Below are 54,071 nucleotides of genomic sequence, written 5' to 3'. Positions count from 1 at the left end.
AGGTCTTGAATGCGATGCCGGGTGCCGAGTTGGTGTCGGTGGATATGTCGGAAGAGCCTCCCATGACGGGAGCGGTCGATGATATTACCAAGCTGGTCATCCGTGCCTGTCAGGTGCTGGGTGAGCCGGAGTTGGCTCATGCTTGGTTAAATAAGCCCCAGTCCCGTCTCAACGGCCAAGTCCCCAAGGTGTTGATGGTCGACGCTCAGGGGCGAACCTTGGTCTCTCGCATGCTCACGGCGATGGAAGCTAAGGATTGATCGGTTCGTTACGCCAGCCCAGATGAAGCCCTAGCAAGTTGCCACCCCAACCGGACCTGTTCGACACGAGCGGCAACTTCGTTTGCAGCGTCCCTTGGAGACGCCCGTGTCGCCTAGCCACCAACCTCGGTTTGCGCCATGACATCGGGCCGGATGGCGCTGACTAACCCGGCACTGCGCTCGCGTCGCGGCGTCTAAGGGTTACCGCCGTGCGTAATCGCCCGGAGCCAAAGGACGACATTTTCTCAAAGTCATCGCGCGCCAGCGGCAGATATTGGCAGTCGATGGGTCGTTGATGTTGCTTGTCATCGAGATCGGGATCGTGCACATAAAAGCAGAACTCATCGATCGTGGTCACCGTGACCCAATGCGGACTCTTTTTACCATCGAGCCTATAGGTGCTGATCAATATCACAACCCCTAGGCCTTCTTGTAACCATTGCTCTACTTGATGCTGACTGATGTCCTGGTAATGGAGCGCAACGCTCTGCCGTTGGGCCTGATAAACAAACTGATCGTGGACCGTGGCCATAATGGCCTTTTTCTTGGCGGAGCGGACTCCGTCGACAAACAGGGGCTGGTCGGTATTGATATAGACGGCGGCTTCAAAGCCTCGTCGGTGCGCCGCCAAGGCCAAACCTACTGGGTGGCAACCGCCGTGACCCGAGGTCATAAAGATGGTTGTCGCTTCGCGCCAGAGATCGAGTTCAACCGTCTGCTCTAACGCAAAGTGGGAGTCAAGGCTGGCCATAGCCATCATCAACGCGGCCGGCCCACAGGTGAACTCGGTGGTTTGTTGGTACCAGGGCGTGGGACGATGGATCTGCTCACTCTGGATCAGGCGGATAGTCTTCTGCATCCGCAGGGCATCGCTGTGATCGTCGTAGTAGTCGGAATATTCACCGAAAACTCGATAGCCACAGTGTTCATAGAGTCGAATGGCGGCGCTATTGGGTTTGGCCACCTCTAAACGCATAAACAGTCGATTGGCCCGTGCCGCGTTGGCCTCCAATGCAGTCAATAATTGGCGCGCCAAACCAGAGCCGCGCATGGCCGGCAGGACTGCCAGGGAATACAGGCGCGCCAGGCGAGTGCCCTTATTGCACACTACCAGTCCATAACCGAGTACCAATCCATCTCGTTCCGCCACCAGCAGTATGTTGCCGCTGGACGCAAGCCAACGGCGGAAGCTGCGCAAACTAATACGGTCCGCGCTAAAGCAAGCCTGTTCGATGGCCATAAGGGACTCTAGATCGCCCCGTGTGGCCGTCCGATAACTGAAATCATCAAGAGGCGTCATCGATCTGCAGCCTAGCGGCCGCGAGCTTCGAGGCGGCGTTGGAATTCAGCCATGATTTGCATATAGAGCTCATCGCCCAGATAGGCGTCTTCCACCTTATGATCGATACTTGGGTTGTCGTTCACTTCAAGCACATAGGCCTTGTGATTCACTTCCTTGATGTCCACGCCATACAGGCCCTTCCCGACCACCTGGGTGGCTTTAAGGGCGGCGTCGAGCACCGATTTGGGTACCTCGAAGGTCGGTAGCGTATCAAAGCCACCGGAAATGCTTTTTGTACCCACATGATTATAGATTTGCCAATGGTTGCGGGCCATCAGATAGCGGCAGGCGTAAATGGCGCGACCGTTGAGGACGCCGATACGCCAGTCGTATTCGGTATAGAGATATTCCTGCGCCAAAACTAATGCGCTGTCGACAAAGAGCTCCTGGAGCCGAGCGCTCAATTCGGTGCGATTAGCGACCTTGAACACTCCACGGGAAAAAGAACCTTCTGGCATCTTCAGTACCAGCGGGTAACCAAACTTCTGTTCCAAGAAATCCATGGTGGCGGCACTGTACTCATTGACCACTTCGGTAATAAGGCTAGGGACCTTTTGATAACTGAAGGCGTCGTGCAAATAGACCTTATTGCAACAGCGCAGAATGGATTGGGCATCATCCATGACCACCAGACCGTTGTTTTCCGCTTGGATCGCCAAGCGGTAAGTGTAATGGTCAATCGCCGTGGCTTCACGAATAAAGAGCGCATCATAGAAGTTGATGTTTTGCAGCTGATCGATGGTCAGCGCTTGGGCGTGAATACCCTGTTTGGCAGCGGCCTTAATAAACCGACTGATGGCCTCCTTATCACTCGGTGGCGTGCTCTCATTCGGGTTTACCAGGATGGCCATTTCCCAGCGATGTTGCTTCTTGCGCGCATCACGCCAGACCTTATTGGTAAATTCATCGAGGCGCACGAGCAAGCGCGCTCTGGCATGCTCATCCAGTGCGGCATAGGCCACGCGTTCGGTGTGCACCGACAAACTGGCCGTCTCGGCGCTCAGTTGTATCTTGAGGATCGGCGCCTGATATTGGTTGAACACCTTGGTGGCAATTTTTTGCAGTGCCGGCTGGTCAATCTTGCCAAAAAACACCCAGTGGGCTCGGTTCAGTTCCGTATCGGCCAGCTCGCCGAGATCATTCTTGGAGGTGATCATCATCTCATTATTGAGCGCGTCATTGCGCAAGGCGTTGATGGTCTTAACGCTTGGCAACACCTTGTGATTGCGGGCTTCAGCCAACAAGGAACAGTAATAGCCCTTACTCAGATAGGTTTGGGTATCACAGAGGTTAATAATTCGGGTATTGGGTTCATTAATTTTTGGATACTCTTTGAGATAGGTATCAAAATCAATCACATTGGGATGGTTGTCACCTAAATTCAGATCTTGATCAACGACGATGAGCGTTTTGTCCACTTGAGGGCCTTTTCAATGAATGGGGTCTGCCGCCAGTATAGGGCTGGTTTGATCGCGCAGCGGCGCGCGATCAAGCAACAAGGGCTCCGCAGTAGTCAGCACCCGAACGGGTTGACGACTAAAAACACAATGCTGGAATGCTATATAGGCTCTTTTCGGCATCTGGGCAAGCGATCTTTTGAGTCCACATTGAAAAGTCTAACCAGCCCCAGTCGAGCGTGCAGCTGGCTGGTCTCAAGAAGGCCCAGCGACCCCCAGCAAACGCTATAAAATAGCCCTGGATCTGTCGGGTGACTATTGATTTGGCGCGCTGGCAGGGGGCTACTTGCTGTGCGTTTTGTCTACGGCGGTCAAGAAGCCACGCAGTAGGCTGAGCTCTTTGCGGGTTAAGCGCGCGCGCCGGAACAGCGACTGCAAATGTTCCAAAACCTGGCCCGGATGGCGATCATTGATAAAGCCGATGGCGTGGGCTGTACCGGCCAGGTGTTCTTGGAAGAGCGTCAGCTCTTGGTGCAAGGGATAGGCCTCCGGTACCGCTGTAGGAGCGATCAGGCTGGCCTTATGAATCTCATAGCAGACGAGCTGAACGGCCTGGCTGAGATTCAAGACCGGATAATCGGGACTGGCGTCAATATTGAGTTGGAAATGACACTGTTGAATTTCATCGTTATGCAGCCCCATGCGTTCGCGGCCAAAGACAATAGCAACAGGCGACTCGCTCTGTTCGGCTACAGCCTTCTGGGCACTCAGCTCGGCGCTGAGTGCAGGTAGGGGGATCGAGCGGTCGCGGGCACTGGTACCTATTACCAGCGCGCAATCGGCGATCGCTTCCGCCAGGGTGGCCACGACCCGAGCATTGGCCAGGACATCGGTTGCCTGGCCGGCACGGCTGGTGGCTTCCGCGCTGGGAAAGTCGACCGGGTCGACCAGCACCAATTGCGCAAGGCCCATATTCTTCATGGCGCGAGCCACAGCGCCGATGTTGCCGGGGTGCCAGGTTTTTATCAGGACAATGCGGATATTAAGCGACATAAGATTGGGACCGGTGTAGTAAAAACCCGGTGAGTCTATCACTGTGTGTCTCAGGATGGGTAAAAAAGGGCGTCCGTTCAGGCTCGGAACACCCTGATAGCTGAGCTGTTAACCGGTAATATAGATGGGTCCGAGGCCGATGCCCCAAATGATCACGGTTATCGCCAACAGGGCGACAAACATCACCATGCCAATGGTCACGATGGCGCTGGCAAAGATAAAACCTCGTTCTTTGGGGATATTCATTAATATCGGAATGCCTTCGTACAAGAGGTAGACCGAATAGGCCAAGGCCACCAAGCCGACGATGAGATCGAGCCATAACACCGGGTAAAGAGCTACCAGCCCGCTGAGAAAGAGCGGTGCCGTAGTATAGGTGGCCAAGGCAATACCCCTGGGTGTGTGGTCATCGCCGCGAAAAGTCTCCGCTAGGAAGTCGATAAATTTGCCCAAGACGATTACGCCAACAATCATCGCACCGTAAAAAAGGATGCACAGAAACAGCGCGCTTTCGGTGGTCAGGCGGTACACCGTATCGCTGGCACCGACCGTCCAGCCGACCTGGGTGATCCCTATATAGCCGCACACGGCCGGAATGGCGGCGAGCAGCAAAGCGTGGGTGAAGTAGTGACGGCTGAGGGTATTGGGTTCGGCACGGATGCTTTCCCACTCTTCATCGGGATGAGCAAATATGCCCCAGATATGGTTTAGTATCATGCAGTACCTACTCCTTCTCTATTTTTTATTGGGTTTGTCGGGCATGTGCCGCCGAGGTCGACATGGCCTCAAGCAATCTTATGCACAGGGCCCATTGCTTATTGATACAACAGCTTTGAGTATAATCAGGCGGGCCGAATAATAGCAACCATCTGCGCAACAAATGGTAGTCCTATAAGGCTTGCCGCGCTTGCCCAACGCGCGGTGCTGACTGGACCGTTATCGGTCCGATTCGGTCGGCAACTTGCCTAAATAACGAATACGGGCGGCGGTCACCGCGTTGTCCTTTATTTGCAGGATTTCAATCAGAAAACGATCTATCTTGATGCTTAGGTTGGCATCGGGGATTTCCTCAATATACTCGAGGATGAGGCCGTTTAAGGTTTTCGGTCCATCGGTCGGGAGATCCCATTGCAGAACCTTATTGATATCCCGTATTGACGCGGTGCCATCGATAACGAAGCTGCCGTCGCGCTGAGGATGTATTTCCTTGCTGTTGTTGGTTAGGTCGGTAGTAAATTCGCCGACTATCTCTTCCAGCAGATCTTCCAACGTGACCAGCCCCTGAATATCGCCGTATTCATCAACTACCAGTGCCATACGCAACTGCAAGCTCTGGAAGTTCAGCAGTTGAGTGTGCAGTGGCGTGCCTTCGGGGACAAAGTACGGATCTTTAGCGGCCTTGGTGAGCATCACCTTGGTCGGTGCATCGGCATACAGGAACTCCGCGGCATCGCGGATATGTAGGATGCCGATAACCTTGTCGATATCGCCTTTGAACAGCGGAAAGCGGGTATAGCCATTCTGGCGAATGCTGTCGGCGATCTGCTCAATACTACCCTCTATATCGATACCATTGACCTCGTTGCGCGGCACCATAATGTCGTCAACGGTAACATTCTCCAGCTCCAATATGCCTAACAACATCGACTGGCGCTGTACTGGCAAGGTGCTGCCGGATTCGTTGACCAGGGTCTTCAGTTCTGCCGAGGACAGGGCCTCAACATTTTCATTACCCTTGCCGATACGCAACATCCAGAACAGTATGCGCACAATGCCATTTATAAACCAGACCGCCGGGGCGAGTAACCAGGACAGCATGCGCAAAACGTAAGACGCTGGGAAGGCGATTCGCTCTGGATGGCGTTGGGCTATGGTTTTAGGGGTGACCTCGGAAAAGATTAGCACCGCGAGGGTGAGCGCGATGGTCGAGATGGTGATGCCGAGCTTTTCATTGTCCGGGAGCAACTGCTGGGCGATCAGCGTGGCCAGGGTGGCGGCCGCTATATTCACCAAGTTGTTGCCGATCAGAATCACACTGATCAGCTGCTCCGGTGTTTCCAGGAGCCGCTGGGCGAGTTTTGCCGAGCGATTTCCTTCATTAGCTAAATGCTTTAAGCGATAACGGTTGAGCGACAGCATGCTGGTTTCGGAACTGGAAAAGAATGCGGAAGCCAATAACAGCAGGGCGAGTGCGCCAAAAAGCAAGCCCAAGGGTAAATCGTTCAAAAGCGAGAAGCCTCATTAACTAAGTTAAGGTTTTTTAGCGGTATGTCGAGTCACTGTCAAGCGTTGCACGACAAATAGGCTGGAAATGGTCGAGATTCACCCAATTAAGGGTGCAAGCATGACCGAACGAACAGGGTCGCTTAAAAAGTGTGCAGCAGATATTCCAAGACGAATTTGGATCCGATGAAGGCAACCAACAAAAAGCCGAAACCGACATAAATTAGCTTGCTGGCGCGTCGACCGCGCCAACCCAGATAAAAATGACCAAAGATAAGGATAGCAAAGAAGCCCCAAGCGATGAGGGTTAAGACCGTTTTATGAATCAGATGCTGAGCCAACATATCGTCGACATAGATGCCGCCAGTGATAATCGAGGCCGTCAAAAGCACAAAGCCGATCATTAGCCACTCAAACATCAAGCGTTCCATAGATTGCAACGGCGGTAAGATGCGCGATATGCGATTGTTTAAGCGATGCTGCTGCAGATCGTTACTTTGGATGTTGACCAGAATAGCCTGCAGCGTGGCAATAATCATTACGCTGTAAGCCAAGAGTGAGATAAATATATGCACCAACATGCCCGTGGTGTAGGCCCTGGGGCTGGCCAGATGGGGTGCAAACAGGGCTAAAACCAAAAAGGCCGCGCCGACCGGCATTAAGAAAACAAAGAGATTGTGCAATGGTTTGGATAAAGATGAGATCAAAATCACCGCAATGGTCATCCAAACACAGATGGAAATGGTGTTCAGCAGGCTCATTTGCAGCATCCCGGCGACCATAACCTCGGAAATTAATTGCGCCGAGTGCGCCGCTAAGCCAATAAGGGCTGGGCCATAAAGCAGCCACGGGACAATGGGTCGCTGTTTAACTAAAGCGCTGAATGCCGCCAGTCCGCTGATGAAGTAGGTGATGATTGCGAGCCATAAAAGCATAACGAAGCCTGTGAAGGTCCAGAAATTAAAAATTTGAGCCAGTGTGCCACTAACCGCCCAGCTTTTCACTTGATAGCGGAGCATAGCCATGAATATAGCCGCACTGCTATACTATTGCGATTGATTGCAGATGTGAAACCAGCATGTTTAATAGTTTATCAGAACGGTTAAGCCTAACCCTAAAGCAAATTACCGGTCAGTCTAAACTGACCGAAGACAATATTAAGACCTCCCTCCGGGAAGTGCGCATGGCCTTGTTAGAAGCCGATGTCGCCTTGCCGGTGGTGAAGGCCTTTATTGATCGGGTGAAAGACCGAGCGGTGGGCCAGGAAGTGGCCGAAGCGCTCAACCCCGGCCAACAGTTTTTAAAGATCGTTCAGAGCGAGCTGGTCCATGTAATGGGCGAGCAAAACGAGGTCTTGAACCTCAAAGCACAGCCGCCCGCGATCATCCTGATGGCCGGTCTGCAGGGTGCCGGTAAGACCACAACCGTTGCCAAGTTGGCCCGATTCCTGAGTGAGCGGGAAAAGAAGAAGGTTATGGTGGTGTCAGCCGACATATATCGTCCGGCGGCAATTCAACAATTGGAGACGCTGGCGGCAGAAGTCGGGGCCCTGTTCTTTCCCAGCGATAGCAGTCAGCAGCCCGAGCGGATAGTCCGGGACGCGGTCGATGCGGCCCGCAAGCAGGCCGTTGATGTGTTACTGGTCGACACCGCCGGGCGTTTGGCGATCGATGAGCAGATGATGGCCGAGATTAAGGCCTTGCATAAAGCGATTGAGCCGGTCGAAACCCTGTTTGTCGTCGATGCGATGACCGGTCAGGATGCTGCCAACACCGCCAAAGCCTTCAACGATGCCATCCCGATCACCGGTGTGGTTCTGTCTAAGGCTGATGGCGATGCGCGCGGCGGTGCCGCCCTGTCGGTGCGTCATATCACTGGCAAGCCGATTAAATTCATCGGTATGGGCGAGAAAACCGATGCCTTGGAAGCCTTCTATCCCGATCGGATCGCCTCTCGTATCCTTGATATGGGTGACGTGTTGTCACTGATTGAAGAAGTTGAGCGCAAGGTCGACAAGGTTAAGGCCGAGCGACTGGCTGGCAAGATTAAAAAGGGTAAGGCCTTCGACCTGCAAGATTTCCGCGAGCAGCTCGATCAGATGAGCAATATGGGCGGCTTGACGGGCATGATGGACAAGCTACCGGGCATGGGTCAGATGGCCAAGGCTGGCAATCAGCTCCAAGGTGCCGAAAAGCAATTCCATCAGATGGGGGTAATCATCGATTCGATGACGCCGTTGGAACGCCATTTTCCCGACAAGATAGTCGGCTCGCGTAAACGTCGTATCGCGATGGGCTCGGGCACCCAAATACAGGATGTTAACCGGCTCCTGAAGCAGCACAAGCAGATGGCCAAGATGTTTAAGAAGGTCGGTCAAAAAGGCGGCATGCAAAAGATGATGCGCGGCATGGGCGGTATGATGGGCGGGCAGGGTGGCATGGCCCCCGGTGGTGGTCTGCCACCCGGACTGGGCGGCGGCAAATCGCCGTTCTAAGACTGCAGATCCAAATAGGGCGCCTAGGGCGCCTTTTTTAATGGCCCGACGCCGGAGCCAAAAAACAGCCCCCACGGCGCCACGTCTGAGCCTTATTTGCCCCAGTCCACTGTTATCCTTGTAATATTGGGGGTATTCCGTATACTTCGCCGGCGCTAATTTCCGAGTTTTGCTCGGGTAATTTAAACTTTGGACACTGAATAAAGGTAACCCCTTTAACATTCCAAAATGGCAGGTGATTTTAAAGCTTGCCCAACTAGGAGAACGCGATGGTAGTCATTCGACTTTCACGTGGCGGGTCTAAGAAACGCCCGTTTTATCATCTATCTGTAGCCGACAGCCGAAACGCCCGTGATGGACGTTTTATTGAGCGTGTTGGTTTCTTTAACCCAGTAGCCCGTGGTCAAGAAGAGCGCATTCGCGTTAGCCTAGATCGTGTTGACTATTGGGTAAGCAAGGGTGCACAGGCTTCTGATCGTGTCGCCCATTTGCTTAAAGAGTTTAAGAAAGCCCAAGCCTGAGTGATGCTGAGGCAGAGGGTTTCGTTATGACACCGTTACTACCAGAAGATTATGTCGTTTTAGGAAAGGTTTCCTCCGTTTACGGAGTAAAGGGTTGGGTGAAAGTCTTTTCGTTTACCGAACCAATGGATCGTATCCTGGAATATGGTAACTGGACGCTGAAGCAGGGTCAGGATCTGATTCCGATTGAAGTGGACATGGGACGGAGTCATGGCAAGGGGATGGTCGCGCATTTTAAAGGGGTCGATGACCGCGAAATTGCGAAGAGATATTCGGGTGCCGATATTTGTGTACCTCGAAGCCGTCTTCCCGAGTTGTCCGAAGGTGAATGCTATTGGTATGAACTGGAAGGCTTAACGGTGATAACAACGCACGACGTTATCCTCGGCACAGTAGATTATGTAATGAGCGCAGGCTCTGGCAATGATGTATTGGTGATCAAAGGCGACGCGAAGAGTATTGATCGACGCGAACGACTTGTACCCTACATCGACCAATTTGTAATTGAAGTTGACCTCGGTGTAGGTCAGGTGATTGTCGATTGGGATCCAGAGTTTTGATCGAAGAAGGTGCTTCACAACCAGCACTTGAGTTTGGCATCGTTACCCTGTTCCCGGAGATGTTTAATGCATTTACCGACTACGGCGTAACGGGGCGGGCCGTAAAGCAGGGGGTTGTTTCAGTTCAATGCTGGAACCCGCGTGACTTTACCACTGACCGTCACCGAACAGTGGACGACCGACCTTTTGGCGGTGGTCCCGGAATGTTGATGAAAGTACAGCCCTTGCGGGATGCAATTACGGCAGCGAAAGCGGCCAGCGCAGTGCAGACCAAGGTGATTTATTTATCACCGCAAGGGCGGAAACTGGATCAACAGGGTGTTACAGATTTGGCTCATAATGAACGTTTGATTTTGGTCTGCGGACGTTATGAAGGCATAGATGAACGGTTGCTGGAAGCCGATATTGATGAACAGTGGTCGCTGGGGGATTTTGTACTCAGCGGTGGTGAGTTGGCGGCAATGTCCTTTATGGACGCGGTCAGTCGACTGGTCCCGGGTGTACTCGGTCACGCAATGTCATCAGTTGAGGATTCTTTTTTCGATGGTTTGTTAGATTGTCCACACTACACTCGGCCTGAAGTGCTCGATAACAAGGGTGTACCGGATGTGCTGTTAAGCGGTCATCACGAAAATATTCGTCGATGGCGTGCCAAGCAAGCGATAGGCCGGACATGGGAAAGACGACCTGACTTAATAGAGGGTCGCCAGTTGACTAAAGAACAACTGACTCTTTTAGATGAATTTAAAAGTGAGCAAAAGCTCACGCGACCGATCAGGAGCTGAATCATGAGCAATAAGAATCTGATTATTCAGCAAATTGAAGCTGAACAGATGAACAAAGTAATTCCTGCGTTTGGCCCCGGTGATACCGTGGTTGTCCAGGTAAAAGTAAAAGAAGGCGAACGTGAGCGTTTACAGGCCTATGAAGGCGTTGTAATCGGTAAGCGTAACCGTGGCTTGAACTCTGCTTTCACCGTGCGAAAAATTTCTAACGGTGTTGGTGTTGAGCGTTCTTTCCAGACCTATTCAATGCTGGTTGATAGCATAACTGTCAAGCGTCGTGGTGACGTTCGTCAAGCTAAGCTGTACTACCTGCGTGAACGTTCTGGCCGGTCTGCTCGAATTAAAGAGAAGATTCCAGCCAAAAAAGCTAAGTAATAGCCTAGCTTTTCCAATAAAAGGCAACCTACGGGTTGCCTTTTTTGTTGAGCGAGCGGAATGTTTTAATGCAGCATCACAATATTTAACCGAGTGCCAGTTAGCGCCCCTAGTATCGCCACATCAGACCCCTGCAGAGGCTGAAAACATTTTCAGTTGGGCTGCAACGACTCGTTGCGAAATGAGCACGGTCATTTGGCGCTGCCCAGGCATAAAAAGAGCTTTTGTCCGTTGACCTATCGGAGCGGCTTAAGTAATGTTCGAAGCATTGAATTAACCTAATAATGAAATAACGAGGCCTGTTTTGAAACCAGTAAACGTCGGTATTTGTGGCTTGGGCACTGTTGGTGCCGGGACCTTTAATGTCCTCCAGCGAAATTTGCACGATATAGCGCGCCGTGCCGGTCGACCGGTACGCATCGTTCATATCGGCGCCCGGCGTGACAATCCGGCCTGCCAACTGGACGGGGTCAAGGTATCGCGTGATATCTTCGCTGTCGTTCGCGATCCCGACGTCCATATAGTGGTCGAGTTGATCGGTGGCATGACGGTCGCCAAAGAGTTGGTGCTGGCCGCAATCGCGGCCGGTAAAGACGTAGTCACTGCCAATAAGGCATTGATTGCCGTGCACGGTAATGAAATATTCGCCGCAGCCGAGGCCAACAATGTCGTGGTCGCTTATGAAGCGGCGGTCGCAGGCGGTATCCCGATCATCAAGGCGATCCGGGAAGGCCTGGTGGCTAACCATATTCAAAGCCTGGCCGGGATTATCAACGGCACCGGCAACTTTATTCTGACCGAGATGAGCGAGAAGGGTCGTGCCTTTGCCGATGTCTTGGCCGAAGCCCAAGCGCTCGGCTATGCCGAAGCCGATCCGGCGTTCGATGTCGAAGGCATCGATGCAGCGCATAAGTTGACCATTCTGGCCTCAAACGCCTTTGGTATCCCCTTGCAGTTCAGCAAGGTCTATACCGAGGGTATTACCGAAATAACCAGTGAAGACGTGCAGTTCGCTGAAGAGTTGGGCTATCGCATTAAGCATCTGGGCCTAGCCCGCCGAACCGAAGAAGGGGTTGAGTTGCGTGTGCATCCGACCTTGATTCCGGCCAAACGACTGATCGCCAATGTCAATGGCGTGATGAATGCCGTTCTGGTGTTTGGCGATGCCGTCGGACCGACCATGTACTACGGACAGGGTGCCGGTGCCGAGGCCACCGCCTCGGCGGTGATTGCCGATATAGTCGACATCGCGCGCGATATTGACAGTCCCGGTCTGGTACCCCATTTGGGTTTCAGTGTTGAGACCACCGATCTGCCGGTGCTGCCGGCCGAAGCCATGGTCACAGCCTACTATTTGCGAATTTCTGTCAAAGACGAGGTCGGTCAGATGGCCAAAATCGCCGAGACACTGAGTATGCATGGCATCAATATGGAAGCTATCATCCAGAAGGAAGCGCCAGAAGGTGAACTCTTGGTGCCCCTAATCCTGTTGACCCAGCCGGTCAGGGAGAAGGCCATGAACGCTGCGATCTTATCGATTGAGGCCTTACCGGCGGTGACCGAAAAGGTCGTGCGCATTCGCGTTGAGCGCTTGGATAGCTGAGTAGCAAGCTCTGCATTGCTGCCTGGCCTTGATCGGTCAGGCCATGCCGCGCACTGGTTGTGCGGCCCTATTTTGAGAGAGACGAGACAGTGAAATATATTAGCACCCGCGGCAACGCACCCGAACTGGAATTTGAAGACGTACTGTTGGCTGGTCTGGCATCCGATGGCGGGCTCTATGTGCCCAAGGATCTGCCGCACTACAGTCTGGACACTATTCGCAGTTGGCGCGGCCTATCCTATTCTAAGCTGGCTTTTAAAATCATTCAGCCCTTTGTCGGCGGCGCCATCGACGATGCGGCTTTGCAGCAGATGCTCGATGACACCTATGACAACTTCGGCCACAAGGCGGTCGCGCCCCTGACGCAGCTGGATAACAATGAATACGTGCTTGAGCTGTTTCAAGGCCCGACTCTAGCGTTTAAGGATTTTGCATTGCAGTTGCTCGGTCGCTTGCTCGATCATGTCTTGACCAAGCGCAATGAGCGCGCCGTGATAGTTGGCGCCACCTCCGGTGATACCGGCTCGGCCGCCATCGAAGGTTGTAAGCACTCCGAATTCGTCGATATCTTTATCATGCATCCGCACAATAGGGTGTCCGAAGTGCAGCGCAAACAAATGACCACGGTGCTGAGTGATAATGTCTACAATATCGCCGTCGAAGGCAATTTCGATGATTGTCAGAATATGGTTAAGGCCTGTTTTGCCGACCAGGGCTTCCTGCGCGGGGAACGCCGTCTGGTCGCGGTCAACTCGATCAATTGGGCGCGCATCATGGCGCAGGTGGTCTACTATTTTTACGCATCGCTCAACCTGGGCGGCCCCGATCGTAGCCTGTCCTTTTCCGTGCCAACTGGTAACTTTGGCGATATTTTTGCCGGTTATTTGGCCAAAAACATGGGGTTGCCGATCGATCAATTGATCGTCGCGACCAATAAAAACGACATTTTGCACCGTACCATCAGTCAAAATCGTTATGAAAAGCACGCACTGGCGCACACCTTGACGCCCTCTATGGACATAGTGGTATCGTCAAACTTCGAACGCCTGCTGTTTGACATCTACGGTCGCGATGGGCAGTTGCTGGCCGATCTGATGACCCGCATGAATAGCGAACCGGTCGAGCTCGACAGCGCTCGGATGGCCAAGGTGCGTGAGCTATTCGACAGTCATGCCGTCGACGATCCGCAAACCTGCGCGACCATCGCCACGGTTTTTGCCGAAACCGGCTATTTGCTCGACCCCCACACCGCCATTGGCGTCGTCGCTGCTCGGGCCTGTCGCCGACACAGCGACCGACCGATGGTCACGCTCGGTACCGCGCACCCGGTCAAGTTTGGCGAGGCTATTAATAAGGCGGGCCTAGCCACGCCGGCGCTGCCGCACCATATGGCCGACCTGCTTGAACGCGAAGAGCGTTGTAGCCTGTTGCCGAACAGTCTCGCGGCCGTGCAGGCCTTCGTGGTGAAGAACGTGTTCGATGCCTGAGTCGGTATCGAACGCCATTGCCGGGTTCGATATTCGAACCCGCGCCGTCCCCACAGACCTGACCTCCTTGCATGCCAACCCGCTGCTGCACCGTTTGTATGCGGCGCGGGGCATCCGTTCGTCGGACCAGCTGGACACCTCCTTGGCCGGTTTGCTGCCATGGCAATCACTCAAGGGTATCGACCAGGCTATTGACCTGCTGATCAACGCGCGCACTGAGCACCAACGCGTGCTGATTATCGGCGATTACGACACCGATGGCGCCACCGCCACGGCCTTGGCTGTGCTCGGTTTGCGCTCGATGGGCCTGAGCGTCGATTTCCTCTTGCCCAATCGCTTTGAGTACGGCTATGGCCTGTCGCCGGAAATTGTCGACCTGGCGCTAACCAAAGCGCCCGATCTGATTATTACCGTCGACAATGGCATCGCCAGCTTTGACGGCGTGGCTCGGGCCAAGGCCGCCGGGGTGCGTGTGCTGATCACCGATCATCACCTACCTGCCGAGGGTCTGCCTCAGGCCGACGCGATCATTAATCCCAATCAGCCCGGTTGTGCCTTTGCCAGTAAAGCGGCGTGTGGCTGTACCGTGTTCTATTATCTGTTGATTGCTTTGCGCGCTCGACTGCGCGCGGAGCAGGTAGCGGACCTTCCCAACCTAGGGCAATGGCTCGATCTGGTTGCCGTGGCTACCGTCGCCGATGTGGTGCCCTTGGATGCCAATAACCGACGCCTGGTCCAGCAAGGTCTGCAGCGAATTCGTAAGGGCCAATGCCGACTCGGTATCAAGGCGCTGTTCAGTGTCGCCGGGCGCAGTTGGCAGACCGCTCGGGCGGCCGATTTTGGTTTTGTGGTCGGGCCGCGCCTCAACGCCGCCGGTCGTTTGGACGATATGACCATCGGGGTGGCTCTGCTCTTGGCCGATAATGAGCTCGAGGCGACAACACTGGCCCAACAGCTACAGGATTTAAATATGGAGCGCCGGCAGATTGAGGCGTCCATGTTGCACGATGTTGAGGTCAAGATGGGCCGGCTGGTCTTGGACTCGACCCAGCACGGCTGTGTGATCTATGGCGATGATTGGCATGAGGGCGTTATCGGCATCTTAGCCTCCCGGGTAAAGGATCGCATCCATCGGCCGGTCATCGCCTTAGCACCGGGCGATAATGGCTTATTAAAGGGCTCGGCCCGCTCCGTAGTGGGCGTGCACTTACGCGACAGCCTCGATTGGATCAGCAAGCAACAACCCCAGCTGCTTGAGAAGTTTGGCGGCCATGCGATGGCCGCGGGCCTAACTCTAAAAGCCGAAAACCTCGACGCCTTGCGCCATTGGTTCGATCTGGCCATTGCCCATTTCTCCGAGCCCGATGCCCTTACCGCCCACCTATGGACCGATGGTGGCTTGCCCGCTGAGTGGCTGACCCTAGAGAATGCGTTGATGTTAGAGAGTGCGGGGCCCTGGGGTCAGGCCTTCCCGGAACCCTATTTTGTCGGCACCTGGACCCTGGTGGCGCAAAAGATACTGGCCGAAAAACACCTCAAGATGACCCTGCTGTGCGGCCAACAGCAGATTCAGGCGATCGCCTTTAATGTTGATCTGGACCAGTGGCCGACCCAGCGCAGCCAGGTGCGTGGGGTCTATCAATTAAGCTGTAATAGATTTCGCGGCGAAGAAAGCCTGCAACTGATGTTCAATCGTCTGGAACCTGTCTAATGACCCAGCGTGTTGCTGGGTAAGGGCCAGGCAATCGGTAAAAGTCGCCCAATAGCCCGATTCATCGCTACCTTAACGGGTCGTTATCCGGTAAAATTTCGCCCCTTTGAAAAATTATTTGCTCTGATCCCCATAGCAGGCCATTTTTATTTTTTGCTGACAGTTTCTAGGTAGGAGTCCACGTGGAAGTTAATCCAATTCGAGAACAGATCAAAGACTTGAGCGCCCGCACCTCTGTGCTTAGGGGGTATCTTTGACTTCGATATACGCAAAGAGCGGCTCGATGAAGTCGAACGCGAGTTAGGCCAGGCCTCAGTCTGGAACGATCCCGCGCGAGCCCAGGCATTAGGTCAGGAACGCGCAACGCTGGACAAAATCGTCAGTACCATCTTGTTGCTTGAAGGCGGTCTGGCCGATGCCGTTGACCTGCTCGACATGGCGGTGGAAGAGGATGACGTTCAGGCGGCTGATGAAGTTCAGGCCGAACTGAACAGCATGCAAGCGGAGCTTGAGGAATTGGAGTTTCGGCGTATGTTTAGCGGCGAGATGGACCCCAACAGCGCCTATCTGGATATACAGGCCGGCTCCGGCGGAACCGAGGCGCAAGATTGGGCTGAAATGCTGTTGCGCATGTATTTGCGTTGGGGTGAAGAAAAGGGTTTTAAAACCGAATTGATGGAAGCGTCATCCGGTGACGTGGCTGGTATTAAGTCGGCGACTATCCGTTTCGACGGCGAATACGCCTACGGCTGGTTGCGCACCGAGACCGGCGTCCATCGCCTGGTGCGCAAGTCGCCCTTCGATTCGGGTAACCGGCGTCATACCTCCTTTTCCTCCGTCTTTGTGACCGCGGAAATTGATGACAACATCGAGATCGATATCAATCCCTCCGATCTGCGCATCGATGTCTACCGCGCCTCAGGGGCCGGCGGTCAGCACGTCAACCGGACCGAATCGGCGGTGCGAATCACCCACGAACCGACCGGTTTGGTGACCCAATGCCAGAATGATCGGTCACAGCACAAGAACAAAGACCAGGCGATGAAACAGCTCAAGGCTAAGATGTATGAGCGTGAAATGAACCTGCGCCAGGCTGCGGCCCGCGTGGTTGAGGACAGCAAGTCGGACATTGGTTGGGGCAGTCAGATCCGCTCCTATGTCCTGGATGATTCTCGCATAAAGGATCTGCGTACCGGGGTGGAAAGCCACAATACCCAAAGTGTATTGGACGGCAATCTCGACCCCTTTATTGTCGCATCCCTGAAGCAGGGTCTGTAAGTATCGTTACAATGGGCCACCGGTCATGCTTGCGCTCGATGGTGAACTGCCCGCTAAAATTTTGCACAACAGCTTAGGAAAACGAGATGAGCGACAACGCAACAGAAAACAACCCGGCCAAAGTGCCCGAAGAAAACCACATTATTGCGGAGCGCAAACAGAAGTTAGCCGAACTGCAAGATAAGCGCGGCATTGCCTTTCCAAACGACTTTCGGCGTAAAAATAAGGCCGGTGACCTACAAGCCGCCTATGGCGAGCTGGATAAGGAAACCCTGCTCGAGCAGCAAATTCCGGTCGCGGTGGCGGGCCGGGTTATGCGCCGTGGCGGACCCTTCGTCGGCATCTTGGATGTCACCGGCACCATTCAGTCCTATGTCGGTAAGGCCCTGCAAAAGGACAGTGACGATTGGAAGCTGCTCGATATCGGCGATATAGTCGGCGTCACCGGAATCCTGGCTAAGTCGGGTAAGGGTGAGCTCTACGTCAATGTCGAAAACCTCGCCGATTTTCGCATTCTGACCAAATCCTTGCGCCCCTTGCCTGATAAGTTTCATGGTTTGGCCGATCAGGAAGCGAAATACCGTCAGCGTTATGTCGATCTAATTATCAATGAAGATACCCGCAGCGTGTTTGAAACCCGCTCCAAGGTCATTAACGTCATCCGCCGCTATCTGAGTGAACGTGACTTTATGGAAGTGGAGACGCCGATGCTGCAGGTGATCCCGGGCGGCGCGACGGCACGGCCCTTTATCACCCATCACAACGCCATGGACCGTGATCTGTACCTGCGAATCGCACCGGAGCTCTATCTCAAACGTCTCGTGGTGGGTGGCTTTGAACGGGTCTTCGAACTCAACCGTTCGTACCGGAATGAAGGAGTCTCGGCGCGCCATAACCCTGAATTCACCATGTTGGAATGGTACCAGGCCTATGCCGATGTCAACGATCTGATGGATACCACCGAAGAGATGCTGCGCACCGTCGCGCTCGAGGTGCTCGGCAGCACAGACATTCATTATCAGGGCCAAGACTACAACTTTGCCCTGCCGTTTGAACGCATCTCCATGTTTGCATCCATTCTGCACTACAATCCCGACATCCGCGCCGAACAGATCCGTTCGTTAGCCGGTGCCAGCGAAGTGGCCGAGGGCTTGGGCATCCGGGTCAAAGATCATTGGGGCTTGGGCAAGGTGCAAACCGAGATTTTTGAAGAAACAGTCGAGGCCAAGCTCACCGGGCCGGTCTTTATCACCGAGTATCCCGCCGAAATATCCCCCTTGGCGCGCCGCAACGACCTGGATCCGGAGATAACCGATCGCTTTGAATTTTTTATCGGTGGCCGAGAAATTGCCAATGGCTTCTCCGAGCTGAACGACCCAATCGATCAGGCTATGCGTTTTCAAGCCCAGGTGGCCGAGAAAGAAGCCGGTGACGATGAAGCGATGTTCTACGATGCCGACTACATTACGGCGCTGGAATACGGTTTGCCGCCCACAGCCGGAGAGGGCATCGGTATCGATCGACTGGTTATGTTCCTGACCAATTCACCCTCGATCAAGGATGTCATCCTGTTTCCTCATATGAAGCCCAAGCAGGTTGACTAGGGTCCGTCTCAGGACTAACAAGGCAGGCTAAGCGTTAGAATTGGCCTACCCTATAGTCTTGGCTGAGAGGTAACGCATTGCTTGCCCCAAAAAAGCGCATTTATGCGCTTTTTTTGTGCGTGAAATCCGACCCTAGGATCCGAAAATAATTCAAAAAACCACAAATTAATAGCGTCTTCCGGTTGCAGTCGAGGTTCAAAGCCTGTAACAACTATCCCCAAGCAGTCTAAGACCCTTAGATCCTGGTTAAAAGTGACGCAGCTCACAAATCTGGTAATAAACTATTGCTAAAAAAATCTCTAAGTAACTGATAAATATAGGATTTATCATTTTTGATCAAAAAATGATCAATTCTGCCGTAGCGTTAAAGATAGGCCCTTTGGTACCCCCATACGGCGGTTGTCCACACAGTTATCCACAGAAATTGTGGACACCCGCCGCAGAGCTAGACGGGGTGCGGCGGAAGCCTATTAGTAAGTTTGGATCCCACTATTTGCATCTTTCTAAGTTGTCTACTACAGCCTTTATTTCGAACCCATGTCAAGCCCAATAGGCGTTAATCGGTGTCTGATTTCAGCTCTTTCGGGTATCCTACCTCAGCCAAATGACTGTTCAGCTTTGGTTCATGCGGTGCCCCTATCATGAGGTGGAAATCATATTTAACCGCTAGGAATGACCTATGAAGATACTGCCAGTTATAATTGCCAGCGGACTCCTTGGCTTAGTAACCATTAGCGCGCAAGCCGAGAACCGGGCAACCTATACAACCAGCCGATCAGTCGATTATATCGATGCCACCAGCGAGATCTTTTACGTTGAAGGCCGAGTGGTCAGTGCCACACCGATCTATGAAAGCACTTGGTATTATCGCTCCCGCGGTGAGGATCGACGCACGACCCTGACTGAAAACTGCCGTATTCGGGAAGTGGAGGTCTATCGAGAAGGCCGGAATGGGGGTACAGCTGGAGCCATAATAGGAGGCGCCATTGGCGCACAGGTTGGCTCAAACGCCGGTCGTTCGCCCGAATCGACCCTAGTGGGCGCCCTCGCCGGTGGCGTGATCGGCAGCGTGTTAGGCAGTGAGATCGATCGTAACCGGGGTGGCACGGTGCAGTATCGAGTTGAAGAATATTGCGATACCACTTATCGTACCGAGCAGCGCGAGTTGATCGGTTATGAGGTGCTCTATCGCTACAATGGCCGGGAGTTTTTGATGCGCACTGCGCAGCATCCCGGCCGCTACGTTGAGTTAAGAGTGGAGGTGCAGCCCACTTTGCGGTAAATCGAAGCGTTGAGGGCGAGATGATAAAGATAATAGCAGGGTTACTTTTTTCGATGGGTTTGGCGCTGATGGCGTCTGCTGACGACCCCGCGCGCCAGGGTCTACATCCTTGCACCGGTGAGAAACTGCCCTTGAGCACCGAAAAATCGATTGTTAAGGCCATAGAATGCCTATACCAGGGCCGAGTGGCCAAGGTCGAGATCATCCAGCGCAGCGGCAATAGCTGGTTCTATCAGCTCCGGGTGCTGATCCCCGGTGGGCGCATCAAGACAGTCGACGTCAACCCAGAGACGGGTATGCCGTTAGATGCTAAGGAATTGGAGGCATTATCATGAGGCTGCTGATCATCGAAGATGAGCAAGGCCTGGTCGAGCATCTGCGCGCCGGGTTCCGCAAGGAAGGCTTTGCCGTCGATATCTGCATGAACGGCAAGGAGGGCCTGTTTTTAGGTCAAGAAACCGAATATGATTTAGCGATTATCGACTTGGGTCTGCCGGAGATGGACGGCCTGGATCTTATCCGGGCGTTACGGCGCTTTGGCCAGACCTTCCCCATTATCGTCTTAACCGCTCGGGGTCACTGGAAAGACAAGGTCGATGGCCTGGAAAGTGGCGCCGATGACTATCTCGCCAAACCCTTTGTGTTTGACGAATTACTGGCCCGCGTTAAGGCGCTATTACGGCGCAGTGTGGGGATGGCGAGCGCCACCCTAGAGCTGGGCATCTATCAGCTCGATACGGCCGCAAAGCGCGTCTGCGTGGCTGGTGACGCCATTGAGTTGACCAGCTATGAATACAATACCTTGGAATACTTGATGACTCACAAGGACAAGGTCGTCTCAAAAACGGAATTAACCGCCCATCTGTATGCTCAGGATTACGACCGGGACAGCAATGTAATTGAAGTCTTTATTCGTCGCTTGCGAAAAAAGCTCGACCCGGAGGGTGTGCGAAATCCGATCCTGACCCAGCGTGGCTTGGGTTACCGATTTAATATGGCAGGTGTTCTATCCCAGTGACAGCGGCGGGATCCTTTTCCCTGACCCGTCGGCTGCTTATCTCGGCCGCACTGCTGATGAGCTTTTTTCTCGGCTTGACCGGTTTGGCGCTCGATCGTGCCTTCGTCAACAGTCAGCTCGCCGGGCAGAGCGAGCGCTTGTTTATTCGCGTGTTTAATCTGCTTTCGCTTGCCGAACTCGATGACATTACCCTATCGCTGCCAGCCATCTTGCGGGAGGAACGCTTTAATGCGCCTGAATCCGGTCTAATCGGCATTGTCCTTGATGCCAATCGTCAATCCGCCTGGGAAAGTCAATCGAGCGAATGGTTTAGCGAGCTGGCGTGGTTGCGGGCCAAACCCAGCCTGGTCCCCGGCGGTGAAGAATTCGGCGCTTATGGCGGCTATGTTTACCAGCGCAATGGCTTTGTTTGGGAGGATGCTACCGGGCAGGATCGTTATTTCGAGTTTTGGGTCTTGGAGGACGCCGGGCCCTATAATCGCTCGATCCAAACCTTTAGGCGGCAACTATGGGGCGGCCTCGGTGCCGCCTCCGTGGCCTTGCTGGCGCTAATGTTTCTGGTTACCGCCTGGGGCCTGAAGCCGCTGCGGCAACTGGCGCTGCATCTAAATCGAATTCGTAGCGGGGATGCCGATCAATTGGTTGGCCGTTACCCTACCGAACTCACCCCCTTGACCGACAGTCTGAATCAATTGCTTAAAGCCGAGCAACACCAGCGCGAACGCTATCGCAAGGCCATGGCCGATCTGGCCCACAGTTTAAAAACGCCCTTGAGCGTGATCCGTACCCTGTCCGCCGGGGAGCAAAGCAGTCTCAATGAACAGGTCGATCGAATGGACCAAATAGTCCGCTACCAATTGCAACGGGCGGTCACCGATGCCCGCAGCGGTCCTGTGTTAGGCCAGCGCTGCGACCTGCATGGCGTCGTTGTGCGCCTGGCAAGTGCACTGGAAAAGGCTTATCGGAGCGAAGACAAGGTCTTGGATATACCGGAACTGGACCGAACCCTGTTTGTCGCCATGGACAGTAACGATGTTTTAGAAGTATTGGGCAATCTGATTGAAAACGGTTTTAAATATGGCCGCTCAGTGATCGGTGTGAGCTATGAACAGCGACCGGACACCCAGAGCGTGGTGCTAGTCCATGTTGATGATGATGGCCCGGGTCTGTCCGAGCTGGCTCGTGTCGAGGTGCTGACACGGGGTAAGCGCCTCGACACCATTCAGCCCGGGCATGGTATCGGTTTGGCCATGGTCAACGATATACTCGCCAGCTATAGGGTGGAGTTGCAGATTGGCAACGGTCCCTTAGGCGGGGCCCGCTTTAGCATGGCGTTGCCGATTGCCCGTTAGGCCGTGTTGCCGAGTATTTGCATCCAATAGACCGCATAGCCGATCACTGTTAAGCCGAGTAGGATCACCAGATGCACTCGCTTCGGATCGCTTCGCCGGCGCGAACGGAACGGCCGGACGCCCAGAGCCAATAGGGTGAATAGGGTGCAGGCGGCCAACGATAAGGGCAGCCACTGGACCCATTGGGCCTGCCAATGATGGCGAATTTCGATGCCATGATAGCGCACGATACCGGTATCGAGCTCCGGTGCCGCGACCCAGAATAAAATTTGCAGGCCAAATATCGCCAGCCAGCCCAATGACGCAGCAGTGCGTAACAGAACTTCCAGATAGTCGGTACGTCGACGGCGCCGATCCAACATAAATGCTCCTTATACCACGCGTAATCGATGGCCATTGTCGCGCAGCCAGCGGCGGTCTTGGACGTAGTTTGGGTGGGCCCGGTGTACCAATTGCCAAAAGGCGCTGGAATGATTCAGGTGCTCTAGATGGCATACCTCGTGTGCGACCAGGTAATCAATCACCGATTCCGGCGCCATCATAATTTGCCAGTTATATTGAATCCGCCCCTGGTTAGTGCAGTGGCCCCACTTGGTCTTGGTCTTGCGCAAACCGATATCAGCCAAGCGCGCACGCAGGCCGAGCTGATCGGCTATTTGATGGGTTTTCTTAACCAGCCAGAACTTTGCCTGTTGCTGGTAAAAGTCATTGAGTAGGGGCAATAGCGCGTTATCCGATGTACTTGGTACATTACATCTTAGACCGGCTTCATCAAGTTGCCAACTTGCGCTGACCGCGTCGGTGCGAATCAATTGCACGTTAAAACCCATAAAGGGGATCTGACTGGCCTGGCGATAATCGACCTGCTGGCGCAGCTGCAGTTCTTGCTGCGCCAAGGTCTTCTCCAGCCAGAGAGTCTTGGTCGCAAGGAAGTCTTGGACAAAAAGGTGCGGTGTGCGCCACGGCGCGCGAATTTCGATTTGGTTATCTTTGACGTGTAAGGCAATGGTTTTACGTTGACTGTAGGTCAGCTTGACGGGTCGTTGTTGCCAAAAAAGCGCTTCCGTCATTGGATCAGATCGGACTTGGGCATGAGTGGTTTGGTCAAGGGGGTCAGTAAGGCTTCGAGCCCCTCTGTTTTAATCAACAGCGCCAGGGCCATCAACTTGCCCAACCGGTTGTCGGGAAAACCCTGATTGGCAAACCAGAGTAAATAGGCCTCGGGCAGCTGAATCAGGCGCCGACCGGCATATTTACCAAAGGGCATGGTGGTGTTGGCAAGTTCGATAAGGCTTTCAGGTTCCAGGGTCATGGCAATCTATGCGTCTACTGATAAGAGGGAATGGGCCTATTTTGGCAGAAAACAGGCCCAAGGGGCCAGCCACCTTTTTTCATGGCCGGACTAAGGCGTCAAGATTCCCAGGGCCTATTTTGCTGCCAATAGTCGGAAAACAGCTGCATTGCGCGTTCCAGCGTGGCCCGGTCGGTACCGAAATTGAGCCGCGAATTGTCTGCCTGGCCAAAAAACTTGCCTTCACTGGGCATTAGGCCGGCTTTGATAAAGTGCTCATCGAGTGCCAGGCCCGGTTGAGTGCTCTCGATCCAGGCCAAGAAAGTTGCCGGCTGGGGCCGATAAACTAAACCCTCGAGGCGATTGATACGGCTATCGATCAAATCCCGATTGCCTTTCAAATGGCTGAGCAATTGAGTGTGCCAGCCCTTGCAGCTGCTAAAAGCGGCTTCGGCGGCGATCATGCCCATGAAATTAGGGTAGGGCACCAAATCGGCCATGCGCTGCTGCCAGTCGGCGCGTAACCGGGGGTTGGCAATAATCGCAAAGGAGCAGCCTAAACCCGCAACATTGAAGGTTTTGCTCGCCGCCATCAGGGTGATGCTGATGTCTTCCAAACCCGCAATGGAGCCGGCCGGATGGTGTTGCACGGGATCGAGGATCAGGTCGCAATGTATTTCATCGCTGCACACCAGCACATCGTACTGTTGGCATAAGGCCGAAATTTTAGCCAGATCCAGGGCGCTCAGCACCGCGCCATTGGGATTCATCGGATTACAGAGCATAAACAGATGGCAATCCGGGTGCGCCATTTCCGCTTCGAGTTGGGTCCAATCGAGTTGCCAGCCGTCGTTGTGCCAATGCACCGGCAAGGTGACGGTTTGGCCGCCTTGGCGTTCTGCAGCCTGGAGCATCGGCGGATAGTTTGGTGTTTGCACCAGAACTCGCCCACCTTTGGCTAGCAGATCGCAGGCTAGGTTAAAGCTCGGTACCACGCCGGGCATCCAGACGATCCAATTGGCCTCAATGGCCCAGTGATATTCTTGTTGGCACCAGTCAACGACCGATTGGTTTAGTGAGGGCCAGGGATGGGTGTAGCCGTAGATTGGATGGCGAGCCCGCTCGCTTAACGCGTCGACAATGGCTTGCGGACTGGCCAGGTCCATATCGGCGACCCACAGGGGAATCAGATTTTTGCCCTTATCGCGCTCCCACTTATAGGCATGGGTGCCTGCTCGATCCACCGGTCCAAACATAAGACTGCTCCAGCTGCGGTAACTTTTGAATTTAGCAGGCATTCTGCGCACAATTAGTAAAAAATGCCACTACGGGAAAAATTCCGTCCTGTTATACTTAAGCCATTGTTGTTTTAGTTTGCGCTCTGGAAGCCCTTTTAAATGAATGTATCGGAACGATTTGGCGGGACCGCACGACTCTATGGTCGGGCCGCCACCGAACGACTGGCTGCGAGCCACTTCGTCGTAATCGGCATTGGCGGGGTCGGCAGTTGGGCTGCCGAAGCCCTGGCGCGCACCGCGGTGGGGCATATTACGCTTATCGATCTGGATGATATTTGCGTGTCCAATATCAATCGGCAAGTCCACGCCCTAAGCGATACGGTCGGTCAGCTCAAGGTTGAGGCCATGGCCGAGCGGTTACGTTTGATTAACCCCGACTGTCGCGTGACGCCGGTGGCGGACTTTATTACCCCCGCCAATCTTGCGACGCTGATATCGGACGATGTCGATGGCGTTATCGATGCGATTGACAGCATCAAGGCCAAGGCGGCCTTGATTGCCCATTGCCGCCGGCACAAGATTCGTTTGGTCAGTACCGGCGGCGCCGGTGGGCAAACCGATCCGACCCAGATTCAGGTCAGCGACTTGAGCCGGACCGTACACGATCCGCTGGCTGCCAAAACCCGTTCGGTGTTGCGGCGCGAGTATGGCTTCCCCAGTGCTGAGAAGGGCAAGTTTGGCGTCGACTGCGTGTTCTCAAGTGAGCAGCTGGTCTACCCTCAGGCAGATGGTTCCGTCTGCGCCACCAAGCCGCCCAGCGGCACCAGTGTCCGACTCGATTGTGCCACGGGATTTGGCGCCTCGATGATGGTCACGGCCAGTTTCGGCCTGACCGCTGCCGCCCATATCATCAATAAGACCCTACGCAGTAAACCGACCCAAAGCACAGGTGGCGGACTATGATCAGCATGATATTGAAGCTTATTAAAGCACTGAACTCGGACATCGGCCCCTGGCAAATTGCCCTGGCTGGCGCCCTAGCGATGGTCATCGGTTTGACGCCCCTCTGGTCGGTACACAACTTAGTTATCCTCCTCCTGGCTTTTGTGTTGCGCGTTCACTTGGCCAGCTTCTTTCTGTTTTGGGCCCTATTCACCGGGTTGGCCTATCTACTCGATCCTTGGTTTCACCAGATCGGCCTCTACTGGTTGACCCAGGCCAGCCTCAATGGGTTTTGGACCAACCTCTACCAACAGGATATTTGGCAGGTGCTGCATTTCAACCGGTCCATCACTCTGGGCAGTCTGATCGTCACGCTGTTAGCCTTTGCGCCGACCGTGCTGTTGCTGCGTTGGGCGATTACTCGCTACCGAGCGTCGCTCATGCCGTGGCTCAATAAGCTCAAGCTCGTGCAGTTGCTCAAGGGATCTCGTTGGTACCAACTCTATGCACGAGTTAACGACTAAGGATGCGTGTGATGAAGGTTTTTCGTTGGAGCGGTTCCATCGGCTTTATCGTCTTTACCGGGCTATTGATGCTGCTCGGGATGGTGTTTCTCGACGGTTGGTTAAAATCGGCCATCGAGTCGGCGGGCCTGAAACTCAACGGCGCCGAAGTCAATGTGGCTCAGGTCGACTTCACGCTCAGTCCCTTAGGTTTCAACCTCGAGGGCATCGAAATCGCCGATCCGGACAGCCTAGGGTATAACGCCTTGGTGTTGTCGCAGGTTAAGGTTGAAATTAATTTCCTGCAGCTATTCCTCGGCAATGTGCGCATCAAGGACCTAGTGGTCAGCGATGTTCAGACCAACGTGCCGCGCGCCCGCCCGGCTCTATTGGCGCCGGTCGCCAGTGCATTGCCCGGCGGCGAATCAAATGGCCTAGCCCAGGCCGCGCAACGCAAAGCCAGCGCGCTTGGCAAGGGCCTACCGAGTCCCTCGACTCTGGCGGGTGAGCAAACCCGCGCCACTCAGGATGCGGTTGCCCACGCCTTGAGTACCTTAACAGGAGGGCAAGCAACGCTTGAGGCGTCGGTCAGCGATCTACCCGGTGAGGCAGCCTTGAGCCAATATCAGCAGCGCATCGCCGCCTTAAAAGCCATGCCATTGGATTCCATCGCCGAGGTTAAAGCATCGCAGGCTATCATCCGTGCGCTGAGCACCGATATGGCCCAAGACAAGCTGCGCATCGAAACCCTTAAAGCGTCAATGAACAACGCCGTTAGCGACGGTAAAGCGGCCCTAAAGGCTATTTCAGCCGGGCCGGCGGCGGATTGGGCGCGCTTGCAGGCCGATTACCCCTTCAACGCCAACAGCGCCTATAAGGTCGCCGAGCTGTTGCTGGGCGAGGCGTTTTTCAGCAAGATCAATCAGGCCCAATATTGGCTGGCCAAAGCCAAGCCTTGGATCGTCCGGTTGCAGTCCGAAGCGGACCCGCAAGCGGATCCCGTTGAGCGGCTCGCCAACCAAATTGTACGCTTTGAGCACCCCGACCCGAGCGCACGCTTTCAGTTGGATAAAAGCCTATTGTCCTTTGCAGTCGACCAATGGCCTTGGCAGTTGCAGCTCACCGACCTGGCGTCTGGTCGCACCAATGCGACCGAACCGGTCCATATTCAGCTACTCGGGGGCGATCCCAAGGCGGCCAACTTGCGGGTCACGGGACAAATGGATCTAATCGATGACCAACGGGTCGATACCTTTGACCTAGAGGGTGCCGGCCTGGTGTTCGCCGCGCGGCAGATCAGCATGGCCGGTACGAATCTATCCTGGACGCCGGAACCGGCCAATATCAGCGGCCAGATCAAAGCAGTCGATGGCCGCCTCAGTGGACTGGTGTCAGTGCGCTTCCCACACAACCGATTTAGCGTTGTCGAGCCAGGGCAGGCCGCTGCGTATCTGCACGCGGCATTAAAAACCGTCGATGATTTTCGCGTCGACCTCAAACTCAGTGGTACCCTGCAGAAGCCGAGCATAGCGGTCGCCTCTGACTTAGATACCCAGCTCAGTGCGGCATTGCGCGTTGTCGCCCAGGCGGAATATCAGGCCTGGTCGGCGGCGATGAAGGGCGCCTTGGCGAGTCAAGTCGCGCTCTTACGCCAACCTGCTGATGCCGCCTTTGCCCAGCTAACCGATAAGCGTGCTGCGGCAGAACAACAGATCAACAACTTTGAACAGCAAGTGGCCGCAGAAGTTCGCTCGCTGGACGAAAAACTCAGTAATGAACAACAGCGCCTCGAGCGCGCGGCCAGTGATGCGGTCAAGGCCGTCAAGGCAAAGGCCCAGGCCGAAGCGGCGGCCATGCAGGCGCAAGTGCAGGCCGAGTTGGATGCCGCGCAACAAGCGGCCGAGGTGGAGAAAAGCCGGGCTGAGGCCGAGGCTACAGAAGCCGTGGCCAAAAAACTCAAGAATGAAGCCAACAAACTGACCAATAAAATTAAATTTTAAGGCGTTCAAAAAAATGGAAATTGATGCAGTTCTGGAAGTCGAAGCGGGCGATCCGCAAATCGCGATCGATTTTTTACTCTCGAATGTGAACTTGTCCAAAACTCGGCTCAAGGACCTGATGAACAAGGGTGGCGTTTGGCGGGTCAATTTGGCGGGCGATCGACAGAGAATTCGCCGGGCCATGACCGATATTTTTGTTGGCGAGCAAATTGAGATCTTTTACGATGAAGCGATCCTGACGGCCAAACCGATCATCCCGGAATTGCTCCACGATGCGGGCCAATATTCGGTGTGGAATAAACCGGCGGGCATGACGCTTGATGGCACCGATTTCGGCGACACCAACTCGTTTTGTCGCGCCTTGGATTTTCAGTTCAAACCGGTACGAGAAAACTTTTGGATCAGCGCCATCGACTATCAGAGCACCGGGCTGGTGGTCTTGGCCCATACCCGTAAAGCCGCCTTGGCGTTTTCGGAAACCTTCGATCCCGACGGTTTTCATAATGCCATGGTGCATTATCGCGCCGATGTAGGTGGCGAGACACCGGAGGAATTGGCTATAGTAGCGCCGCTTGACAATCAGCCGGCGCAAACGCGAATCCGTAAAATCCGTTATGATGCCCGGCCCGACCGCAGTGTGATCGATATCTGGTTAGTCACCGGCCGTCCAGAGCAGGCACGGCGCCATTTGGCCGGCCAGGGGCACCCTATAGTGGGTGATGAGGTTTACGGCAGCGCGGATGAAGATGCTATGGGATTGCGCCTGCGGGCGATAGAATTGTCTTTCGATTGTCCCGTGAGCGGGCAGAATCGATATTTTACACTGGTGAAGTAACGCCTTCGCCATTCCATCGTCAAGAATACCGACAACAGTAGGGTTATGTCATGTTTGAACGAGTCTCAAAAGCACCAGCCGATCCTATTTTGGGGTTGACCGACACCTTTAATGCCGACCCCCGACCCGAGAAAGTCAATCTAGGGGTGGGCGTGTTTAGAAATGAAGACGGTCTGACACCCATTCTTAAAACGGTCAAAATAGCCGAGCAGCGGTTGTTGGACAGTGAAACCACTAAGAGTTACTTGGCGATCAGTGGCGATGCTGAATATGGCCGTCAGGTGCAGCTGCTGCTCTTTGCTCCAGAGCATAATATCATTAGCAATCAACTGGCGCGAACGGCCCAGACCCCGGGCGGAACCGGGGCATTGCGGGTGGCCGCCGATTTTGTCGCGCGCCAGCTTGATGTCGAAACGATCTGGGTCAGTAACCCGACCTGGGGCAACCACAACAGTATCTTCGCCAGTGCCAATCTAAGCGTTAAGAGCTACCGTTATTACGATGCCGAGACCCAGAGTCTCGACTTTGCCGGCATGCTCGAAGATCTGCAACAGGTCCGAAGCAACGACGTCGTCGTATTCCATGGCTGTTGCCACAATCCCACGGGAATCGATCCGACCGTTGAGCAATGGCAGCAGCTGGCGAGCTTGGCCGAAAAAGTCGGTTTTATCGTCTTGTTTGATTTTGCATACCAAGGTTTTGCGGTCGGCGTTGATGAAGATGCTGCTGGTTTGCGTATCTTTGCCGAGAAGGTGCCCGAGCTATTGGTGGCGAGTTCCTTTTCGAAAAACTTTGGCCTCTATAATGAGCGTGTCGGGGCCTTTACTCTGGTTGCCTCCAATCGCACTGTGGCCGATGACGCGTTCAGTCAGGTCAAGAGTATTATCCGCTCCAACTACTCGAATCCGCCCGCACATGGCGCCAAGATTGTCGCCGCCGTGCTGGCCGATCCGGTCTTGAAGCAGCAGTGGATCGATGAGGTCCGAGAAATGCGTGAGCATATTTGGACGCTGCGTTTGTTATTGGTCGAAAAACTCCATGCCTTAGGGGTTGATCGGGATTTCAGTTTTATCACTACGCAAAAAGGTATGTTTTCCTTCACCGGCCTTAAGCCCGCGCAGGTCACCCGCCTGCGCGAGGAATTTGCCATCTATATGGTCGGCACTGGTCGGATCAACGTAGCGGGCTTGTCGTCAAAGAATATTGATAGCGTCTGCCGGGCCATCGCAACGGTTCTGTAAGCTAAACGACAGTGCGCAGTACTTTTGACCTCAGAGTTTGGGCATAAACCCGAACTCTTTTTTATTAATAGGACCGTTCATGAAGCCGTTTAAGGTCGTCTCCAACTACGAGCCGGCAGGCGATCAGCCAACCGCTATCGCCACGTTAATTTCAGGCCTCGAGGCTGGATTGTCGGCGCAAACATTGCTCGGCGTGACTGGGTCGGGTAAGACCTTCACCATGGCCAAGGTGATCGAAGCGATGCAACGCCCGACCATCATTATGGTCCATAACAAGACACTTGCCGCCCAGCTCTACTCCGAATTCCGTGAGTTTTTTCCCAATAATGCCGTGGAATATTTCGTATCCTATTATGACTATTATCAGCCGGAAGCCTATGTCCCGTCCTCGGATACCTTTATCGATAAAGACTCATCGGTTAACGAACACATAGAGCAGATGCGTCTGTCGGCCACCAAGGCGTTATTGGAACGCCAAGACACCATTATCGTCGCCACGGTGTCAGCCATCTATGGTCTCGGGTCACCGGAGAGCTATTTGGCCATGGTGCTGCATTTGCGCCGTGGTGATACGGTCAATCAACGCGACCTGCTGCGCCGCATGGCCGAGCTGCAATATGCCCGTAACGACATAGAGTTCGGTCGCGGGACCTACCGAGTGCGCGGCGATATCATCGATATCTATCCGGCCGAATCGGAAATGGAAGCCATCCGCATCGAGTTATTCGACGAGGAGATCGAAGCCCTGAGTCTGTTTGATCCGCTCACCGGCGAAGTGCTGCAAAAGCTTACCCGTTATACCATCTATCCCAAAACCCACTATGTCACGCCGAAACAAACCATCCTCAATGCCGCCGAATCGATCGAGGTTGAGCTCAAGGAACGGCTGGCCGTTCTTCAACAGGAAAATCGATTGGTCGAGGCGCAGCGCCTGGAGCAGCGTACTCGGTACGATCTGGAAATGATGCGCGAATTGGGTTTTTGCACCGGCATTGAAAACTATTCTCGTTACCTATCCGGACGCACCAGCGGTGAAGCACCACCGACCCTGTATGAATATTTCCCGAAAAACTCGCTAATGTTTGTCGATGAGTCCCACGTCACTATCTCTCAGATCGGAGCCATGTATAAGGGCGATCGGTCGCGCAAGGAGACGCTGGTTGAATATGGCTTCCGCTTGCCCTCGGCACTCGACAATCGGCCGATGCGCTTCGAAGAGTGGGAACGGGCCGCACCGCAAGCGGTCTACGTCTCGGCCACGCCGGGCAAATATGAGGCCGAGCACTCACAACAAACGGCCGAGCAGTTGGTGCGACCGACCGGCTTGATCGATCCGGCCATTGAAATCCGTCCGGCCACCAACCAGGTCGATGACGTGCTCGAAGAAATTCGTCTGCGCACCGCCGTGATGGAACGGGTACTCATTACCACCCTAACCAAACGCATGGCTGAAGATCTGACCGATTATTTGCAAGACAACGGCATCCGGGTGCGCTATTTGCACTCGGATATCGATACCGTGGAGCGGGTCGAGATTATCCGTGATTTGCGCCTCGGGGTATTCGATGTGCTGGTTGGCATCAACCTATTACGGGAAGGTTTGGATATGCCCGAGGTGTCATTGGTAGCCATTCTCGATGCCGATAAAGAGGGATTTTTGCGCAGCGATCGCGCCTTGATTCAAACCATGGGGCGAGCCGCACGCCACCTCAATGGTAAGGCCATCCTCTATGCCGATCGGATAACCGGCTCCATGGAACGCGCTATCGGCGAAACCGATCGCCGCCGTGATGCCCAGGTGGCACACAACCTGGCCCATGGCATTACGCCCACTGCTTTGCAGAAATCGGTCATCGAGTTGATCGACGGCACACCGCAAGCGCCGGGTCGCAAAGGTAAGATGGCGCGTAATAAGAATAAGGTTGAAGCGATCTCCGAATCAGCCGCTAAGACGCTGATGCAGATGAGCGTGGCGGAGTTGTCCAAGGAGATGACCAAGGTCGAGGATCAGATGCATAAGCTGGCCCGCGATCTGAAATTCGAGCAGGCTGCGGCCTTGCGCGATCAGCTTTTAGAACTTAAAGAATTGTTAAAAGCCCGCTAAGTGTGGGCATGTGTCTAACCTCAGGGCAGGAAACGAAGCCAAGATGACTGAAGAACTTAGCTTATTAGCGCCAGACGACTGGCATTTGCATTTTCGCGATGGCCAGATGCTACAGCAAACGGTACCGGCGACGGCCCGTTGTTTTCAGCGCGCCGTGGTGATGCCCAACCTGGTCCCACCGGTGACCACCGGTGCGATGGCCCAGGCCTATCGCGCACGCATCCTTGCCGCCCGGCCCGAGGGCAGCACGTTCGAGCCGCTGATGACGCTGTTCTTAACCAATCAGACGACCCCAGATGATATTGTTCAGGCTAAGGCCATGGGCGTGGTAGCGGCCAAGCTCTATCCGGCTGGCGCGACCACCAACTCTTCGGCGGCGGTGCAGTCGGTGGCGGCCCTGCAACCGGTTTTCGAGACCATGCAGGCCCAAGGCATGCTGCTTTTGGTGCACGGTGAGGTCACCCAGGCGCATATCGATATTTTTGATCGGGAAAAGGCCTTTATCGACACCCATCTAACGCAGATTGTCGATCGAAACCCGGGCTTAAAGGTGGTTTTGGAGCACATTACCACCTCCGATGCCGTCGACTTTGTGCTCCAGGCGTCCGATCGGGTTGCCGCCACCGTGACACCGCAACACCTGCTGCTCAATCGCAATGACTTGCTGGTGGGGGGCATTCGCCCGCACAACTTTTGCCTGCCGGTGTTGAAACGCAATACTCACCAACGCGCCTTACAGGCAGCCGTCGCCAGTGGCACAGCGAAGATTTTTTTAGGCACCGACTCGGCACCGCACGAAAAAGCCAAAAAAGAAAACGCCTGTGGCTGCGCCGGTTGTTACAGCGCGTGGAGTGCGATCGAGCTGTATGCGCAAGTCTTTGAGGATCTCGGTGCACTCGACAAGTTGGAAGCCTTTGCCAGTCATTCCGGTGCCGACTTCTATGGTCTGCCGCGCAACCGCCACAGCATTCGCCTGGTCAAGGACAGTTGGCAGGTGCCGGATGACATTGCCTTGTCGAACGGCGAATCCTTGGTGCCCTTCTTTGCCGGTCAAGCTGTGCGCTGGCGTCTCGCCTAAAGCCTGACCGACGCGCTTAATGTTTAGATCGAGGCAATGGCGAGGCGTTCGGCAGAGAAACACTGCCGATACGGCTCAACCAAACGGGCTTGATAAAAATCACTCAAATCTGGCACCTCCGGCAGGCCCTGTGCGCGCCAGGCCTGGAGCCGGCTGACCGCACTGGCGGCCTGCTGCTCGATACTATCACTGTGCTGATAGCGATAAGACTGAGCAAAAAATTCCGGATAGCTCAACCGATCTGGTAGCAGTGGGACACAACCGTGGCTGACCGCCTCCATAATCGCGATACCCTGAAATTCATGAATCGCCGTCGATAAGACGATATCGCAGTGCTGCAACAGCGCGCGATAATCCTCGCGCGATTCAATATAGCCAGACTGCTCAAGATAATCTGGAAAGCGCGCACAGAGTTCGCGCAAGGCGGCAGGGATGGTGCGAAACTGCTGGCCGGTTAAGATCAGTTTAAAGGGAAAGTTGCATGCCGCCAGTTGTGCCACGATCGCCAAGAGCAGTTCCGGACCCTTGTCCCATTCCCAACGATGATTCCACAGCAGGCGCCACGTCGCGCCGGTTGGCTCTTGCGCCCGGCCAGGGCGCGGCGCGGCGATGGCCACCGGCATAACCTGGGCCTTGTGCGCCAAGCCGGTACAGAGGTGTTGGGGTACCAGGTCGGGCAGCTTTTTCATCAAGGCGGCCACACCGCTTAGAAAGGACTGGCGATTATAGTCGCTGTTGAATACCAAGGCATCGGCCCGCAGGGCGGCATAGAGGTTGACCATCTGCCAATCGATGACCGCCTTGGGTTGATTGTCGGTCGGGTAGGCAAATTGATTTTCATGAAAATACAGTATGCTCGGCACTTGGCGTAACGTCGGGTAAATACTCTGCACCACAGCTAAATCTATCGATGAGGTCGCTACCAAGAGTTGATAGTGTTGGTGTAACAAGGGATCGTTTTGGGCCGAGAGAGACAGCGGCGCACCGCGCATGCGCCAGGCAAAAAAACGCGCGGGCAGGGCGATGGTTTGCCATTGGTAATGGGTGCAACTGTGCACTAAAAACTCGGCCCATGCTTGTTGACTGAGCGCGTGATAACCGGAAAGCAGCAAGGCCTTAGGATGGTCAGATGTCATTGGTATAAACCCATTTAGCGTACTGAGGCGACCGGGCTGTGCATCGGCCATGAAATAGTGCTGCAATGATCGATCATAGAGCGCCTCCCGACTGGGGTCCAGTGGGCGATCGCGGCGCTGGTACCCAGCGCACCTAGGTAACATTGTTGTTACTCTTTATCGCAGTGAATAACTGTTGCGCCGCAAATCCTAATGGTAGAGTAAAACGAGACATTCATTTTCACATTGGACCCTAAGTGGGTAAGAGGCTATATGATTCGTACGGCAATAGTGGCCTATGGTTTTTCGGCGCAAACCTTTCATATCCCGTATCTGCAGATGGAACCGGGCTTTCTATGGTCCCATATGGTGACCTCGAAACCCGATGCCTTTCATCTGTCCCATCCTGAGATTGCGGTGGTCCAAAATCTCGCCGATCTGGCGTTCGACACCTTGGACCTGGTGGTGATCACCTCACCCAACCACGCCCACTTCGAGCAGACAAAATACTGCCTAGAGCAGGGCTGTCATGTGATCGTCGAGAAACCCTTTGTCTTTACGGTGGCGCAGGCCGAAACTCTCAAGGCTTTAGCCGCGCAATGCGAGCGGCAATTGATCGTGTTTCAAAACCGACGCTGGGACGGCGATTTTTTAACCATACAGGGCCTGATCGATAATCAGTCGGTCGGTCAGGTCAAACGCCTGGTCAGTCGATTCGACCGCTTCCGACCCGAGGTGCGCTCACGCTGGCGCGAGCAACAGGGCCAGGGTACCGGTATTACTTGGGATCTAGCGCCTCATCTAATCGATCAGGCGATTGCCCTGTTCGGTTGCCCGAAGACCCTGACCGCTAATATCCGCTGCCTGCGCGACGGGGCCGAGGTGGATGATAACTTTGAGATATGGCTCGACTATGAGTCGCTTCAGGTGGTCTTGGGTAGCAGCAGCTTTGGCGCCGGTCCCAATCCGCGTTTTGCCTTGGAAGGCACCGAGGGCTCCTTCGTGAAGTTTGGCCTAGACGTTCAAGAAAGTGCCCTGAAACTGGGTGAAGATTTACTCGATGAGCGTTGGGGGCAGGAATCCGATGAGCATTGGGGCATCCTTTATCAGGCGCATCAGAGTAAGTTAGTCACCACCAAACCGGGTAACTATGGCGCCTTTTGGCATCAGGTTGCGCTCTGCCTGGAACAGGGTGCGCAATCGCCAGTCCCCATCGATGATTCCATATTGGCGATCCATCTACTGGCGCTGGCGCATCAGTCAGCCCAACAAGGCCAACGTATGACGGTTGTCGATGAGGCCCAGGCTAAGGCCCTCTAGATGCTGACATGGGTCGCCGAGGCGGTTAAATCGCAGACAAAAAAAGAGGTGGCCTAGGCCACCTCTTGCTTATTACGTTGAAACTTTTTTAGATTACTTGAAGATGCGCTGACGCACACGCTCTAAGTTATCCAAGATCTTATCTAGACGCTCAGGGTGAACCATGAATTCCTGGAAGCCTTTCATGCCTTCTGATGCCATCGCCGGATCGGTATCCCGATCGTAGAACTGAGCGGTACCATCGGCCGAACCGAGCATTTCATTGCCTTGGGTCAGGAACTTGTTGTCTGCTGCTGTGGCGTACTTGTTCGGTGGCAGCTGATTCAAAGCCATGTTGAGCTTGGTTTGGTTCTCTGGCAGTGCGACATAGGCCAAGAACTTACGAGCATCAGCTTTGTTTTTAGCGCGTGACGGGATGTGCACGGTATCAGTTGGCGCATCCTCATATCGACCAATAGATGGATCGATAATGGGGAATGGGAAGAAATCAAAATCCATACCTTCAGGGAAGTTAGGGGTTAAGAAATTGCCCATCAAGTACATTGCCGCTTCGCCATTAAACATCGGTGGCTGAGCTTCTTGCCAGCTGTAAGATGCATGGTTCTCTAGGAAGTATTCGCCATCGACCAGCTGCTTCCAGTTGGCAAAGGTGTTTCTCACGCCCGCATCGGTGTAAGGGATTTTGCCGTCCATCAGATCGATGTGGTAATCCAAACCATTGGTGCGCATATTCAGGTAGTCAAACCAGCCAGCGGCAGTCCACAGGTACTTGGTACCGATGGTAATAGGTGTAATGGCATTGGCTTTTAACGCGTCACAGACGGCGATGAATTCATCCCACGTTTGCGGCTCGCTCAGACCCAACTTATCGAATATGCCCTTGTTGTAGTAGATACCCCATTGGTAGTAAGAGTAAGGCACGCCGTACTTCTTGCCGTCGACAGATAACGAGGCCTTGGTAGAAGACATGCTGTCGTTGAGACCTTCATTGGCCCAAACATCGGAGACGTCTTCAAAGAGTCCAAGATCAACGAAAAACTTCATCCGATTGCCAGCAAACCAAAATACTACGTCCGGTGGCGAGGTCACTAACCAGTTACGCAGCACGCTCTTATAACCTTCGTGATCGTATTGGTTGACCTTAACATCGATATCCGGATTTTCAGTTTCAAACTGAGCAATCATGTCAGCCCAGGCTTGCTTAGGCGCTGGATCCGATTGATTTGAGTTGATCACCAGAGTGCCGGCATAGGCCTGCGAGAGCATTGCTGCGCCCAAGACACCTGAGGTGACAAGTTTTTTTAGCGTCATAGTATCGTCCTTTGTTATTGTTGGGTGACGAAAAAGCCACTCTTATTGTTTCGGGTTTGCAGACGCCTTATCAGCCGCCCGCAGCTCCGAACTTTTCGTTGCGGAAGTTTTTTGTAGGTCTTCCAAACCTCGTCAATTGGTCCAGTCAAAAAGACCAAATTCTTGCCACCACAGAGCGCTTTCGCCGGTGGTGTTTAATCAGGCACCCGATCAAGTTGCAGTACCAATAAGGATTCCGGATCGAGTACCGGTAACGCCAACCCGCAGCGCAGCAGTAGTTCACCGCTAAGCTCCAAGTTTTCGGCAACCAACCAGTCGGGTGGCTGTTTCATCAGATGATTGGCGTGTTCAGGCTGAATCAAAATGCGTAACCGATAGCGAGCCTGGGGATCGAGCATCGGTAGCAGTAGGGGCCCGGGTGTGGCCAGCTCCGGCATCGTCTGTTGAAAAACACTGACCAAAAGGCCGTCCTGGTAAGCAACGGTGAAACCAATCTGGTGTTTATCCGGCGTTTGCAATGGGCGCCGAATACCGCTGTGAATGTGCCCGCGCAGTTCTTTGTAGAGGCCGATAAAGTGTGTAAGCGCTTCTCTGTCCGCTCCCGAGGCTTCACGGACGTCCCATTCCACACCCATATGGCCAAACAATGCAGTACCGGCGCGCACAGCGAGTGCGTGCGAGCGCGAGGTGGTATGGCTCTTATCTGGGCCAACGTGGCTGCCCAGAACTTCGCTGGGGAAAAATAGGCCGGCCCACTGCTGCATGGTTTGCCGTTCGTTGGCGTCATTACAGTCGCTTAACCAAAACCGCTGGGTATGCCGCAAGATGCCATAATCCATTCTCCCGCCCCCTGAAGCACAGGATTCAATTTCTACGCTCGGGTGGGCCGCCCGAAGCCGCGCCAGCAGGTCATAGAGGCTGGTCACATAGCGGTGATAAACCGGTCGGCCTTGGCCATTACCGGCCTGGGACAGATCTCGATTCATGTCCCACTTGATATATTCGATGGGATATTCACGCAGTAGAGTATCGATCTGGTTAAACAGATAGTCGGTTACCTCTGCGCGGCTGATATCCAGTACCCATTGATTACGACCGGAACTTTGGGTCAGATCATCCAATTGCAGCAACCAATCGGGGTGCTGACGAAATAGATTGGAATCCTTATTAACCATTTCCGGTTCAAACCAGAGACCGAAGCTCAGCTGATGTGCGGCCAGGGTGTCTTTGAGTGGGTGCAATCCGTCTGGATACACCTCGGTATCAACAACCCAGTCGCCGAGACCGGCCCTATCGTTGCGCCGGGCGGTAAACCAACCATCATCGAGGACGAACCGCTCGATACCACAGTCTTGAGCCGCCGCTGCCAGTGCGTCGAGTTCCGATTGGCGATGGTCGAAGTAAATCGCCTCCCAGGTGTTGATATGCACCGGGCGCGGCCGGTCACTGGGGAAGCGGAGAATCTCGGCCCGCACAAAACGCTGGAAATTCTGCGCGATGCCACCCAAACCCTGTTCAGTGTGCGTGAAGTAGAGTGGGGCCGCCTGAAAGCGCCCTCCCGGGGTGAGTTCTAACTCACCGGGCATCAGTTCAATACCGGCCTGATATTGCGTCAGGCCGTTTTGGCTGCGCTCGACCCGTTGGCAATGGTTACCGCTCCAGCCGAGATGGAAACCAAAACAAGACCCCGAGTGTTCATTCAACTGCGCATCCGCGATCAATAAACCGGGGAAATGATCGTGTGACGAACGGCCCTTAATATTTTTAAACTCTAGGACACCTAACGGAATCGAACAATCCTGTGGTTGGAACTCATGCACCCAGCGGCCGGTGAACGCCTTAACCGCACTCATTGCCTTGGGGATTGGCAGCGTGGTGAGCCACTGCACGATGGCAATCGGGTCTGCACCGGTGTTTTCAAACTGGCAGTCGAGGGTAAACACATCATTCTCAGCACAAACTCCCAGTCGCCACACCAAGAGTAGGCCAGTTTTAGGGTCCAGGAGTCGGTATTCAATGTGCTCTGCGCTACCAGACTCGTCTTGCAGCTGGAATTGCGGGGCCCAGTGGCGGCCCTGGCAGAGGATTTTTAGCGCCGGTTCCATAAAGGTCGGATCGGCATAGGTGCTGGCAACGGAAATCTGCGGTCGATCGTCCAAAGCGCCATTCGGCAAGGGCTCGGACAGGATACAACGCAACTCAGACTCGGTCACCGTGCTCGCCAAACGCGGACCTATATAGCGGATGCAAGGCTGGCCAGCCTGGGTCAAGATTACAATGGAACTGTTGTCACTGTGCAATAGTCTCATCTTACTACCCCTTGGTCGCACCCAGTGTTAAGCCGGCGATAAAGTGTTTTTGCATGGCAAAAAATAGGGCCACCGGCGGCAAGGCCGCGACGATCGCCCCGGCCGAGATGAGATTCCACGACGCCAACCATTGACCGCGCAAAGCGCTGATACCGGCCGTCACCGGCCGCACTTCATCGGACTGCACCAAGATCAATGCCCAAAAATAATCGTTCCAAACAAAGGTAAAAATCAGCACGGCCAATGCGGCGAGTGCGGGCCGCACTAAGGGTAAGATAATCGAGTAGAAGATCTTCCATTCACTGGCGCCTTCCAATCGACAGCTCTCCAACAGCTCCTCGGGTATGCCAATAATAAAATTGCGCATAAAGAGTGAGCAAAAGCCGGTTTGGAAAGCAACATGAAAAAAGATCAGCGCCCAAATAGTGTCGTAGAGGCCCAGATCGATGGTCAGGTTGCGCACCGGAATCATAAGAATCTGAAAGGGCACAAAGTTTCCGCCGATAAAGAGTGCGAAGATCAGTAAGTTGCCGCGGAACTTGAACTTCGCCAAGGCGAAGCCGGCCAAGGTGGCCAAGAACACGGAACCTACCATCACCGGCAGGGTGATCAACAGGCTGTTCAGTAAATAGCGCGCCATATTGGTACTGGCAAAAACGGCAGTGTAGTTCTCGATCAAATTCCATTCTGTCGGCAAACCCCAGTAATTACCGGCGTTGATGTCCACAATGGAGCGGGCCGAGGTCATAAAGACCGCCGCCAGCGGCAAGAGCCAGAGAATCACCGCGATTGGTAATAGCAGCTTGTAGCCAACCTGGGTGGTTTTCTTTGTTTGTGCAATGGGAGTGGGAAACATAGTCCTAACCTCGCTCGTCTTTTAGCATGCGCCACAGGAAAAAGGCGATATAGATGAGCATTATCAAAAATAATACCGTCGCAATGGCCGCGCCGTAGCCCATGCGATAGTTGAAAATAGCCTGTTCGTACATAAAGTAGGCCAATACCGATGAGCTGCCGTAAGGCCCACCGGCGGTCATAGACGCAACCAGGTCAAACGAGCGCAAAGCCCCGATAACCGTGACCACTACGGCGATAAAGGTCGCCGGGCGCAGTTGGGGAATCACGATGTAGCGCAGCATAGACCAGCCCTTGGCGCCGTCCATGCGGGCCGCCTCAATCTGATCAGGGCTGATATTATTGAGGCCGGTGAGGAACAGGATCATGGTGTAGGCCACCTGAGGCCATAAGCCGGCCGCGATAATGCCGTAGGTCACCAAGCCTTCATCGGCTAAAATAGGCAGCGGATCTATATTGACCAGCGCAAGTATGTCCTGCAGCAGGCCATAGCTTGGGTCATAGAACCAGGAGAAAACGATCCCGATAATGACCTGGGAGATAACAAAGGGGAAAAAGAACAGCGATTTCACGGCGCGAATACCCAAGACTTCCTGATTTAGAAAGAGTGCGATGCCCAAGCCCAATGGGACCGCCAGCATGTAAAACAGCAGCCAAAGAATATTGTTGACCAGGCTGGTCCAAAATTGGGGATCCTCACCCAACTCTAGGTAATTCCCGAAGCCGATGAAAACCTTTTCACCGATGCCATCCCATTGGTAAAAGCTCATCAGAATAGATTGGCCAATCGGAAAAACCACATAGACGATAAAAATCACGATGGCTGGTGCCAGGAAGTACCAAGGAGTCAGGGTATCTGACCAGGATCTAGAATTATTCGAATGCACGATTTAGGCCTTTTTTTATTAACGTTTTTTGTAGGCGATGCAACATTATGGAACGGCTTGGTAACGTTTTCAAGAGAAAATTGACAAGTGGCGTTTTTTACTAAAAGGCCGCTTCAACATGCGCTGAATATCAAAGCCTTAGCTGGAGCAGGGTTCGCATGCATCAGGCTTAATTCAGGCAATGCACAGGGAGGGTCTTGTTTGCGGGCAGGACCGTGATAATCGCGGGCGCTTGAGCGGTTTTGAATTGGGCCGTGCTCGAGATTCAATTGAGCGTGCAACCCGCTGGCCGAGCCATGCGCTGCAAACCTTACTCGGACGCCGTGCTTGTTAGGGGCATCCAGTCGACCGAAACACCGGCTTGCGCCAGCATTTCTTGGCTAATCTGTATCTTGTCACCCCAGCGCGACAGGAAGTCAGCCGACTGTTCTGGGCAATGCACCGTGGCGATACCAGTTTGAATGATTTTGGCGGCGCAGTTCGGGCAGGGGAAGTGGCTTACCCAGATATCACAGCCGGTCAGGTCCCGCTTGGCAAAGAGGATGGCATTTTCCTCTGCATGCAGTGTTTTGAGCAGCTTCATTTCCCGATTATCGGTTTGGGCACTGTCTGAAATACCATGGGGGTACCCATTAAAGCCGACCGATACAATTCTATTGCTCTCGGTGATGACGGCGCCGACCTGGGTAGAAGGGTCTTTACTCCAGGACCCGACCAATAGGGCCATTTGATGAAAACGTGTAGCCCATTTTGAGACCATTGGATAAATGCACTCGAACGCGGAATATCCCGCCATTGTGCGCAAGAAACAAAGGTTTCGCAATATGCGCTATTTGGTTTATGGTGATGCGTCGACTCAAGCGTATAAATTAGGAATGATGTGTGAAGCGTACCAGCCAAGTTTCCTCTATGAAGTTATTGCAATTGATGGCCAAGATTCCTTTTTTCGAGAAAATCACCAATTACGAACGGGCCCCGATGGCCGAATATGCTCAGATGTATGTTGCCAGTCCGGGCGAAGCCATTATCGAAAAGGATGCGCTCGATAATTGTTTCTATGTGCTGTTAAGTGGTAAGGGCTTGGTCTGCGTGGGTCGACATGCTGAACCCGTGGCGACTATTAAGCCGGGTGAGTTTTTCGGGGAAGTTGGCTTTATCCTAAATATTCCTCGCACCACCTGGGTATTTTCCGAAGGCGTGAGTGCTCTCTTACGCATAGATCAGACGCTGTTAGACAATCTGGATGCCTCGACGCGAAGTAAGGTTAAGGACCAAATAATTATAAAACTGGCCACCACCGTGACCAACTTCAATGCCAAATCATAGCTTAAGGCGCATATGCGGAGGCTTATGAAACGGCGAAGGTCACGCTAATGTACCTGCTAACGCGAGTTTACGCGGCCTAAAAGAAGTATTAGCCCTAAGGGACTCGATGATCTGAACAGGGGGAGCTGGAAGAATTTGCGTTGCGGAGCAACAAAGGTCACGCAATGTGAGCTGGAGAGAATGTAAAGCGAGTCTACGATGCACAAAAAAAGGTGGCATCCCGTAGGGGACTCGAACCCCTGTTACCGCCGTGAAAGGGCGGTGTCCTAGGCCACTAGACGAACGGGACACAGTGCTCATGTGGAGAGCGGGGCGCATCTTACCACCCCTCTTCGAAGATGCAACTCTTTTTTCGGCGCCAGTGGCCAGGTTGGCTTAGTCTGCCGTCCCATCGGGATACGACCGAGCGGGGCAGCGCAGTCTTAGTTGGCGATTCGAATCTCCAAGCGCCTATTGATTTGCCAAGCCGCTGCATTGTCTTCGGCTCGCACCGGGCTGTTGGCCGCCTTGCCGGCCGCAGTCATTTGTTCGGCCGATACACCCAAGTCGACAAAATATTGCACGACCTTGCTAGCCCGCGCTGAACTCAGTTCCCAATTAGAGGGATAATTTTCAGCCCAGGAAGAGACGATTGGCCGGGCATCGGAGTGGCCGATGATTAAAAACTCGGCATTGGGCAGGTTCTGCAGTGAGCTGGCTAAGGGGCGCAGTAGGGCGTCGATATTATCGACCCATTGCAAAGATGCCGGTTTGAAGATGAGCGCCAAGGGGATGTCGAGTACGGCGTCACCAGCAGCGCGTTGCGATACAACTATATCGGGGAACAACGAGGTTAATTGTTTCGCCAGATCCTGCAGTTCATCCTGTAGAGCGCTTTTAGCCGCACTGGGCCCGCTATCGGCACTGAGGCGCAGCATGCGCAGTTGATTATTGATGGTCTTCTGGGCCTCTGCCTGGTCGAGCCGAGAGCGCTGCAACTCGCTATCGAGTGCCGCATTATCGGAGCGTGACCGAGCCAAGGACTGTTCAGACTGTTGTGCCATCGTCAGGGTTTGTTGGTATTCTTTATTCAAATTGGCTATATGCCCCTGAAGGTCATCGACAATTTGAGCCATGTCCTGTTGCTGCGCAGCCATGTTTTCGAGCCGCGCCGACTGATCCGATCTCGTGCTGGTGTCGCTTGATAGGGCTTGCGTCAGCCGGGTGACAGACTGGTTTGCTCGGTCAAGTTGGTCGTCACGCGACGCACTGGCTTGAAACAAGACGAAGTTGGCCACTAATGAAGCGGCGAGAAAGGTAACTGAAAAAATTACGTATTGCGCAGGATTTAAACGACTCAAAATAGGCCTACCTAAGGGGACGCTAGAGGATCAGGTGACGGTAATGCGGTCACCTCGACAATGCAATCACTTGTTCACATAAGAGTAGCCCATCAAGCTTAGCGCTTGCGCTATGGAGCAATTTTTGGTGAAGTGGTCTTAATATTACAAAAAAAAGAGGCACATCCATGACCTATAAAACGCCCATTGAGATACTGGTACAGCGCTCGCAGAGCCATCCCGATAAGCCAATGTTCTATCAGCCGGTCAACCGTCAATGGCAGGTGACCAGCTGGCAAGAGGCTGAAACCCAAGCGCGCCAGGTCGCCTCGGGATTGCTGTCATTAGGCTTAGAGAAGGGCGACCGAGTCGCCATTTATGCCAAGAATTCAGTCGAATGGTACATATCGGACTGGGCCATCATGATGGCCGGTCTGATCAGCGTACCGATCTTTGCCACGGCCAATGCCCAGACGATTGGCTTTGTCCTGCAGCACAGCGGCGCGAAAGCCATTTTCGTCGGTAAGTTAGATGATCTGGAGGCCACCGCTGAGGTGATCGATGGTCGGATTCCGCGCATTGCCTATCCCTATCAGACGCTGCAGGCCGATCACCAGTGGAGCGACTGGCTGCAACAGAACGAACCGTTAGCAGCCTTGCATACACCGGCATTGGACGATGATATGACCATCGTCTATACCTCAGGCAGTACCGGCGAACCCAAGGGCGTGGTGCTCAGCTATCGCAACTACGCCTCCGCCTGTACCGAAAACCAACTTTGGCTGGCGGTCGCCGACCAAGATCGTATTCTGTCCTATCTGCCGTTGGCCCATATTGTCGAGCGGGGTGTGATTCAGGGGCCGGGCCTCTACGGCGGGGCCACCTTCTATTTCGTCGAGTCGCTTGAAACCTTTGTCGAGGACTTGCAGTTCGCCCGGCCGACGGTTTTCGTCTCGGTGCCCCGGCTCTGGACCAAGTTTCAAACCGGTGTGTTTGCTAAGGTGCCGGCCGAGCGCTTAGCCAAGTTGCTGCGCGTGCCGCTTCTGGGTCGCTTGTTGGCCGGAAAAATCCGCCGTGGCTTGGGCTTGGACAAAGCACGCTTGATGGGTTGTGGTTCCGCGCCCATTTCACCCTCTATTTTGTCCTGGTATCAAACCATCGGGATCGATATCTGCGAAGGCTGGGGCATGACCGAAACCGCTGGCCTGTCCTGTTCGAACCTGCCGTTTAGGGCCGATCGGGTTGGCACCATTGGCACACCGGCCAAATGTGTCGATATGACCCTGTCCGATAGCGGTGAAATACTGGTGCGCGGCGAAGCGGTGTTCAGTCACTACTATTTAAACCCCGAGGAAACCGAGCGCAACTTCAGCGATGGCTGGTTTCACACCGGCGATAAGGCGACCCAGTCGGCCGATGGGGTCTATCAGATCATCGGTCGAGTCAAGGACACCTTCAAAACGGCCAAGGGCAAATATGTTGCGCCGGTGCCGATTGAGTCCCTATTGGCGGCCAACCCCGATATCGATCAACTCTTGGTGATGGGATCCGGTCGCAAGCAGCCGGTCGCCATCGTGGTAATGGCGGAGCATCTGCACGACACCAATCGGGATCAGCTGCGCAGTTCGCTGCAGGAGACTTTGGATAGGGTGAATGCCACTTTGGAATCTCATGCCCGGCTGGACGGCATCGTGGTGGTTACCGACAGCTGGTCCATTGAAAACGAGTTATTAACCCCGACCCTGAAGATACGCCGTAACCAACTGGAAGAGCGGTACAATAGTATTGCTCAACAAACCCAAACCAAGTCGGTCATCTGGCAGGACGAATTGACCGTCTAATCTGCCCCTCAAGCGTTGCCGTTGCGCTTATAGGGTGACGCGCAGCGTCGCACTGCTGGCCCGTTCTCGGGCCTGCCCACCAAGCCACCATACGGCTACTCCACCTTGGTTAAATCATTAACCGTTGAGCCAATTTCAACCCTCTGCAAGACGTGATTCTATTTCAACCCTAAACCGATTCCGCCTTGGGCAGCGCCGGACCAGGCGATAGGATGGGGGGACTGTGAAAAACAATAAAATGGGAAAGTATGACTGAGCTCAATACCCGTTCCAGTTTTGCCGTTCAACCTGAAAGAGTATTGGGGCCGGACCAGCCAAGTCAGCACCGGGTGCGCTACCGTTCAAACCCACTGGTGGTAACCGACTCGACCCGCATCTACCACGATAAACACCCGCTATCGGTCACCCAGCTATCGGCCAACCTGATCCGGGTCTGTCTGGGCGAACCATTGATCACCAGCGTGGCCGTTTTGCCCGCCAGCCGCGCCGTTCACCCTGCAGATCTGCCCAATCAAATCGAATGGTCCTGGTTGCCGGACGAGCAGTGGCAAATTGCCGTGCATCGACACGGTCAGGGGCTGGCAACGTCCCGGGGTCTCTACGCCGACAGCGCCGAGGGTCTGCACCTGTACTTGACACTGCCAGATGCCTGGCCAGTCTATGGCCTGGGTGAAAAGACCGGTGATTTGAATAAGCAGGGTAGGGCATGGACTTTTTGGAATTCAGATGTCTTCTTGCCGCACACCGCCGCGACCGATGAGCTCTATCAGTCCATTCCCTTTATGACGGTGTCGACCGATCAGGGGTGGATGGGCATTTTTCTCGACAATCCCGGCCGCAGCCGCTTCGATCTGAGTTTGACCGATGAGGTCTGTATCAGCGTTGACCGCGGTGCGCTGGATCTCTATGTATTTACCGGCGAGACCCTGGGTGAGCTAATCGATCTCTATACCCGGTTGACCGGTCGTCCGTTTTTGCCACCAAAATGGGCCTTAGGTTACCAGCAGTCGCGCCACAGTTACCAAAGTGCTCAAGAGGTCCGGGCGATAGCCGAGGGTTTCCGGCACCATGACCTGCCCCTGGACGCGCTGTACCTGGATATACTGTGTATGGACGGCTACCGGGTCTTCAGCTTCGACCCAACGACCTTTGCGCAAACGCCGGAGCTGGTCGATGACCTATTGGCCGACGGAGTGCGCGTTATTCCAATCATCGACCCCGGGATCAAGCGCGATCCGCACTACCGAGTTTATCAGCAAGGCATGTTGGCCGACTATTTTGTTCAATCCGCCCAGGGCGAGGTTTGGCAAGGTCAGGTTTGGCCCGGCGAAACGGTTTGGCCCGATTTTTTTCAGCCAAGGGTGCAACAGTGGTGGCAGGGTCTGCATCGCTACTATACCGATATGGGTATTCAGGGCTTTTGGAACGATATGAACGAGCCGGCGGTGTTCAATGAGCGCATGACGCTGGACGCCGATGCGCGCCATCATATCGATGGGGCGGTAGTCGAGCACGAAGCCGTGCACAACGCCTATGGCCTGCTGATGTGCGAAGCCACGGCGAGCGCGATAGTGGAGCAGTGCGCGCAGCGACCCTTTGTCCTAACTCGGGCCGGATACGCCGGTATCCAGCGCAGTGCGGCGGTCTGGACCGGCGATAATCGATCCTCTTGGGAGCATTTGCGCCTAAGTGTGCCGATGTTGCTCAATATGGGCTTGTCCGGCGTCGTCTTTACCGGCGTCGATATCGGTGGCTTTATGGACGACAGTCGGCCGGAGCTCTTTACCCGCTGGATGCAGCTGGGCTGTTTCTACCCGCTGATGCGCAATCACTGTGCCATTGGTCAGGTTCGACAAGAGCCTTGGTCTTTCGCCGAGCCATGGACCACTAGAGTGCGGCACGCAATGCACCGTCGTTATAAGTTACTACCCTATCTCTACCAACTGTTTCGCGATGCCCACGAAACCGGCCAGCCCATTTTACGGCCGATGTTTTGGCTGGAACAGCAGCTCGAGCAGACCGAAAATATGAGCGATCAGTTTATGTTCGGGGACGCCCTGCTGGTTGCGCCGATATTGGTCGCCGGTGGCGTCGCCCGCTCGGTCTGGTTACCCAAGGGCCTGTGGTACAGCCTGGTCGGTGACTGCAGCCTGGTCGGTGGGCAGTTTGTCCTCGCGCAGACGGATCTTGATGACATTCCGATCTACCTCAAGGCGGGTGCCATATTGCCGTTGGCGCCTTATCGGAGCTCAACAGCGCGTGCCCAAAAGGAATTGCGCATCTTGATTGTTGACGGGGCAGAGCACGGCCGGATGCTGTTTCGCGATGACGATGGCCTGACCGCCAATCCAGCAGAGAACCGTTATGCTCGCTTGTCCATAGGGTATCACAAGAGTGCAGCACAGGTTGAATGTCACCTGTCACTCGATCGATCTTACTATAAGCCAGAATGGCAACTGATCACTCTCGGAGTCCCCCACGCCTGGAAGGACCGACCGATTCTGCTCAATGGCGAACCCGTTACGGGCCGTTCCAATGTCGACGGGGTTCGCTGCCGGCTCCACTATATCCGGCCTTCAGCCTGGCTTTAAGCGGTCCTTGCGCGCCCAGTTAGGCCGTGCAAGGTGGCCATTTTTTTGCCCCTTCGGCCACCGAGAGCCGCCGGAGAAAGGCGTCAGGGCGGGTCACGCTATTATTTGTCAAATGGATCACATTTTGGCGCGATTTTTGCGTTATAAGCAGTACTTTATAGAATCTGACAGAAAATTGACCCATGGCACTCTTAGATAATTTTCGCACCGCCGGCACCAACTTCCGCAATGTCGACGGTGCAGCGGTACTCAAGAATACCGGCCAAGGTGCCAAGGTTGCTGGGCAGCGATTGCTTGGGGTGCCGATTCTATTGTTAGTCTTGCTCGGCCTTATGACCCTGCCGGTACCGACCTTACTCTTGGATATTTTCTTCACCTTCAACATCGCTCTCTCGATAGTGGTCTTGTTGGTCACTATCTACGTTTTACGGCCACTCGATTTCGCGGTGTTTCCAACCATTATCCTTGTTGCGACCCTGATGCGATTGTCGCTCAACGTCGCCTCCACGCGAGTCGTGCTGATGTACGGTCATGAAGGAGGTGATGCTGCGGGTAAGGTGATTGAGTCCTTTGGTGAAGTGCTGATCGGTGGCAACTACGCCGTCGGCCTGGTGGTCTTTGCAATTTTAATGATCATCAACTTCGTCGTTGTCACCAAGGGTGCCGGTCGAGTCTCTGAAGTTAGTGCCCGGTTTACCTTGGATGCCATGCCCGGCAAGCAGATGGCGATTGACGCTGACCTGAATGCCGGCCTGATCGACGCGGAGGCGGCCAAGATTCGCCGTTCGGACGTGGCGCAAGAGGCCGATTTTTACGGGTCGATGGACGGCGCGTCAAAATTCGTGCGCGGCGATGCGGTCGCTGGCATCTTGATTTTGGTGATCAATATTATCGGTGGCCTGATTATTGGGATCGTGCAGCACGACTTGGTGTTTGCCGATGCGGTGCAAAAGTATGCCTTGCTGACCATTGGTGATGGCCTGGTTGCCCAGATACCGTCCCTGTTGCTCTCGGTAGCCGCGGCGATCATGGTGACACGCAACAGCAGCAGTGAAGAGATGGGCGATCAGATCGTCAATCAGATGTTTTCCACCCCGCGGGCCCTGGGTATTACCAGCTTTGTGCTCTTCGTAATGGGCATTTTGCCGGGCATGCCACATTTTGTCTTCCTAATGTTGGCGGCCCTATGCGGCCTGGGTGCGTTGTGGATCAGTCTCAAGGAGAAGGCGCTTCTAGGTGAGCCGATGTTGCCGATGAAAGCCGGCCGGACGGCCAATCAGCCCAAAGCATTGGGCGATGCCCGCGCCAGCGGTGGCTTGCCGCCGGTTCTGGAGCCTAGCAATGAAACCAAGGAGCTGAGCTGGGACGATGTCCAGCCGGTTGATGTCATTGGTTTGGAAGTCGGCTATCGCCTGATTCCGTTGGTCGATCGATCCCAAGGCGGTGAGCTGTTGGGTCGCATTAAGGGTATTCGGAAAAAATTATCGCAAGACCTGGGCTTTCTGGTGCCGTCGATCCACATTCGGGACAACTTAGACCTGATGCCCAATGCCTACCAATTGACGCTGATGGGCGTCGCGGTGACGGACGGTGAAGTCTATACCGATCGTGAGTTAGCGATTAACCCTGGCCAGGTATTTGGTCCTCTGGAAGGCATTAAGACCATCGATCCAGCCTTCGGCCTGGAAGCGGTTTGGATTGATCTGCGGGAAAAAGATAAGGCGCAAACCCTCGGTTATACCGTAGTCGACGCCAGTACCGTGGTCGCGACCCACGTCAACCATCTGTTGGCGCAGCACTCTTACGAGCTGCTCGGGCACGAAGAAGTGCAGCAGATGCTCGATTTATTGGCGAAACACTCGCCAAAATTGGCGGAAGAGCTGGTGCCCAACTCGGTCTCGCTGAGCCAATTGCTGAAAATATTGCAAAACCTATTGATTGAGAGCGTGCCCATCCGCGACATGCGCAGTATTGCCGAATCGATCACCAACTTGCAGCCTAGGTCACAGGACATCAACGTCTTGACCAATGCGGCGCGCATGGGTCTGGCCCGAATGATCGTCCAAAGTCTGGTCGGCAGCGAAAAAGAAATCCCAGTTATCACATTAGATCGAGCATTGGAGCAATTGTTGCATAAGACTATTCAACAGGCCGGTGCTGATGGAAATCTTGACAGTATTGCCTTGGAGCCTGGTATGGCCGAGCGCCTGCAATCGTCGCTCAGTGATACGGTGAAGAATCTCGATAAGGAAGGTAAACCGGCGGTGCTCTTAGTCGCGGCTTCTTTAAGAATGTTATTGGCGCGTTTTGTCCGCCATGCGGTACCTAATTTAAAAGTCCTGAGTTTCCAAGAAATTCCAGACAACAAACACATTACCATTGTAGCGACCGTCGGTGGTCAATGAGGATTAGCTGATGAAGATTAAACGATTTACCGCTGCCAATATGCAGTCCGGGTTGAAAGCGATCAGTGAAGTCCTCGGGCCTGAAGCGGTAATCCTGTCCAGTCGCAAGCTCAGCAATGGCTTGGAGATAGTCGCGGGTGTCGATGAATACGAGTTTGCGCTTTACCAAGAGACCCTACCCGAGGTTCAGGATGCCCCCGCTGCCGTTACCGCTCGCCCGATAGCGCCTGCGGCACTGCCGCCCGCGGCCAGTCTAAATAAAACCGATCCGCTTAACCCGCAGGCGATGAAAGATCTTTTTGCCTCAATGGCGGGTAAGAATCAGCAGGCCTTCAGCCAGGTCAAGAACCAGCCCCAAACGGAAGTTGCCCATCGCCGAGTAAACCTGGCCGAGCGGCCGATGGCCCGCTCCACGCGTGCATCCGAACCAGCTGTCGAGCCGGCTAGAGCAGGCTGGGCCGCACAAGCCACGCCCGCAGCCCCCGCCGCGGCAGCAGCAGCAGACTTTAAGGTGTTGCGGCGCGAAATAGACGGCCTGCGTGAACTGCTACAAGAACAGACCGAACAGCTGCATACGCCTTTGACCGCCACGTCAGTGCAATATGAGCGCCTAGAAGGGCGTCTGAAGTCGCTCGGTTTTGGCGATGTCTTAGCGGCCAAGCTGTTGCAGAGCTTCGATCGCGAAGACCTCTTAGAGCAGAACTGGCGCAAAATAGTTGCCCGGTTAACATCGGCCTTAGACAGCCCGCTCTACGAGCCGCTTGCCGAGGGTGGGCTGTTCGCCTTAACGGGGCCAACGGGGGCGGGTAAAACCACCACCATAGCCAAGCTGGCCGCTCATTGTGTTAAGGATTATGGTGCCGATTCAGTCGCGGTGGTCTCATTGGATTGGTTTCAGGTCGGCGGACAAGAAATTTTGCGTTCAGTCAGCAATATTTTGGGCGTTGAGTTCCATGCCATGACCGAAGACGACTCTTTGTCGAGCGTGCTGAGTAGCTTGGCGTCGAAGCGTACCGTGTTGATTGACACCAGTGGCAGCGCGGAAGCGCTGGTCCATTGGAACAAATTGATGCGCAGCGAAGCCATGGCGCCGCATATTCAAACGGTACTCGTCTTACCGGCCACCATGCAACCGGCGTCGGTCACCCGCTTTGTCGGCCAGCTGCCGGCACTGGTTTTTAATGCCGTGATCCTATCTAAGCTGGATGAATCGGACAGTTTTGGCGGGATCTTAGAGCCCGTCTTGAAACATCGCTGGCCCATCTGGTATATCACCACCGGCCAGAATATTCCGCAGGATATCGAACCTGGAGATGCGCAAAAATTAACCAAGCGATTGGTGCAGAGCTTAAAGCCAGAGCGCCAAAAATTAGCGACGGCCAGTTAGAACAGCGCGACCAGCGCCACACCGGAGGGTTCTGTTTAGACCCACCGATGTCGCAATAGAATTTCGCCGGCAGATCAGCAAACATCAAGAAGTGATCTTTACTGCCGGGAATTGAGGTAATAGGTAATGAAAAGTTTAAATCCAATACAGGTAATTGCGGTCACCGGCGGTAAAGGCGGTGTCGGAAAGAGCAATGTATCGGTCAATCTTGCCATTGGATTGGCCGAGCTTGGCAAGCGAGTTGTCCTGTTAGATGCCGACCTAGGGCTTGCCAACCTGGACGTATTGCTGGGGCTGTCGGTTAACCGAAACCTCGGCGATGTTTTGTCCGGCCAAGCCAGCCTGTTGGATATTATGGTTGAAGGCCCGGCCGGTATTAAAATCATACCGGCCTCTTCGGGCTCGCAGCATATGACCAACTTAGGTGAGGTTGAACACGCGGGTATTATCACGGCCTTTAGCGACTTGGGCGAGTATATGGACGTGTTGATCGTCGACACTGCAGCGGGTATCTCTAAAACCGTGACCAGCTTTGTGCGCGCCGCTCACGAGGCGCTTATCGTGGTGACCGATGAGCCCACGTCAGTGACCGATTGCTACGCGTTGATCAAAGTACTTAATCGCGATTGTCGCATGAACCGCTTTCGTATCGCGGCCAATATGGTTCGGACCCCAAAAGAAGGTCAAATGCTGTTTAACAAGCTGGCCAAGGTAACCGATCGGTTCTTGGACGTCTCGTTGCAATACAGCGGCGCCATTCCCATGGATGAAGCGGTACGCAAGTCGGTGCAGCGCCAAAAAGCTGTATTGGAGGCCTATCCGCGCTCTAAAGCGTCGGTGGCGTATCGTGACCTAGCGCAAAAAGTGATCGCCTGGCCTTTACCCAGCTCGCCGAAAGGCAACTTGGAGTTCTTTGTAGAACGCTTAATTCAAGGTGTCGGGGCAGCCTGACATGTCGGTGCAGAACTATACTATGTATGACACGCAACGCAGTATCGATTACGAGCAGTTAGTAGAACAGTATGGGGTGCTGGTTAAACGCATCGCCCATCATTTATTAGCGCGACTACCAGACAGTGTTCAGTTGGACGATTTAGTTCAATCGGGCATGATTGGCTTATTTGAGGCGGCGAATAATTACGATGCGGGCAAAGGGGCTAGTTTTGAGACCTATGCTGGGATTCGAATTCGCGGTTCCATGCTCGATGAAATCCGCAAGGGCGATTGGATTCCCCGCAGCGTGCACCGCAATTCCCGGCGCATAGCCGATGCGATTCGAGTAATCGAGATGCGTGAGGGCCGCGATGCCCAAGATCCCGAGGTGGCCTTAGAACTGGGCATCAGCCTCGACGAATTCTATATGTTGATCAAAGATACCCAAGGGTCACGGTTGTTCAGTTTTGAAGAGTTGGTCGAGAATAATCATTCGGAAACGGATGAAGGCCGACCGGATGTATCCGACACCGTAGCACCCCACCTAGGCCACCAGACCGATCAAATGAACGGTCGCTTGATCACTGCCATAAAAGCGTTACCAGAACGTGAACAGTTGGTCTTATCGCTCTATTACGACGAAGAACTGAACCTCAAAGAAATAGGCGCCGTGTTGGGTGTCAGCGAATCCCGAGTCAGTCAGATCCATTCCCAAGCAACTCTGCGCTTGCGGTCTAAATTGCGTGATTGGCTGTAAAGTCACCATCTCTACTGATGGCTCACTTCAGCCCCTCCTAATGGCCGTTAAGCCCGAGCTCATCCCCCCTCCAATACCCTTTTAACCCTCAAGCAATACCCTTTCAACCCTCAAGCAATACCCTTTCAACCCTCAAGC

The 54,071-nt window shown here is 54.2% G+C and carries 47 protein-coding genes and 1 tRNA gene; 30 read left to right on the top strand and 18 right to left on the bottom strand.

What is annotated here, in order from left to right; all coding sequences use genetic code 11:
* Nucleotides 1-260 (top strand): MbcA/ParS/Xre antitoxin family protein (locus tag AC4FIC_RS10940; protein ID WP_476194983.1); only part of this gene is annotated, 260 nt, incomplete at its 5' end.
* A 163-nt stretch (nucleotides 261-423) separates the two neighbouring features.
* Here the strand turns inward: AC4FIC_RS10940 and AC4FIC_RS10935 are convergent.
* The 6 genes from AC4FIC_RS10935 to AC4FIC_RS10910 all read right to left on the bottom strand — a co-directional run bounded on the left by AC4FIC_RS10935 (nucleotide 424) and on the right by AC4FIC_RS10910 (nucleotide 7,210).
* Nucleotides 424-1,560: a peptidase C39 family protein gene (locus tag AC4FIC_RS10935; protein ID WP_100257614.1), complete on the bottom strand. Its 1,137-nt coding sequence runs from the start codon at nucleotides 1,558-1,560 to the stop codon at nucleotides 424-426.
* A gap of 11 nt (nucleotides 1,561-1,571) precedes the next feature.
* A complete protein-coding gene (locus AC4FIC_RS10930; RefSeq protein WP_100257613.1) occupies nucleotides 1,572-3,020 on the bottom strand; it encodes a RimK family ATP-grasp domain-containing protein in 1,449 nt (482 codons plus the stop codon).
* Between the two features lie 321 nt (nucleotides 3,021-3,341).
* Nucleotides 3,342-4,094: an RNA methyltransferase gene (locus tag AC4FIC_RS10925; RefSeq protein ID WP_287420009.1), complete on the bottom strand. Its 753-nt coding sequence runs from the start codon at nucleotides 4,092-4,094 to the stop codon at nucleotides 3,342-3,344.
* Nucleotides 4,095-4,160: 66 nt separating this feature from the next.
* On the bottom strand, nucleotides 4,161-4,769 hold the full coding sequence (locus tag AC4FIC_RS10920) for a Yip1 family protein (RefSeq protein WP_100257611.1): 609 nt from the start codon (nucleotides 4,767-4,769) through the stop codon (nucleotides 4,161-4,163).
* Between the two features lie 219 nt (nucleotides 4,770-4,988).
* Nucleotides 4,989-6,278, bottom strand: a complete 1,290-nt coding sequence (locus AC4FIC_RS10915) for an HlyC/CorC family transporter (protein ID WP_100257610.1) — start codon at nucleotides 6,276-6,278, stop codon at nucleotides 4,989-4,991.
* A gap of 140 nt (nucleotides 6,279-6,418) precedes the next feature.
* Entirely contained in the window at nucleotides 6,419-7,210 is a 792-nt protein-coding gene (locus tag AC4FIC_RS10910; RefSeq protein ID WP_273284869.1) for a cytochrome C assembly family protein, read from the bottom strand.
* Between the two features lie 143 nt (nucleotides 7,211-7,353).
* On the opposite strand from AC4FIC_RS10910, the gene ffh reads away from it, so the two are divergent.
* The 14 genes from ffh to AC4FIC_RS10840 all read left to right on the top strand — a co-directional run bounded on the left by ffh (nucleotide 7,354) and on the right by AC4FIC_RS10840 (nucleotide 22,345).
* Entirely contained in the window at nucleotides 7,354-8,769 is a 1,416-nt protein-coding gene (ffh, locus tag AC4FIC_RS10905) for a signal recognition particle protein (RefSeq protein WP_100257608.1), read from the top strand.
* A gap of 269 nt (nucleotides 8,770-9,038) precedes the next feature.
* A complete protein-coding gene (gene rpsP, locus AC4FIC_RS10900) occupies nucleotides 9,039-9,290 on the top strand; it encodes a 30S ribosomal protein S16 (protein WP_100257607.1) in 252 nt (83 codons plus the stop codon).
* A 26-nt stretch (nucleotides 9,291-9,316) separates the two neighbouring features.
* On the top strand, nucleotides 9,317-9,850 hold the full coding sequence (rimM, locus tag AC4FIC_RS10895; RefSeq protein WP_100257606.1) for a ribosome maturation factor RimM: 534 nt from the start codon (nucleotides 9,317-9,319) through the stop codon (nucleotides 9,848-9,850).
* Nucleotides 9,847-10,635, top strand: coding sequence for a tRNA (guanosine(37)-N1)-methyltransferase TrmD (gene trmD / locus AC4FIC_RS10890; RefSeq protein WP_100257605.1), 789 nt, complete (start codon nucleotides 9,847-9,849; stop codon nucleotides 10,633-10,635). Before rimM ends, trmD begins: the two co-directional genes overlap by 4 nt.
* Nucleotides 10,636-10,638: 3 nt before the next feature.
* Nucleotides 10,639-11,010, top strand: coding sequence for a 50S ribosomal protein L19 (gene rplS, locus AC4FIC_RS10885; protein ID WP_100257604.1), 372 nt, complete (start codon nucleotides 10,639-10,641; stop codon nucleotides 11,008-11,010).
* Between the two features lie 304 nt (nucleotides 11,011-11,314).
* Complete coding sequence (locus AC4FIC_RS10880) at nucleotides 11,315-12,613, top strand: homoserine dehydrogenase (RefSeq protein ID WP_100257603.1); 1,299 nt, start codon at nucleotides 11,315-11,317, stop codon at nucleotides 12,611-12,613.
* A gap of 89 nt (nucleotides 12,614-12,702) precedes the next feature.
* The gene (thrC, locus tag AC4FIC_RS10875) at nucleotides 12,703-14,100 is read left to right on the top strand and encodes a threonine synthase (protein ID WP_100257602.1); all 1,398 of its coding nucleotides are present in this window, start codon (nucleotides 12,703-12,705) and stop codon (nucleotides 14,098-14,100) included.
* Nucleotides 14,093-15,811, top strand: a complete 1,719-nt coding sequence (recJ, locus tag AC4FIC_RS10870; protein ID WP_100257601.1) for a single-stranded-DNA-specific exonuclease RecJ — start codon at nucleotides 14,093-14,095, stop codon at nucleotides 15,809-15,811. The genes thrC and recJ overlap by 8 nt, the downstream gene beginning before the upstream one ends.
* A 182-nt stretch (nucleotides 15,812-15,993) precedes the next feature.
* Nucleotides 15,994-17,089 (top strand): peptide chain release factor 2 gene (prfB, locus tag AC4FIC_RS10865; RefSeq protein WP_100257600.1). Its coding sequence is split into 2 segments (ribosomal slippage): nucleotides 15,994-16,065 and nucleotides 16,067-17,089, totalling 1,095 coding nucleotides; the frame shifts between segments, so codons are not numbered across the junction.
* 86 nt (nucleotides 17,090-17,175) lie between these two features.
* Nucleotides 17,176-18,693 (top strand): lysine--tRNA ligase, encoded by a 1,518-nt coding sequence (gene lysS / locus AC4FIC_RS10860; protein ID WP_100257599.1) that lies wholly within the window; start codon nucleotides 17,176-17,178, stop codon nucleotides 18,691-18,693.
* A 679-nt stretch (nucleotides 18,694-19,372) separates the two neighbouring features.
* Nucleotides 19,373-19,975, top strand: coding sequence for a glycine zipper 2TM domain-containing protein (locus AC4FIC_RS10855; RefSeq protein ID WP_100257598.1), 603 nt, complete (start codon nucleotides 19,373-19,375; stop codon nucleotides 19,973-19,975).
* Between the two features lie 20 nt (nucleotides 19,976-19,995).
* Nucleotides 19,996-20,310: a PepSY domain-containing protein gene (locus tag AC4FIC_RS10850; protein WP_145980286.1), complete on the top strand. Its 315-nt coding sequence runs from the start codon at nucleotides 19,996-19,998 to the stop codon at nucleotides 20,308-20,310.
* The gene (locus AC4FIC_RS10845) at nucleotides 20,307-20,993 is read left to right on the top strand and encodes a response regulator transcription factor (RefSeq protein ID WP_100257596.1); all 687 of its coding nucleotides are present in this window, start codon (nucleotides 20,307-20,309) and stop codon (nucleotides 20,991-20,993) included. Before AC4FIC_RS10850 ends, AC4FIC_RS10845 begins: the two co-directional genes overlap by 4 nt.
* Nucleotides 20,990-22,345 (top strand): ATP-binding protein, encoded by a 1,356-nt coding sequence (locus tag AC4FIC_RS10840; protein ID WP_100257595.1) that lies wholly within the window; start codon nucleotides 20,990-20,992, stop codon nucleotides 22,343-22,345. The genes AC4FIC_RS10845 and AC4FIC_RS10840 overlap by 4 nt, the downstream gene beginning before the upstream one ends.
* Here the strand turns inward: AC4FIC_RS10840 and AC4FIC_RS10835 are convergent.
* The 4 genes from AC4FIC_RS10835 to AC4FIC_RS10820 form a co-directional block, all read right to left on the bottom strand.
* On the bottom strand, nucleotides 22,342-22,707 hold the full coding sequence (locus AC4FIC_RS10835) for a hypothetical protein (RefSeq protein WP_100257594.1): 366 nt from the start codon (nucleotides 22,705-22,707) through the stop codon (nucleotides 22,342-22,344). The two genes, AC4FIC_RS10840 and AC4FIC_RS10835, sit on opposite strands and share 4 nt — an antisense overlap.
* Nucleotides 22,708-22,716: 9 nt before the next feature.
* Nucleotides 22,717-23,415 (bottom strand): M48 family metallopeptidase, encoded by a 699-nt coding sequence (locus AC4FIC_RS10830; RefSeq protein WP_100257593.1) that lies wholly within the window; start codon nucleotides 23,413-23,415, stop codon nucleotides 22,717-22,719.
* Nucleotides 23,412-23,657 carry a DUF3820 family protein gene (locus tag AC4FIC_RS10825; protein ID WP_227003660.1) on the bottom strand — a complete coding sequence of 82 codons (246 nt, stop codon included), beginning with the start codon at nucleotides 23,655-23,657 and terminating at the stop codon, nucleotides 23,412-23,414. The genes AC4FIC_RS10830 and AC4FIC_RS10825 overlap by 4 nt, the downstream gene beginning before the upstream one ends.
* Before the next feature lie 98 nt (nucleotides 23,658-23,755).
* On the bottom strand, nucleotides 23,756-24,892 hold the full coding sequence (locus AC4FIC_RS10820; protein WP_158524363.1) for a MalY/PatB family protein: 1,137 nt from the start codon (nucleotides 24,890-24,892) through the stop codon (nucleotides 23,756-23,758).
* Between the two features lie 141 nt (nucleotides 24,893-25,033).
* On the opposite strand from AC4FIC_RS10820, the gene tcdA reads away from it, so the two are divergent.
* The 7 genes from tcdA to pyrC all read left to right on the top strand — a co-directional run bounded on the left by tcdA (nucleotide 25,034) and on the right by pyrC (nucleotide 33,577).
* Nucleotides 25,034-25,837, top strand: a complete 804-nt coding sequence (tcdA, locus tag AC4FIC_RS10815) for a tRNA cyclic N6-threonylcarbamoyladenosine(37) synthase TcdA (protein ID WP_100257591.1) — start codon at nucleotides 25,034-25,036, stop codon at nucleotides 25,835-25,837.
* A complete protein-coding gene (locus AC4FIC_RS10810; RefSeq protein ID WP_273284881.1) occupies nucleotides 25,834-26,340 on the top strand; it encodes a TIGR03546 family protein in 507 nt (168 codons plus the stop codon). The genes tcdA and AC4FIC_RS10810 overlap by 4 nt, the downstream gene beginning before the upstream one ends.
* Before the next feature lie 11 nt (nucleotides 26,341-26,351).
* Nucleotides 26,352-28,319, top strand: coding sequence for a TIGR03545 family protein (locus tag AC4FIC_RS10805; protein ID WP_158524362.1), 1,968 nt, complete (start codon nucleotides 26,352-26,354; stop codon nucleotides 28,317-28,319).
* Nucleotides 28,320-28,332: 13 nt separating this feature from the next.
* Complete coding sequence (locus AC4FIC_RS10800) at nucleotides 28,333-29,154, top strand: pseudouridine synthase family protein (RefSeq protein WP_100257588.1); 822 nt, start codon at nucleotides 28,333-28,335, stop codon at nucleotides 29,152-29,154.
* 50 nt (nucleotides 29,155-29,204) lie between these two features.
* Nucleotides 29,205-30,395 carry an amino acid aminotransferase gene (locus tag AC4FIC_RS10795; RefSeq protein ID WP_100257587.1) on the top strand — a complete coding sequence of 397 codons (1,191 nt, stop codon included), beginning with the start codon at nucleotides 29,205-29,207 and terminating at the stop codon, nucleotides 30,393-30,395.
* 79 nt (nucleotides 30,396-30,474) lie between these two features.
* Complete coding sequence (gene uvrB / locus AC4FIC_RS10790; protein ID WP_273284884.1) at nucleotides 30,475-32,499, top strand: excinuclease ABC subunit UvrB; 2,025 nt, start codon at nucleotides 30,475-30,477, stop codon at nucleotides 32,497-32,499.
* Nucleotides 32,500-32,542: 43 nt separating this feature from the next.
* Nucleotides 32,543-33,577: a dihydroorotase gene (gene pyrC / locus AC4FIC_RS10785; RefSeq protein ID WP_100257585.1), complete on the top strand. Its 1,035-nt coding sequence runs from the start codon at nucleotides 32,543-32,545 to the stop codon at nucleotides 33,575-33,577.
* Between the two features lie 23 nt (nucleotides 33,578-33,600).
* Here the strand turns inward: pyrC and AC4FIC_RS10780 are convergent, their stop codons facing one another.
* Nucleotides 33,601-34,713: a tRNA-queuosine alpha-mannosyltransferase domain-containing protein gene (locus AC4FIC_RS10780; RefSeq protein ID WP_476194274.1), complete on the bottom strand. Its 1,113-nt coding sequence runs from the start codon at nucleotides 34,711-34,713 to the stop codon at nucleotides 33,601-33,603.
* Nucleotides 34,714-34,965: 252 nt separating this feature from the next.
* Here AC4FIC_RS10780 and AC4FIC_RS10775 point away from each other — a divergent pair, with 252 nt between their 5' ends.
* Nucleotides 34,966-36,012 carry a Gfo/Idh/MocA family oxidoreductase gene (locus tag AC4FIC_RS10775; RefSeq protein WP_100257583.1) on the top strand — a complete coding sequence of 349 codons (1,047 nt, stop codon included), beginning with the start codon at nucleotides 34,966-34,968 and terminating at the stop codon, nucleotides 36,010-36,012.
* A 93-nt stretch (nucleotides 36,013-36,105) separates the two neighbouring features.
* Here the strand turns inward: AC4FIC_RS10775 and AC4FIC_RS10770 are convergent, their stop codons facing one another.
* From AC4FIC_RS10770 to AC4FIC_RS10750, 5 genes are all read right to left on the bottom strand, one after another.
* The gene (locus AC4FIC_RS10770) at nucleotides 36,106-37,323 is read right to left on the bottom strand and encodes an ABC transporter substrate-binding protein (RefSeq protein WP_100257582.1); all 1,218 of its coding nucleotides are present in this window, start codon (nucleotides 37,321-37,323) and stop codon (nucleotides 36,106-36,108) included.
* Between the two features lie 194 nt (nucleotides 37,324-37,517).
* On the bottom strand, nucleotides 37,518-39,632 hold the full coding sequence (locus tag AC4FIC_RS10765) for an alpha-galactosidase (RefSeq protein WP_100257581.1): 2,115 nt from the start codon (nucleotides 39,630-39,632) through the stop codon (nucleotides 37,518-37,520).
* 4 nt (nucleotides 39,633-39,636) lie between these two features.
* Nucleotides 39,637-40,488: a carbohydrate ABC transporter permease gene (locus AC4FIC_RS10760; RefSeq protein ID WP_100257580.1), complete on the bottom strand. Its 852-nt coding sequence runs from the start codon at nucleotides 40,486-40,488 to the stop codon at nucleotides 39,637-39,639.
* 4 nt (nucleotides 40,489-40,492) lie between these two features.
* Nucleotides 40,493-41,374 (bottom strand): carbohydrate ABC transporter permease, encoded by an 882-nt coding sequence (locus tag AC4FIC_RS10755; protein WP_476194273.1) that lies wholly within the window; start codon nucleotides 41,372-41,374, stop codon nucleotides 40,493-40,495.
* Between the two features lie 310 nt (nucleotides 41,375-41,684).
* On the bottom strand, nucleotides 41,685-42,134 hold the full coding sequence (locus AC4FIC_RS10750) for a dCMP deaminase family protein (RefSeq protein WP_100257578.1): 450 nt from the start codon (nucleotides 42,132-42,134) through the stop codon (nucleotides 41,685-41,687).
* 122 nt (nucleotides 42,135-42,256) lie between these two features.
* Here AC4FIC_RS10750 and AC4FIC_RS10745 point away from each other — a divergent pair, with 122 nt between their 5' ends.
* Nucleotides 42,257-42,700, top strand: coding sequence for a cyclic nucleotide-binding domain-containing protein (locus AC4FIC_RS10745; protein ID WP_145980285.1), 444 nt, complete (start codon nucleotides 42,257-42,259; stop codon nucleotides 42,698-42,700).
* A 213-nt stretch (nucleotides 42,701-42,913) separates the two neighbouring features.
* Here the strand turns inward: AC4FIC_RS10745 and AC4FIC_RS10740 are convergent.
* Together AC4FIC_RS10740 and AC4FIC_RS10735 are read right to left on the bottom strand one after the other, a co-directional pair.
* Nucleotides 42,914-42,989, bottom strand: a tRNA-Glu gene (locus AC4FIC_RS10740).
* A 133-nt stretch (nucleotides 42,990-43,122) separates the two neighbouring features.
* Complete coding sequence (locus tag AC4FIC_RS10735; RefSeq protein WP_476194272.1) at nucleotides 43,123-44,040, bottom strand: OmpA family protein; 918 nt, start codon at nucleotides 44,038-44,040, stop codon at nucleotides 43,123-43,125.
* Between the two features lie 167 nt (nucleotides 44,041-44,207).
* On the opposite strand from AC4FIC_RS10735, the gene AC4FIC_RS10730 reads away from it, so the two are divergent.
* The 6 genes from AC4FIC_RS10730 to AC4FIC_RS10705 all read left to right on the top strand — a co-directional run bounded on the left by AC4FIC_RS10730 (nucleotide 44,208) and on the right by AC4FIC_RS10705 (nucleotide 53,933).
* Nucleotides 44,208-45,860 carry an AMP-binding protein gene (locus AC4FIC_RS10730; protein WP_100257575.1) on the top strand — a complete coding sequence of 551 codons (1,653 nt, stop codon included), beginning with the start codon at nucleotides 44,208-44,210 and terminating at the stop codon, nucleotides 45,858-45,860.
* 248 nt (nucleotides 45,861-46,108) lie between these two features.
* On the top strand, nucleotides 46,109-48,451 hold the full coding sequence (locus tag AC4FIC_RS10725) for a glycoside hydrolase family 31 protein (RefSeq protein ID WP_476194981.1): 2,343 nt from the start codon (nucleotides 46,109-46,111) through the stop codon (nucleotides 48,449-48,451).
* 182 nt (nucleotides 48,452-48,633) lie between these two features.
* A complete protein-coding gene (flhA, locus tag AC4FIC_RS10720) occupies nucleotides 48,634-50,856 on the top strand; it encodes a flagellar biosynthesis protein FlhA (protein WP_100257573.1) in 2,223 nt (740 codons plus the stop codon).
* 10 nt (nucleotides 50,857-50,866) lie between these two features.
* Complete coding sequence (gene flhF / locus AC4FIC_RS10715) at nucleotides 50,867-52,243, top strand: flagellar biosynthesis GTPase FlhF (protein ID WP_100257572.1); 1,377 nt, start codon at nucleotides 50,867-50,869, stop codon at nucleotides 52,241-52,243.
* Between the two features lie 126 nt (nucleotides 52,244-52,369).
* Complete coding sequence (locus tag AC4FIC_RS10710; RefSeq protein ID WP_100257571.1) at nucleotides 52,370-53,194, top strand: MinD/ParA family protein; 825 nt, start codon at nucleotides 52,370-52,372, stop codon at nucleotides 53,192-53,194.
* 22 nt (nucleotides 53,195-53,216) lie between these two features.
* Nucleotides 53,217-53,933, top strand: a complete 717-nt coding sequence (locus AC4FIC_RS10705; RefSeq protein WP_100258756.1) for an RNA polymerase sigma factor FliA — start codon at nucleotides 53,217-53,219, stop codon at nucleotides 53,931-53,933.
* The last annotated feature ends 138 nt before the right edge of the window (nucleotides 53,934-54,071 follow it).

The sequence above is a fragment of the Reinekea sp. genome (assembly GCF_982785585.1).
Note: the sequence above shows the minus strand (reverse complement) of the source record. Positions and strands in the feature narration are given on the sequence as shown.

What these genes read in the sequence shown, in the direction of transcription:
- recJ (WP_100257601.1), top strand. Translation starts at nt 14,093, where the DNA reads ATGCCTGAGTCGGTATCGAACGCCATTGCCGGGTTCGATATTCGAACC.
- uvrB (WP_273284884.1), top strand. Translation starts at nt 30,475, where the DNA reads ATGAAGCCGTTTAAGGTCGTCTCCAACTACGAGCCGGCAGGCGATCAG.
- AC4FIC_RS10830 (WP_100257593.1), bottom strand. Translation starts at nt 23,415, where the DNA reads ATGACGGAAGCGCTTTTTTGGCAACAACGACCCGTCAAGCTGACCTAC.
- AC4FIC_RS10780 (WP_476194274.1), bottom strand. Translation starts at nt 34,713, where the DNA reads ATGACATCTGACCATCCTAAGGCCTTGCTGCTTTCCGGTTATCACGCG.
- AC4FIC_RS10835 (WP_100257594.1), bottom strand. Translation starts at nt 22,707, where the DNA reads ATGTTGGATCGGCGCCGTCGACGTACCGACTATCTGGAAGTTCTGTTA.
- lysS (WP_100257599.1), top strand. Translation starts at nt 17,176, where the DNA reads ATGAGCGACAACGCAACAGAAAACAACCCGGCCAAAGTGCCCGAAGAA.
- AC4FIC_RS10850 (WP_145980286.1), top strand. Translation starts at nt 19,996, where the DNA reads ATGATAAAGATAATAGCAGGGTTACTTTTTTCGATGGGTTTGGCGCTG.
- AC4FIC_RS10730 (WP_100257575.1), top strand. Translation starts at nt 44,208, where the DNA reads ATGACCTATAAAACGCCCATTGAGATACTGGTACAGCGCTCGCAGAGC.
- AC4FIC_RS10810 (WP_273284881.1), top strand. Translation starts at nt 25,834, where the DNA reads ATGATCAGCATGATATTGAAGCTTATTAAAGCACTGAACTCGGACATC.
- AC4FIC_RS10910 (WP_273284869.1), bottom strand. Translation starts at nt 7,210, where the DNA reads ATGCTTTTATGGCTCGCAATCATCACCTACTTCATCAGCGGACTGGCG.
- AC4FIC_RS10765 (WP_100257581.1), bottom strand. Translation starts at nt 39,632, where the DNA reads ATGAGACTATTGCACAGTGACAACAGTTCCATTGTAATCTTGACCCAG.
- AC4FIC_RS10770 (WP_100257582.1), bottom strand. Translation starts at nt 37,323, where the DNA reads ATGACGCTAAAAAAACTTGTCACCTCAGGTGTCTTGGGCGCAGCAATG.
- pyrC (WP_100257585.1), top strand. Translation starts at nt 32,543, where the DNA reads ATGACTGAAGAACTTAGCTTATTAGCGCCAGACGACTGGCATTTGCAT.
- AC4FIC_RS10750 (WP_100257578.1), bottom strand. Translation starts at nt 42,134, where the DNA reads ATGGTCTCAAAATGGGCTACACGTTTTCATCAAATGGCCCTATTGGTC.
- AC4FIC_RS10800 (WP_100257588.1), top strand. Translation starts at nt 28,333, where the DNA reads ATGGAAATTGATGCAGTTCTGGAAGTCGAAGCGGGCGATCCGCAAATC.
- AC4FIC_RS10825 (WP_227003660.1), bottom strand. Translation starts at nt 23,657, where the DNA reads ATGACCCTGGAACCTGAAAGCCTTATCGAACTTGCCAACACCACCATG.
- AC4FIC_RS10820 (WP_158524363.1), bottom strand. Translation starts at nt 24,892, where the DNA reads ATGTTTGGACCGGTGGATCGAGCAGGCACCCATGCCTATAAGTGGGAG.
- AC4FIC_RS10920 (WP_100257611.1), bottom strand. Translation starts at nt 4,769, where the DNA reads ATGATACTAAACCATATCTGGGGCATATTTGCTCATCCCGATGAAGAG.
- AC4FIC_RS10725 (WP_476194981.1), top strand. Translation starts at nt 46,109, where the DNA reads ATGACTGAGCTCAATACCCGTTCCAGTTTTGCCGTTCAACCTGAAAGA.
- rimM (WP_100257606.1), top strand. Translation starts at nt 9,317, where the DNA reads ATGACACCGTTACTACCAGAAGATTATGTCGTTTTAGGAAAGGTTTCC.
- AC4FIC_RS10845 (WP_100257596.1), top strand. Translation starts at nt 20,307, where the DNA reads ATGAGGCTGCTGATCATCGAAGATGAGCAAGGCCTGGTCGAGCATCTG.
- AC4FIC_RS10805 (WP_158524362.1), top strand. Translation starts at nt 26,352, where the DNA reads ATGAAGGTTTTTCGTTGGAGCGGTTCCATCGGCTTTATCGTCTTTACC.
- AC4FIC_RS10705 (WP_100258756.1), top strand. Translation starts at nt 53,217, where the DNA reads ATGTATGACACGCAACGCAGTATCGATTACGAGCAGTTAGTAGAACAG.
- AC4FIC_RS10760 (WP_100257580.1), bottom strand. Translation starts at nt 40,488, where the DNA reads ATGTTTCCCACTCCCATTGCACAAACAAAGAAAACCACCCAGGTTGGC.
- ffh (WP_100257608.1), top strand. Translation starts at nt 7,354, where the DNA reads ATGTTTAATAGTTTATCAGAACGGTTAAGCCTAACCCTAAAGCAAATT.
- rpsP (WP_100257607.1), top strand. Translation starts at nt 9,039, where the DNA reads ATGGTAGTCATTCGACTTTCACGTGGCGGGTCTAAGAAACGCCCGTTT.
- flhF (WP_100257572.1), top strand. Translation starts at nt 50,867, where the DNA reads ATGAAGATTAAACGATTTACCGCTGCCAATATGCAGTCCGGGTTGAAA.
- AC4FIC_RS10795 (WP_100257587.1), top strand. Translation starts at nt 29,205, where the DNA reads ATGTTTGAACGAGTCTCAAAAGCACCAGCCGATCCTATTTTGGGGTTG.
- AC4FIC_RS10775 (WP_100257583.1), top strand. Translation starts at nt 34,966, where the DNA reads ATGATTCGTACGGCAATAGTGGCCTATGGTTTTTCGGCGCAAACCTTT.
- rplS (WP_100257604.1), top strand. Translation starts at nt 10,639, where the DNA reads ATGAGCAATAAGAATCTGATTATTCAGCAAATTGAAGCTGAACAGATG.
- AC4FIC_RS10710 (WP_100257571.1), top strand. Translation starts at nt 52,370, where the DNA reads ATGAAAAGTTTAAATCCAATACAGGTAATTGCGGTCACCGGCGGTAAA.
- AC4FIC_RS10935 (WP_100257614.1), bottom strand. Translation starts at nt 1,560, where the DNA reads ATGACGCCTCTTGATGATTTCAGTTATCGGACGGCCACACGGGGCGAT.
- AC4FIC_RS10855 (WP_100257598.1), top strand. Translation starts at nt 19,373, where the DNA reads ATGAAGATACTGCCAGTTATAATTGCCAGCGGACTCCTTGGCTTAGTA.
- tcdA (WP_100257591.1), top strand. Translation starts at nt 25,034, where the DNA reads ATGAATGTATCGGAACGATTTGGCGGGACCGCACGACTCTATGGTCGG.
- flhA (WP_100257573.1), top strand. Translation starts at nt 48,634, where the DNA reads ATGGCACTCTTAGATAATTTTCGCACCGCCGGCACCAACTTCCGCAAT.